A 45,046-nucleotide genomic window follows, 5' to 3' on the forward strand; every position below is an offset into this window, starting at 1 on the left:
TGTCCGGGTCGACGACCGGAGTGGCCTGGTTTTGCTCCGCCCCGGCAGCACGGCGGCGGGTGGACTGCTTGAGGCGATAGCTGTCGCCGTTCATGGCCAGGATGCTGACGTGGTGCGTGAGCCGATCGAGCAGCGCGCCGGTGAGCCGCTCGGATCCCAGGGCCTGCGTCCAGTCCTCGAACGGCAGGTTGGATGTGACGATCGTTGATCCCCGCTCATAGCGCTGCGAGAATGTCTCGAACAGCAGCTTCACCGCCGCAAGATCGCGCTGCATCTTGAGCAGTCGCTTTTCGTCCCTCGCCTCCATCAGTTGGTTGACCAGGGCAGCGGCGGTCGTGAACGCGACCGTGAAGCCTTTCTGGCAAGCCGCCAGTCCCAACGCGAGCGCCACATGGGTTTTGCCGGTGCCACTATTGCCCAGCGAGATGATATTTTCCCGCCGCAGGATATATTCGCAGCGCGCCAACTCCAGCACGAGCATTTTGTTGAGGCCTTGAATGGCCATGAAGTCGAACGTGTCGAAGCTTTTCACCGCCGGGAACCGCGCAGCCCGGATCCGGCGCTCCACGGTGCGGCGCTCACGATCGATCAGCTCAAGTTCGATGAGGCGAAGCAGGTATCGGCTATGATCGACCCCGTCGCGTGCACATTCACGCGCCAGCTTCTCATATTCCCGTAGCACCGTAGGAAGTTTGAGCTGCTTGAGATGATGCGCGAGCAGGACCTGCGGCGTCCCCGCCATGGTGCCGGTGGGCATCTTGTCCTCTGTGCCCCGGTTCATGCCGCCAACTCCTGAGATGTTTGGGGCACGAGCGCAGCATAGTCGGCGGCACGCGTCGTCTTCACGTCCATTTTCGGCAGGTGAGGATAGGCTGCCAGATCCAGGCGGGCGGGCCGCCGTTCGATGCGCCCCAGCGCGATCTGCTTGACCGCATCGAAGCCGATTGCGCCGATACAGATCGCCTCGTTCACCGCGAAGGTGACGATCTCCATCGGTATCGCCTCCAACAGGCGCAGGATCTGGATGAACTCGCGCTTGCCCTTGTTGCCCATACGCGCCTCAAGGAGGTTACGCATATGCTGGAACGCTTGCGGAAGGGCCCAGTCCTGCAACGCGGCGGCCTGATCGAGCGCATTGGGCTTGGTCTCGATCAGCGCCAGATAATGCAGCGGGTTCGCCACGAACATGGCCTCACCATAACAGCGCGCATGCCGAGCGATCTCCTCATTGCCACATAGGATGACCACCGTGTCGACGAAGCCCTTCACCATGACATCCTGGAAGCCATACCGGGTCGGCACCGAGTAGTCGTTGGTCCGGTAGCGCACCAGAGCGGTCGACGATACGCGAACGGCCCTGGTCTCGCACGGTTCGAACTGCCCTGCTGGCAATGCCCGCATCACCGCCAGATCGGCCAGGAGCCGTGTGCCGATCGTCTCACTATGTCGGCCAGACCGCTCTTCCTGCCGGGCCCGGCAGCGGTCCAACAGCTCATCATTGAAGTTATCGAAGCTGGGCGCATGCGGGATCGGCACCATGAAGTGCGATCGGGCGTGCTTGACCAGGCCTTCCACCTTCCCCTTGTCGTTCCCCTTTCCAGGCCGACCAAAGCGATCGGTGAAAAGATAATGGCTGACGAGCCCGGTGAACGCGCGTGTTCGCTCGCGCTTCCCATCCCCGCAGATTCTGGCAACCGCGATCTTCGTGTTATCGTAAAGGATTGACAGCGGCATACCGCCAAAGAAGGCGAACGCCGATACATGCCCGTCCAGAAAGGCCTCGGTCGTCTCCGCTGGATAGGCCTTCACAAAGCAGGCATCCGATTGCGGCAGGTCCATGCAGAAGAAGTGCATTTTCCGGCGGACACCATCGATCACGCCTACCGCTTCGCCAAAATCCACCCGTGCATGTCCTGGCGGGTGCGCCAGCGGCACGAACGTCTCGCGTCCGCGCGCCCGGCACAGCCGGACATAATCCTTTACGACAGTGTAGCCGCCGACAAAGCCATGCTCGTCGCGCAGACGTTCAAAGATCCGTTTGGCGCTGTGCCGCTGCTTCACAGGCGCAATGCGATCCGCTGCCAGGATCGCGTCAATCACTGGCAGCAGCGGTCCCAACTTCGGCTTCGCCACAGGCTTGGTCCGCGTGTAGCCGGGCGGCAGAGATAACCGGAACATCTTCGATATCGTCTCGCGGCTCAGTCCAAAGACCTTCGCGGCCTCGCGCTGGCTGTTACCTTCAACAAAAACAAAGTGCCGAACGGCGGCGTAGCTCTACACGGCAAACATCCCCGGCCACCCCCCTTAAAAGGAGCAACCTATCCAATGGCTGGCTTTTAAACCGCCACGCTCAGCAAATCGCTGGCGTTCCATTGGCCTGGTTTGTCACCGCCCTCTACACCTCGAACCTCAATCCGCCCAGTTTCTCGAGCTTTGGCCGACGGCGACGACGATGCCAGTTCGACAGGCACGAAGCCTGCCATCGCTCCGCGAAGCAGCTGCTTGCGCCAGGGATAAAGCTGGCCTGTTCCAACGCTGTGCCGCCGAGCCACGGCCGAGACGATCGCCCCCGGCACCGTCGTCTCCTTCAGGATCGCCAGCTTCTCCTCGTCGCTCCAGTTCCGACGCCGCTCCACCCGTACAAGCGCTCCGCCATCACCGCGACCGCTCATACGAGGATCGTTTGACTGCTCGATGTCCATGCTCACGCCTCCTCAAAGGGCGCGAGCTTTCCTATTCCGGTGCCGGCAACAAGGCCGTCTTCCGTCGGCGCTTACGATCGAAACTGTCAAGATCGGACGATCCACGTTCATCCCCTACCGATGCATCAAGCGATTGGTCGAGCGCTAGCAGGTGAGAGCTTCGAGATAAGGCCGCATGATACGCCATGCGCCGCCGGCGATGGCCGCTTGCGCGATCACGCCCGGGGTCGCTCTGCGCTGGGCAAGGGCCGCGCGCAGCCCCTCCACCGCAATGGAGCGTTCGACTAGCCTGGAGTTTCAAAACAGATCACCGGCGCGCTGCTTGATCGGCTCACGCACCACGTCAGCATCCTGGCCATGAACGGCGACAGCTATCGCCTCAAGCAGTCCACCCGCCGCCGTGCTGCCGGGGCGGAGCAAAACCAGGCCACTCCGGTCGTCGACCCGGACACTGGCGAGATCACCGCCACCTGATCAATGACGACAACGATATGAAGAGGGCCCCGATCGGGGCTCTCTTCATATCGTCAGGCCCGCATCAACAGTGGCCTGCTTTTACTCCGCCCCGATGGCCTGGAATCTGACCGCCGTTGACACCACGGAGTGGTCGGCACTTCCGATGGCGTATCGATCTACTAAGCCATTGTCCTGGTCCAGCGCTTCAATCAATCGGTGTATAGTTGGCCGTGGCGCTAGGTCGCGTTGGACGCATGACGATTTGCTGCACTTCCGCCCGATGAAACGGCCATCAGCGGCGATCATACAAAACTTCACGTCCGGTCATGGCCGGTGTGCTGCCCCCTTCCATACGCAAATACTATGCGATTGGGATATCCTCCGTCTCGAATTCCAACGACGCCCTGCAATATCTAGGCGACTGCAGATGACTCATGCGGCCTCCTTCGCGCGAGCACTGTGGGAGACAACCCATGCAGGACATCCTCTGGATCGGCCTCATCCTCGCTCTGCTCGGCGCTAGCCTTGGCTATGTCGCACTGTGCGACAACGCGTGAGGGTGGCCGGACAATGACTCTTGATCTCTGGCTCGCGGCGATCACCGCCCTTGGCCTCCTTCTTTATCTGGTCGCCGTACTTGTGCGGCCCGAACGCTTCTAGACAAAGGAAGCTCTCATGACATTCCAGGGATGGCTGCTGATCGCGGCCTTTGTGGGCATTTTGCTGGCGCTGACCAAGCCGGTCGGCCTTTGGCTGTTCGCTCTGTATGAGGGACGCCCCACACCACTTCATGCCATACTCGGCCCGGTCGAGCGTGGGTTTTACAAATTGTCGGCCATTGATCCGAACGAGGATCAGAGCTGGCGGCGCTACGCCGTTCATATGCTGATCTTCAATGCCGCGCTGCTGCTGCTGACATATGCTATATTGCGGTTGCAGGCGGGGCTTCCGCTCAATCCGCTGGGATATACGGGGCTGAGCGAACATTTGTCGTTCAACACCGCGGTCAGCTTCACCACCAACACCAACTGGCAAAGCTATGGCGGCGAATCGACCATGTCGAACCTCAGCCAGATGCTGGGTCTGACCATCCACAATTTCCTGTCGGCCGCGACCGGCATCTCGCTCGCCTTCGCCTTCTTTCGCGGATTCGCGCGGCGCAGCGCGACGGGCATCGGCAATTTCTGGGCCGATATGACGCGGGTGACGCTCTATCTGCTGCTACCGATCTGCATCGTCTATGCGCTGTTCCTGATCGCCAGCGGTGTGCCGCAGACATTGGCCGGTTGGGTTGATGTGACGACGTTGGAAGGCGTGAAGCAGACACTCGCGCTTGGCCCGGTCGCCAGCCAGGAAGCGATCAAGATGCTCGGCACCAATGGTGGCGGCTTCTTCAACGCAAATTCGGCCCACCCGTTCGAGAACCCGACCGCGCTCACCAATTTCGTGCAGATGGTGTCGATCTTCCTGATCGGCTTCGGCCTGACCTGGACGTTCGGCAAGGCGGTCGGCAATACGCGCCAGGGTTGGGCGATCCTCGCCGCGATGCTCACCATCTTCCTCATCGGCGTGACTGTCGTCTATGCGCAGGAAGCGGCCGGTAATCCGATCCTGCACGGCCTGGGCGTTCCCGGCGGCAACATGGAGGGCAAGGAGGTCCGCTTCGGCATCGCCGCTTCGGCACTCTTCTCCGTCATCACCACAGCAGCGAGTTGCGGTGCAGTCAACGCGATGCATGACAGTTTCACAGCGCTCGGCGGCATGATTCCGCTGTTCAACATCCAGCTGGGCGAAGTCGTCGTCGGTGGCGTTGGTGCCGGTATCTACGGCTTCCTGCTGTTCGCCATTCTGGCCGTGTTCGTCGCTGGCCTGATGGTTGGCCGGACGCCGGAATATGTCGGCAAGAAGATCGAGAGCCGCGAAGTAAAACTGGCAGTGCTGGCCATTGCGGTTCTGCCGCTGATCATTCTTGGCTTTACCGCCATCGCCTCGGTCATGGATGCCGGACTTGCCGGCCCGCTCAACAAGGGGCCGCACGGCTTCTCGGAGATACTCTACGCCTTTACCAGCGCCGTTGGGAATAACGGGTCGGCCTTTGCGGGTCTTACCGCAAATACGCCCTTCTATAACGGGCTGCTGGGCATCGCGATGTGGCTCGGGCGTTTCTTCGTGATCATTCCGATGCTGGCGATCGCAGGCAGCCTTGCCGCCAAGAAATATACACCGGCGACAGCGGGCAGTTTCCCGACCACCGGACCGCTCTGGACCGGCCTCCTGATCGGCATCGTGCTGATCGTGGGCGGCCTCACCTTCCTGCCCAGCCTCGCGCTTGGTCCTATTGCCGATCATCTTGCGATGATCCGCGGCCAGCTTTTCTGATCGGAGCATCACAATGGCACGCACAGCGTCCAAATCGCTCTTCACCGCAGACCTGATCGTTCCGGCGATCGGCGATGCATTCCGCAAGCTCAACCCCCAACAACTGATCCGCAATCCGGTGATGTTCACGACCGCGGCGGTGGCTGTTCTTCTGACCGTCCTTTTGGCTGTCGGGCAGGACGGGCTGACAGTCGGCTTCAAGCTGCAACTGGTCATCTGGCTGTGGCTGACGGTGTTGTTCGGCACCTTTGCCGAAGCCATCGCAGAGGGGCGTGGCAAGGCGCAGGCTGTGTCGCTGCGCGCGACCAAAGCCGACCTGACCGCCAAGCGCCTGAAAGGCGAAGGTCGCGAGAGCGAAAATGTGCCGGCCAGCGCGCTCCGCATGGGCGACATCGTTCTGGTGGAGACAGGGGATCTGATCCCGGCCGATGGCGAGGTCGTGTCAGGCGTCGCGTCTGTCAACGAAGCGGCCATTACCGGCGAAAGCGCGCCTGTCATCCGCGAAGCCGGTGGCGACCGGTCGGCGGTCACGGCGGGCACGCGCGTCATTTCGGACGAGATTCGCGTCTGTGTCACCGTGAACCCCGGCCAGGGCTTCCTTGATCGGATGATCGCCCTGGTCGAAGGGGCCGAGCGACAGAAAACCCCCAACGAGATCGCTCTCACCATCTTGCTGGTGGGCCTGTCCATCATCTTCCTGATCGCTGTCGGCACCATCCCCGGCTTTGCAAGCTATGCTGGCGGGTCGATTCCCGTCGCGATCCTGGCCGCATTGCTGATCACTCTCATCCCGACGACGATCGCAGCTTTGCTGTCTGCGATCGGCATCGCCGGCATGGACCGGCTCGTGCGCTTCAACGTCCTTGCCAAGTCCGGCCGTGCCGTGGAGGCCGCAGGCGACATTGACGTGCTACTGCTCGACAAGACCGGCACCATCACGGTCGGCGATCGGCAAGCGACCGAGTTCCGTCCCGTCGGCGGGGCAAGCCTGGCTGCGCTCGCAGAGGCCGCCCTGCTCGCTAGCCTGGCCGACGAGACGCCGGAGGGCCGCTCCATCGCCCTGCTCGCCCGTGATAAGTTCGGCCAATCGGCGCAGGCTTTGCCCGACGGAGCAGAGGTTATCCCGTTTACGGCGCAAACGCGGATATCGGGTGTGAAGGTCGGTGGCAGCGTGATCCAGAAGGGTGCGGTCGATTCCATCCTTCGCGCCAATCCCGGTCTGGACAAGGAACCGGCAACGCAGGAACTGCGCCGCATCACCGACGAGATTGCACGCGCAGGCGGCACGCCGCTGGCCGTTGCAAAGGACGGCAAGCTGCTGGGTGCGATCTTCCTGAAGGACATCGTCAAGGCAGGCATCCGCGAACGGTTCGGCGAACTGCGCGTCATGGGCATCCGCACGGTCATGATCACCGGCGACAATCCCCTGACCGCCGCGTCGATCGCCGCCGAAGCTGGCGTCGACGACTTTCTTGCCCAGGCGACGCCAGAGGACAAGCTGGCGCTGATCCGCAAGGAACAGGAGGGCGGACGCCTGGTCGCCATGTGCGGCGACGGCACCAATGACGCGCCAGCCCTCGCCCAGGCAGATGTCGGCGTTGCGATGAATACCGGCACCCAGGCAGCGCGGGAAGCGGGCAATATGGTAGATCTGGACAGTGATCCGACCAAGCTCATCGAGATAGTCGGGCTTGGCAAGCAGCTGCTGATGACCCGCGGCGCGCTCACCACTTTCTCGGTCGCCAACGACGTCGCCAAATATTTCGCGATCATTCCGGCCATGTTCGTGGTGCTTTATCCGGGCCTCGGCATTCTCAACGTCATGAAGCTTGCGACACCGCAGAGCGCGATCCTGTCGGCGATCATCTTCAATGCGCTGATCATTCCGCTGCTCGTGCCGCTGGCGTTGAAGGGTGTGACCTACCGGCCCATCGGTGCCGGGCCGCTGCTGGCGCGCAATCTCGCCATCTACGGGCTTGGCGGACTCCTCTCGCCGTTCGTCGGCATCAAACTCATCGACCTGGCCGTCAGCGGCCTTGGCCTCGCCTGACATCATCGGGCCTGAAGGAAAGCATCATGGGCAAGGACTTCCTCACCTCTCTCCGGCCAGCGTTCACGCTGACCATCCTCTTCGCGCTTCTGCTCGGCATCGTCTATCCGCTGACGATGACGGGCATCGGCCAAACCCTCTTCCCGCATCAGGCCAATGGCAGCCTGATCGAGGAACAGGGCAAGCTCGTTGGCTCGTCGCTCATCGGCCAGGGCTTTGCCGATCCGCGCTATTTCTCCTCACGCCCGTCTGCCGCTGGCAAGGGCTATGATGGCCTTGCTTCATCAGGCTCTAACTTTGGTCCAACGAGCCAGGCGCTGGTCGATCGCACGAAAGCCGATGTCGCCAAATTTCAGCAAATGTCCCCCGGTCTCCCTGTTCCGTCCGACCTGGTGACAGCCTCCGCCTCAGGCCTTGATCCTGACATCTCGCCTGAGGCGGCTTTTTATCAAGTTGCGAGGGTCGCCGCCGTTCGCGGCCTGCCCGCAGCGCGCGTTCGCACCCTCGTGCAGGACACGATCAGGACGCCGTTCCTCGGCTTCCTGGGCGACCCCAGCGTCAACATTCTCGATCTTAATCGACGACTGGACCGGATCAGCGCTACAACAGCACAGTGAACGACACCGACAAACGCCCTTCGCCAGAGTCCTTCCTGCGGGTAGCCGCGCAGGAAGGACGCGGCCGTCTCAAGCTGTTCCTCGGCGCAGCGCCTGGAGTTGGCAAGACTTACGAGATGCTCAGCGACGGAATGCGGCGGCTCAAGTCCGGCGTCGATGTCGTGGTTGGCGTTGTCGAGACGCATGGCCGACGCGAGACCGAAGCGCTGATCGCGGGTCATGAAGTGATACCAAGGCGGCAGATCGACCATGGGGGGATCAACCTTGGCGAAATGGATCTGGACGCCATTCTTGAACGGCAGCCAAAGCTCGCCCTGGTCGATGAACTGGCGCACAGCAATGCTCCGGGCAGCCGTCATCCCAAACGCTATCAGGACGTCGAGGAACTGCTCGATGCCGGTATCGACGTCTATTCGACGATCAATATCCAGCACATAGAGAGCCTGAACGACGTCGTCGCATCCTTCACCCATGTGCGCGTGCGCGAAACCGTGCCCGATTCCATTCTGGAAACCGCAGAGATCGAGGTCGTCGATATATTGCCCGACGAGCTGATCGAACGGCTCAAGGAAGGCAAGGTCTATATCCCGGCAGAGGCGACGCGGGCGCTCTCCCATTTTTTCTCCAAGTCCAACCTGACCGCCCTGCGGGAACTGGCGCTGCGCCGCGCCGCGCAGGCGATCGATACGCAGATGCTCGATTATGTCCGCGCCCATGCGCTGGCGGGCAGCTTCGCGGTGGGCGAGCGCGTCGTGGTCGCTGTCAGCGAGCAACCGAGCGCGCCGGGCCTGGTCCGCGCGGCCAAGCGCCTCGCCGATGCGCTCAAGGCGCCCTGGACCGCCGTGCATATCGAGACCCGGCGCGCGCAGGCCTTTTCCGACGAGGAGCGCAAGGCGCTGGCCGATACGCTGGCGCTGGCATCCCGACTGGGCGCGGCGACAGCCAGCATTCCGGCGGAAAATGTCGTCGAGGGTCTGCGGAGCTTTGCCGCCGATGCGCACGCGACCCAGATCGTCATCGGCAAGTCGAGCCGATCCTGGTGGTTTGAGCTGCGCCACGGATCCGTGGTCGACCGGCTCGTCCGCGATATCGGGTCGGTGGCGGTCCATGTCCTCCCATCCGACGACGACGATCTTGCGCCGCCGCGTAGCCGGCATTCGACCCGCATGGCATGGGGCAAGCCGAGCGACTATCTCTGGTCGGCGCTGACGATCGCCGCAATGACGGCGGTTGGCCGCCTGCTGCTGGAGGTCATCGACCTTGGCAATATCGCCTTGCTGTATCTGGTCCCGGTCATGTTCGCCGCAGCGACCTACGGCCTGCGCGCCGGACTGTTTGCCGGGCTGGTATCGAGCCTTGCCTATAATTTCTTCTTCCTGCCGCCGACCGGCACATTGACCGTCAACAACCCGGAAAATGTCATCTCCATCCTCGTGCTGCTGGGCGTTGCGATCGTCACCAGCCAGTTTGCTGCGCGGGTGCGCGGGCAAGCCGATCTTGCCCAGTCCAGCGCGCGCCAGAATGCCGCGCTTGCCGGTTTCTCACGGCAGCTGACCTCCGCCGCCAGCCAGGATGATCTGATCCAGGCGATCTGCGCGGAGATTGCGCGGCTGCTGGACGTTCGCACAGTCATGCTGCTGCCGTCGGATTCCGGTCCCGCGCTGCGCGCCGCCTACCCGCCCGACGACAGGCTTCAGGAAATCGAGCGGGCAGCGGCGCAATGGGCGATGAACAATGCCCAGCCAGCGGGCCGCGGATCATCGACGCTGACGGCGTCGGACTGGCTGTTCCATCCGCTGCGCACCCAGCGCGGCGTGCTGGGCGTGCTGGGGATGGCGCGCGACGATGCGGGGGAACCGCTGCGATCGGATCAGACGCCCCTGCTCATGAGCCTTCTCGATCAGGCAGCGATTGCGCTCGATCGCATGGCGCTGGAGGAAGAGATGCAGGGCGCGCGGCAGATTCACGAACGCGACCGTTTGCGGTCCGCGCTGCTGTCCTCCGTCAGCCACGACCTGCGCACACCGCTGACGACGATCATGTCCGCGGCGCAGGAATTGCGAAGAAAGCAACCATCGGCGCTGCTCGACACGATCGAGGGGGAAGCGCAGCGCCTCAACCGGTTCGTCGCCAACCTGCTGGACATGGCGAGGGTAGAAGCCGGTGCCCTGCCGATGAAGATCGAGCCGACCGATCTGTTCGACGCGGTGGCCAGTGCCATCAAGGACACCCGCCAGTCGCTTGTCGGCCATGAGGTCAGGGTCGACATTCCTTCGGACATTCCGCTGGTGCGCGTCGATCCAGTCCTGCTGCACCACTGCCTTATCAACCTGCTCGACAATGCGGGCCGTTATGGTGAGTCGGACACCCCGGTCACGATCAGCGGCAAGCGGATCGCGGACGCCATCCTGCTATCCGTCATCGACGAGGGACCGGGCATCCCGGTCGGCGCGGAAAAGAAGGTGTTCGATACGTTCACGCGCCTGGAAGGATCGGACCGGGTCAAGCATGGCACGGGACTTGGCCTCGCCATCGTCAAGGGTTTTGCAGAAGCGATGGGCCTGGGCGTCGATGCTTCGACCAATAGCGAACCGCGCGGTGCCTGCTTCACATTGCGCATACCCGAACATCTCATCATCAGCGATTTTCCCGGCGAGCCACTGTCATGACCATCCGCCACAAGGTTCTTATCATCGATGACGAACCGCAGATCCGCAGGCTGATCAACGCGGCGCTGAGCCGCGCCAATTATGCGACCGTCGAGGCCGAAAATGCGCGCGACGCGCTGGAAAAATTGCGGACCGAGCGGCCGGATATCAGCCTGCTCGACCTGGGCCTGCCCGACCGCGACGGACTGGAACTGGTGCCTTTGTTCAAGCAGAAAAGCGATACGACCCTGATCATCGTGTCAGCGCGGGATGCCACCGAAGAGAAGGTCGCGGCGCTCGATCTGGGCGCGGACGATTATCTGACCAAGCCCTTTGATACGGACGAATTGCTGGCGCGGGTTCGCGTGGCGCTGCGCAACCGCATGACCAAGGGCGGCGGCGTCCCGTCGGTGCGTGCGGGCAATGTCGAAATTGATCTGCTGGGCCGCGTGGTGAGGAAGGCCGGGCAGGAGGTGCATCTGACGCCCAAGGAATATGCGGCGCTGGCCCAGCTCGCCCAATTTCCCGGCCGTGTGATCACCCATGGCCAGATCATGAAGGAGGTCTGGCCCAAGGAACATGAGCATCATGTCGAATATCTGCGCGTCCTCATCCGCACCTTGCGGCAAAAGCTTGAGGATGATCCGCAGCGTCCGCAGATTATCGGCAATGAACTTGGGATCGGTTACCGCCTCCGCTTCTCAAGCGAGTTGACCGACGGTTAAGGTGACCAGCCCGATCTCAAACAATCTCCATCGCGTCGCCCGGTTGCAGCAGCGGTAGCAACCGCAGCATATCGGCCCGCTCGACCGCGACACAGCCTGCGGTCGGCCGGCCTTCTGAGAGGTGGAAGAAGATCGCACTGCCCTGCCCCGGCACCGGCGGCCGGTCGTTATGGCCGAGGATGACGATCACGTCATAGGCGTCGTCGGCGCGGATCAGGCTTTCGGCAGAGAAACCACGCGGCAGGCGGACCGGGCGGTTATAGGCGGGATCGGCCGGATCATCAGACCAGCCATCGCCAGTCCGCACCCAACGCCAGGGCAGGTGCAGCCCCGCCGGATCGACCTTGCCCGGTCGCAGCAGCACGCCCCGAAGCGGCCAGACGCCCAGCGGCGTGCAACAGTCGCCCTCGCGCTTGTCGCTCGCCACGCAGGCACCGCTCCGACCGATGGTGCAGGCCATGGAGATCGCGCCAAAGCTCAGGCGACCCGCGCCGCTATCGACGCGGATCAGGCTCATAGCTGGTGGCCGGTCCGGTCGCGCTTGGTGGCGAGATAGCGTTCGTTGTGCGGGTTGGCCGGCAGGATGATCGGCAGCCGTTCGGCCACGCTGATCCCCGCCGCCTCCAGCCCCGCCACCTTTTGCGGATTATTGGTCAGCAGCCGGACGGTGCGCACCCCGATCAGGTCCAGCATCCGCGCCGCGACCGAAAAATCGCGCGCGTCGATGGCAAAGCCAAGCCGGACATTGGCGTCCACGGTGTCGAAGCCCTGATCCTGCATCGCATAGGCGCGCAATTTGTTGACGAGGCCAATGCCGCGCCCTTCCTGCCGCAGATAGAGCAGCACGCCCCAGGGCGCGTCAGCGATCTGGTGGAGCGCTTCATGCAACTGCGGGCCGCAGTCGCATTTCAGGCTGCCCAGCACATCGCCGGTCAGGCATTCGCTGTGCAGGCGGACGACGGGGGGTGAGGAGTCCCGTTTCCCGACAATGAGTGCGACATGTTCGCGCGGTTCATCCGGGCTGCGGAAGGCAATGATTTCCGCGCTTTCGCTGGCCGACACCGGCAAGCTGGCGCGGGTGGCGATGGCGAGGTGGACGGCATCATCATAGGCGTCGATCGCATCGGCGCTGACATCGACATCCCGGTCGCCGTCGCCGTCCAGCGCGAAATAGGCGGGCAGGATGCCGGCAAGACGGGCGAGGCGCAGCGCCGCCTTCGCCGCCAGCGGCGCAGTGAGCGCGCGGGCCTGAAACGGTCCTTTAAGGGGAGAGGCGAGGTCGAGCACCGGGTCGGAGATAGCGGTCGCCACATCGGCGTCGATCCAAGGCGCGCGGGCGATCAGCACCGGCATGTCGGGATCGGCCGCCGCGATCTGGTTGGCGAGCTTGAGGGTCTGGCCGCGCGAGGCGGAGATTAATATGTCGGCTTTGCCCGCAGGATCGAAGTCGGCCAGCGTCACTGCGTCCGCTCCCTCCACCGCCATCAGACGCAGCGCGCCATCGGCGGCCGACACCCGCACCGCCCAGCCGCGGCGCAGTGCGTCGATCGCCCGCGCCGCGTCGCGCCCGATCGCCCGCCTGCCCATCAGAAGGCGAATTCGGTGATGATGGGGATATGGTCGGACGGCTTGCCCCAGTTGCGCGCAGGTTCGACGACGCGGTGGGCAACCGCCTTTTCGGCGACTTCGCGGGTCATCCACATATGGTCGAGCCGGCGACCGCGATCCGATTCGGCCCAGTCTTTGGCGCGATAGCTCCACCAGGTGTAGAGCCGTGCTGGTGCGGGGTGGAAATGACGGCCGATATCGACCCAGTCGTTCGATGCCTGCAAGCGGGCGAGGATTTCACATTCGACCGGCGTGTGGCTGACGACGTTGAGCAATTGCTTGTGACTCCACACGTCGCATTCCAGCGGCGCGATGTTGAAATCGCCGGTCAGGATGGTCGGCTTGTTATCCAGCGCCGACGACCATTGGATCATGCGTTCGATAAAATCGAGCTTCTGGCCAAATTTGGGATTCTGCTCCCGATCGGCAATGTCGCCCCCGGCGGGGACATAGACATTTTCTATCCGCACCCCATTGTCCAGGCGAACGCCGACATGGCGTGCCTCGCCATTGGCCTGCCAGTCGAGCCGGTCGTCCTCATATATCGGCACCCGGCTCATGATCGCGACGCCATGGTGCATTTTCTGGCCGTTCAGCACCTGATGAACATAGCCCAGACGGCGGAACATATCGGCGGGGAAGGTCTCGTTCACCACCTTGGTTTCCTGAAGGCACAATATGTCCGGCGCTTCCTGGGTCAGGAATTGTTCGACGATGTCGATGCGCGCGCGGACGCTGTTGATGTTCCAGGATGCGATGGAAAGAGTGTCGGCCATGGTGTCGCACTAGGAGGCTAATCCGCGCCATGCAAGACGGCTGCGCGCAGTGCGGACAAAGTAAGACCCCCGCTCCGGGGGCATGGAACGGGGGTCTCGATCGCGCCCTTGAAGCGCTTTGCGACGGGAGGACTGTGCCGGGTAACAGGGGGGAAATCCCGGTTGGCCTCTCGCCGTGGAGTTCTCAATAGCGCCCCGGATATGAGCGGCAGATGAACGGAACGGCAAGTTTATCCGTCCATCGCGCGGGGCGCTCGTTTCAGCCGCCCGCCGACCGTCCTTTTGGCCTGGGGTCGGTCCAGCGGAAGGCGGAATCGGCGATTGGCACGCCATAACGCTGGTTGGACAGGCGGATGGCGGTGCGGTTATTCTGCGAATCGAGCGCGACCCAGCCATAGAGTTGCAGGCCCGCCGGACTGGCGGCGTCCCGGCGGAAAATCATGGTGATGGTGCCATATTCGGGCCGCTTGGGATCGCGCGCCTGTACGCTCAGGATCGACGGATCGCCAGTCGGCACGACCTTGCCAAATTTGGACAGATCCTTGCTGGGATCAAGCAGCGCGCCCAGTGGCGAATTGCCGATCGGCCAGCGCTGCACCTGCCGCACTTCATAATCGATCATGATCAGCGCCTTGCCATCGCCGACAATTAGCAACGGCACGCCCTTTTGATATTGAAAGCGGATCTTGCCCGGTTGCTTGAGCGTCAGCTGTCCAGTGAGTGTCTGGCCATTACGGTCGGTCTGGCTGAAATCGGCGGTCATGCTGCTGACTGCGCGGATATAGGCATTGACCCGGCTGAGTTCAGACTGGCCCTGCTGCGCCAGCAACGGCGCGGCGAGCGGGACGGCAAGGACGACAGGCGCGGCGGCCAGCGCGAGACTGATGCGCTTCATGAATACTCTCCGGTTGTCACGGATGCGGTGTAGGATGAAGCGATTGAACGACCTGTGAACCTTGCCGTTCCCTGCGGTTCAGCCACGCCCCCTGTCAGGCTATAGCGGATTGCCATTCTCATCGCGCAGCACTTCGCGGCGGCCGACATGGTTGGGGGGGCCGACCAGCCCTTCTTCCTCCATTTTCTCGATGAGACGCGCGGCGCTGTTATAGCCGACCCGCAATTGCCGTTGCAGCCAGCTGGTCGAGGCTTTCTGATTCTCGAACACCAGCTGGCACGCCTTGCGGAACAACTGCGCATCGGGGCTGTCGTCGCCCAAGTCCACGCCGTCTAGGGCGAAGCTGCCTTCTTCGGGTTCTTCGGTGACGGCCTGGATATAGTCGGGCTGCCCTTGCGCGCGCCAATGGTCGGCGACGACGCGGACTTCATCGTCGGACACGAACGGGCCATGGACGCGCATCAGCCCCTTGCCGCCGTGCATGTAGAGCATGTCGCCCTTACCCAGCAATTGTTCGGCACCCTGTTCGCCCAGGATGGTGCGGCTGTCGATCTTGCTGGTCACGAAAAAGCTGATCCGGGTCGGCAGGTTCGCCTTGATGACGCCGGTGATGACATCGACCGAGGGGCGCTGGGTCGCGAGGATCAGGTGGATGCCAGCGGCGCGCGCCTTTTGCGCGAGACGCTGGATCAGGAATTCGACTTCCTTGCCCGCCGTCATCATCAGGTCCGCCAGTTCGTCCACCACCACCACGATCTGCGGCAGCGGCTGGAAATCGAGCTGTTCTTCCTCATAGATGGGCTTGCCATTCTCGGGGTCGTAACCGGTCTGGACGCGGCGGCCGAGCGGCTTACCCTTCGCTTTGGCAGCGCGGACCTTTTCGTTGTAATTGGCGAGGTTACGGACGGAGATGGACGCCATCATGCGATAGCGATCCTCCATCTGCTCGACCGCCCATTTGAGCGCACGAATCGCCTTTTGCGGTTCCGTGACGACCGGGGACAGGAGATGCGGAATGTCGTCATAGGTCGACAGTTCCAGCATCTTCGGATCGATCATGATCAGGCGCAGCTGGTCCGGCGTCATGCGGTAGAGCAGGGACAGGATCATGGCGTTAAGGCCGACCGACTTGCCCGACCCGGTAGTGCCCGCGATCAGCAGATGGGGCATGGGGGCCAAGTCGGCGATGATCGGTTCGCCGGAAATATTCTTGCCCAGGATGATCGGCAGCGTCCCTTCGCCACCAAATTGCTCGCTGGTGATGAGTTCGCGGAAGGACACGCCTTCGCGATGGGCGTTGGGCAGTTCGATGCCGATGACGGTGCGGCCTGGAATCGTCGCAACACGGGCCGACAGCGCCGACATGTTGCGGGCGATATCGTCCGCCAGCGCGATCACCCGGCTGGCCTTGATGCCCGGCGCTGGTTCCAGTTCATACATGGTAACGACCGGTCCGGGGCGGACCTCGACGATATTGCCCTTCACATGGAAGTCGTCGAGGACGGATTCGAGCAGCCGGGCGTTACGCTCCAGCGCCGCCTTGTCGATCTTGCCGCCCTGGCTGACAGGGACGGGATTGAGCAGGTCGGGCGAAGGCAGCGAGCTGTGGCCGAACAGATCGTCCTGGCTGACCGGAGCCATTTGTCGCTGGGTGGGTGCGGGCTTGGGCGTCTGGATGGTGATCGGCGGCTTGGGTTCGTTGGACACGGTCCTGCGCGGGGCAATGACCCGTTCGCCGACCTCTTCCTGCTCGTCCTCATCCGCCGCGCTGCTGCCCGTAAAGCCCAGGCTGGGCTTGGGCAGGCTGAGTTTGGGCAGGGCCGGGCGGCGGAGCGCGAGAATCGGCTTTTCCAATGCCAGGCTGCGATAACAGGCGACCAAGCCACCGATCATGGCGATGATCACGATGGCCCCGGTGATCCATGGCTGCGCCACCGGTACTTGCGCCGTCAGGCTCAATATTCCCTTGGCAGTAACCAGCGCGATCACCCCGCCCCACCCCGCTGGCAGGCCGACCAGCGGATTAGTCTGGAACAGGGCCAGCGCAATCCCGATCAGGATGATGCCGAACAGGCATTGGCCAAACTGCCCCTTCCACGCGCTCATATCCTGATCGCCCCAGAGGCGGCGCGCAGTGACCGCCATCAGTGGCAGGATCAGCGCGATGGGTACGCCCAGCAGCCAGAGCAGGAAATCGGCGGTCCAGGCACCCGGTGCCTGCATGACATTGGCGACATGATCGCCCGCCACGGTGTTCATCGACGGGTCGCTCGGCGTATAGCTGAGCAGCGCCAGCGCCAGAAACAGCGTCGCCAGCATCAGCGCGATGGCACCGATCAGCGCACCGCTGCGGAGCAGGCTGCGCTTGAGCATTTCGCGCCATTCGGGCGTGCGCTTCACTGTGCGGCTGACAGCCATGTTAACCCCGTGTCCCCCAAATGTTCCGTTTGCGCACAATGCGCCGGGCGGGGAGTCGGCGTCAAGGGTGTGCGCCCACGGCTCGTCCCGACTGATCCGTAACATTCCGTATAGCGGGCGGGGTCTGCGGCGGGGCAGGAACAGGCCCGAAAGGAATCTCCATGATCGCCGACTATTTTCCCACCGTCGTTGCCCTGTCGCTGGGTGCCTTTGCCGCCATGCTGATCTTTGTCAGTGTCGAGGATGCGCTCAAGCGGTGATCGGGGCGGTGGCGGCGAGTGCGCGGAGCGCTTCGCCGTCGAGCCGCTGCACCGTCCATTCGTCCATCGGCTGCGCGCCGATGGCGCGATAGACGGCGATCGCGGGCGCGTTCCAGTCCAGCACCGACCATTCCAGCCGGGCGCAGTCGCGATCCAGCGCGATCTGCGCCAGCCGGGCGAGCAACGCCCTGCCCGCGCCCATGCCACGCGCGTCCGGCTGCACGAACAGATCCTCCAGATAAAGACCCGGCCGCCCTTCAAAGGTCGAGAAATTGTGGAAGAAGAGCGCGAAGCCGATCGCCGCGTCGTCACTTTCCGCGATCAGCACTTCGGCCATGGGGCGCGGGCCGAACAGGTAGCGGGCCAGCGTCGCGGGGTCCGCCTTCACCGCGTGGGACAGCTTTTCATACGCAGCCAAGGCATGAATAAAGTCCACGATCGCATCGAGATCGTCTGGCGTGGCGGGGCGGATGGTCAGGGTCATTCAGGCGGTTCCCGGTTCGACATGGGCGATAGCCGCCCGTTTGCCGCGTGCGGTTATCAGGCAGGCAGCGATGATGAGGGCTGCGCCCGCCACTGTGGTCAGGGTCAGCCGCTCGCCAAAGGCCAGCCAGCCGACCACCGCCGCCCAGAGGAAGGCACTATATTCGACCGGGATCAGCCGTTGCGCCTCCGCCCGTGCATAGGCCCAGGCCAGCGCGGCAAGCGAGGTGAAGGCCAGACCCGCCGCCAGCAGGATCAGCGGTATGGCTGGCGGCGCGGGCAGCCGGGCGTAGAAGGGCGCGCCGATGGCGAACACGCCCAGCATGACGAGATGCTGGAAGAAGGCGACTTCGATCGGGGACGCGCGCTGCGCCTGCTGGCGTTGCAGGATGAGGTTCCAGGCGAACAGCACCGCCGACGCCAGCACCGCCAGCGCGCCCAGCAAGGCGTTGCGATCATAGTGGCCCTGCAAACGCCCCGACAGGATCACGCCGACGCCAACCAGCCCCAGCACAGACGCGCCGATGGCCTGCCGCCCGATCGTTTCGCCCAGCAGCAGAGCGGCGAGATAGAGCGCGATCAGCGGCGCGATGAAGGACAGGGCTATCGCTTCGGCGAGCGGCATCCGCATCAGCGCCCAGAAGAACAGCCCTGCCATCAGCGCCACGACCGATCCGCGCAGCATGTGCAGGCGCAGCACCGTCCGGTCGGGCCAGCGCTGGCGGGTGAGAAGCATCAGGCCAAGGCCAAGCAGCGTCCCCGTGATCGCGCGCCACAACAGGGCGTTGTAGAGACCGATGGCGAGGCTCAGCCCCTTCATCGCCGCATCCATCACCGAAAACAGCGCAACACCAATACAGCAGACGGCAAAGGGAATGAGGAAGCTGGAGCGCGCGGGCATGGCGTTCAGCGGATGAGCCGGATGTCGATGCCGATGTCCAGCGCGGTCCAGGCCCGGTCAGCGGTGATGACTGGCAGATTAGTCAGCCGCGCAAGCGCCAGACAGGCTCGATCCCCCAAGGACAATCCCAAATGTCGGGTTATCGGGCGAAGCATGGCGGCTTCCAATGCGTACGCTTCGTGGAATGGGCTGATACGCAGTTCCAGGCGCATGACCTGACGCTCCGCATCGTCTCGTGACAAGCCAGCTTCGACAAGTTTCGTGTAGGTTTCACACAGATTGATGACCGACATCTGCCCGGTCGCCAAATGCGGCCGCACCTGATCGGCTCCCGGCTCATCCAGCAATATGGTCAACAAAGCCGATGTATCGATGACCGCGGTCATTCGCGCTCCGCTTCGGCGCGGCGCTCGGCCAGAAAATCATCGACGGTGAAAGGCTTTTTTATCAATGCTTTCAGATCGCTCTGCACTTCGCGCAAAACCTGATCATAGCTTTTGACCAATATGCCGCTGCCGTGCCGCTCAAACACGATCCGGTCACCATCCTTGAAGCCCAGTTGTCGGCGCAACTCTGCCGGGAATACGGCCTTGCCGCCTGCAATCATCTTTCCGCTATAGGTCATGAAATGCCTCCAGGACCTAGATAATATATCGGTCCTAAATTTCCAAGCTGCCTATTCCGCCGCTTCGGCCTTGCCCGCATCGGTCATGTCGGATTCGGCATTGGCGGCCTCGATCTCCGCTGCCTTGGCCTCGACCAGTTGGACGATATGGTCGATCATATTTTCGTCTTGAATGGTGTGGTCGGTGATGCCCGACAGATAGACCATATGCTTGCCATTGCCGCCTCCGGTCAGGCCGATGTCGGTTTCGCGCGCTTCGCCGGGGCCGTTGACGACGCAGCCCAGCACCGAGAGCGACAGGGGCGTGTGGATATGCTGGAGCCGTTCTTCGAGCGCCTGCACGGTACGGATGACGTCGAAGCCCTGCCGCGCGCAGGACGGGCAGGAAATGACCTTGACCCCGCGGGTACGGATGCCCAGCGATTTGAGAATCTCATAGCCGACGCGGACTTCCTCTTCCGGTTCGGCGGACAGGGAAACGCGGATCGTATCGCCAACCCCGGCCCAGAGCAGATTGCCGATGCCGATCGCGCTCTTCACCGTGCCGCCGATCAGGCCGCCCGCTTCCGTAATGCCCAGATGGAGCGGGCAATCGACCGCGTCGGCCAGTTGCATATAGGCGGCGACGGCGAGGAACACGTCGCTGGCCTTCACAGCGACCTTATATTCGTGGAAATCCTGGTCCTGGAGCAGCTTGATATGGTCAAGCGCGCTTTCGACCAGTGCTTCGGGACAGGGCTCGCCATATTTTTCGAGCAGGTCGCGTTCGAGACTGCCGGCGTTGACGCCGATGCGGATGGCGCAACCATTCGCCTTGGCCGCATCCACCACTTCCTTGACGCGGGCGGACGATCCGATGTTGCCGGGGTTGATGCGCAGGCAGGCGGCGCCAGCATCGGCCGCTTCCAGTGCGCGCTTATAGTGGAAATGAATGTCCGCGACGATCGGCACGCGCGCTGCGCGGACGATCTGCTTCAAGGCAGCGGTCGATTCCTCGTCAGGGCAGGATACGCGGATGATGTCCACGCCCGCCTCTTCGCAGCGGCGGATCTGGTCGATCGTCCCCTTGATATCATGGGTCAGCGTGTTGGTCATGGTCTGGACCGTGACCGGCGCACCACCACCCACCGGCACATTGCCGACCATGATCTGGCGGCTCTGGCGGCGGGCAATGTCACGCCAGGGGCGCAGGCCGGGATTATGGTCGGACATCTGTGAACGGCTCCATCAATATGGAGCCGCTATAGGGATGTTTGGTGACGGTTAAAACCGGATCGTTAGGGAAGCAGCCAATTGATCCGCATTGCCGCTGGCGCTCGACAGCGTCGTGGTGGTTACCGTGGCGGGGGCCGGATAATAATGGTCCGGGCGAATGATGTTCGCCTTTTCCACGAAGGTATGCGCGTAGCTGAGGTTGAGCGCCAGCGCGGCGGACATATTCCAGGTCGCGCCGCCGCTCAGCCAGACGCGGTCGCCATCGGGGACGCGGGTGGTGAGGAATTGCGGATTGGTGGGCGTGCGATCGAACATGGTGCCGGCGCGCAGGGTCAGCCGGTCGCTGACATCATATTCGCCGCCAGCGCTGACGCTGTAGCTGTCATGATAGTGCATGTCCTTGACCGATGTGCCGGTCGCGGTGTTGATCGTGATCGCCTTGAACACCGACCAATTATACCAGCGCGCCGTCAGCATCGCCCGCAATTTCGGCGTCAGGCGGTGCATCATGCTGACCGTGACGATATCGGGCAGTTCCAGCGGCGCATTGGCGGCGAAAGTGCCGTTGGCGGCGGCCAGCGGTCCCAGAAGCCCCGAAATCTCCTGCTCGCCTTTCAGCTTATGGGTCATGCGCGAGCGATAATGGACGCCGAAATTGGTGTCGCCGCTGGTGTAGAACAGGCCTGCGTTCCAGCCGACTGACAGATCGTCGCCCTCGATCGAGGCATGGCCATCGGCCAGCAGCGGGGAGAGTTGCGGCAGGGCGTTGGTCAGCGTCACCTTGACATATTGCACGTCGACGCCGCCGCCGATCGAGAGATCGTCGCTCAGCTTGTAGGCCGCCGAGGGCTGGATATTGTAGGTCTTCAGATCGGTATGGAGGGAGTCGTACCGGCCGAAATAGCTTTCGTCATAATCCAGCTTCAGCCCGAACGGCGCGTTGACGCCAAGGCCGAGCCAGAGGCGGTCGCTGACCTGCGCGGTGGCGTAGAAGCTCGGGATCGGGATGATTTTGGCAAACGGATTGCCGCCATCATTGCCGGTGACGGGCGCGGATGTGGGCAGGCCCGGTACCGAACGGGTGGACCCGCGATTGCTCTGCTGCGCGGTCGCCGACAGGATGATGCCGCCAACCGACGTCTGGATGCCCGACAATTGGGTCATCGCCGCCGGGTTGAAATAGATGGTCGATGGATCGTCGCCTGCTGCAGCGCCCCCTGACAGCGCACGCCCGGTTTCCTTGGGCGATTGTTCCTGGAGGTAGAAGCCGCCCGCCAGCGCCGGGACCGGGGCCGCCAGCACGCCTGACAGCAGGAGGGGAAGAAGGCGACGGCTAAGCGACATGGACGATCCTCTACACAATATCGTGCCGGCACCGGCGCGCTATCCCGCGCGCGCTGGCCGACTTTGCGCAGCGCGGATAGCAGCATCGTGGTTAATTTCCAGTATCGCGCCTGTCCGGTTCGTCGCATTTACAGGCGTTTGCGAGGGTGAACGCGGTCTGACGCTACGGCAGGACCGCCATGCGACAAGACAAAAAAAAGCCGCCCCGAAGGACGGCCTTGAAGTTTTAGGAGAGGATGCCTGAAAGGCGAGTTTCTTTTGCGGTGCAGCAGCGATTGTCGCAAATGCGAAATATGATGGAGTGATTGCAGAAAATGCAATCAAGTCTGAGTTTTCAGCTTTCCGTAAGGGAAATGCGAATGTCGCGATGATAGCGATACCAAATTTTTTATCGGTCGATCATATAATGGGTCGCCTGATCCCCGATTCGTGCAGCTGTGAGTCGACCTGCGCCATGAGTCGGGCCAGCCCTGCGCTATCTTGCGATTCGGCGCGCGCGACCAGCGCCGCCTGGGTATTGGAGGCGCGCAGCAGCCACCAGCCATCCGCCGTGCGGACACGCACGCCGTCGATCGCGTTCATATCCGCGCCGCTGGCATACAGCCGGGCGCGTATTTCGTCGATCACCGCGAATTTGCGATCCTCCGCCACCGCAAAGCGCAGTTCGGGGGTGTTGGCAAGGTCGGGCATCGCGCTGCGCAGGTCGGTGATGCTGCGATCCTGTCGGGCGGCGCGGATCAGGCGGACGGCGGCATAGAGGCCGTCGTCATAGCCATAATAATCGTCGGCGAAGAAGAGATGCCCGGTCATCTCGCCCCCTAGCGGGCTGCCAATCTGCTTCATTCTGGACTTGATATGGCTGTGGCCGGTTTTCCACATATCGGGCCTACCACCCAGCGCGGCGATGCCGTCGAACAGCGACTGGCTGGCCTTTACATCGGCGACAATCGCGGCACCGGGGCGTTTTTCCAGCACGCTTGGCACGAACAGGCCCAATAGCTGGTCGCCCGCAATCACCCTGCCCTGCCCGTCGATCACGCCGATCCGGTCGCCATCGCCATCGAAAGCCACACCGAAATCGAGCTGCTTGGCAAGGACAAGGGCGCGCAGGTCGGCCAGATTCGCTTCTTCGGAAGGATCGGGATGATGGTTGGGAAAATTGCCGTCTATGTGGGTGAAGAGCAGATGATGCTCACCGGGCAGGCGCTGCACCAGCTTCTCGACCACCTGGCCCGCCGCGCCATTGCCCGCGTCCCAGCCGATGCGCCATCCGCACCCGTCAAATCCCTCGATCAGCCGGTTGACATAGCGGTCGATGATCGTGATGCTTTGACTCTGGCCAAAGCCATCGTCCCAGTCGCCCGCCGCCGCCATGACGCCCAATTGCTGGATCGCTTCGCCGAAAAAGGGCGCATGACCCTGCACCAGCTTGAAGCCATTTTGATCGCCGGGATTATGGCTGCCGGTTATCTGAATGGCGCCGTCCACCTGGCCGACCATTTCGGCATAATAGAGCATAGGGGTTGGTCCCAGCCCGATGCGCAGCACGTCGATGCCGCTGGCGCACAGACCGTCAACCAGCGCAGCTTCAAGCATCACTGAACTCAACCGTCCGTCATAGCCCACGGCAATGCGCGATCCCCCTGCCCGCGCGATGACGGTGCCGAAGCTGCGCCCCAGCGCCCAGGCGTCGGCGGCGTCCAGCGTTTCGCCCACCGTGCCGCGCATGTCATAGTCGCGCAGCAGGGTAGGGTCGAAACGGTGAGTCACCTTTCCGCCTGATGGCGCAGCAGCAGGTCGCGGGCAGCGTTGATCTGGGCCGCCAGTGCCTCCGTCCCGCCCTTGTCGGGATGGACCGACGCGATCAGGCGGCGATGGGCGGCGCGGATCATGTCCGCGTCAGCGTCAGGCGCGACGCCCAGCAGGGCGCGGGCCTGTGCAATATCCTGCGGTGGCAGGGGTTTGGGCGCGGCGGTCTTGGCTTTGCCGCGCAGCTTGCCTTGTCCTACGAAGAACATGGCCGCGCCGATCAGCAGCGGCGCACCGATCACCGGCTTGCCCTTGGCCGCCAACACTGCGCCGACCAACGCCACGCCCAGCGCCATTCCGTCTTTCGCGCTCATGCGTTGCAGCCTTCCTGTCCAGATCAGCCAGCCTGCAAGGCCCGCCAGCAGCAGCGCGAGCCAGCCCATCAGGCCGCGCCGATCAAGTCCATGGAGCCAACGCCGCTGCGTTCGGGGAGCGCGAGGCCCGCCACCATTTCCCGCAATTCCTGCCGCGCGGCGATGTGGCTGACGCCCAGTTCCCCCAGATGTCCCTTGTCCAGCAGAGTGAGACCCGACGGGAAAAGCTCGCGGAAAATGACGCGCTCCGACAGGCCCGGAATGACGCGGAAACCGACGCGGCGGGACAATTCCATCAGCGCGTCGCCGACCCGCTTCTTGTTGCGGGCGTCCTGATGCTGGACGCGGTTGCGCAGCACGACCCAGTCGATCGAGACGCCGTCGGCCTTGGCCCTGGTCTTGCGCGCTTCAAAGATGAGTTCGGAATAGAAGGACAGGCGCTTGACCTTGAAACTTTCCGCATCGACCTGCCCGATCAGGTCGAAATCGACGAAACTGTCGTTCATCGGCGTGACCAGCGTGTTGGCGCGCGCGGCCATATGGCGGGCGAATACATCATCGCGGCCGGGCGTATCGACGATCAGGAAATCCGTGTCCTGCGACACGGCAGCGACTTCGGATTCGAGCGCCTCTATGCTGTCCCCCTTCAACACCGCAAAGGTCGGTGCGACCAGTTCGATACCGCGGCGGCGCGCGGTTTCGGCGCGATTTTCCAGATAGCGGGTAACGGTGCGCTGGCGCGGATCAAGGTCGATCATGCTGACGCGATGGCCAAGCGCCGTCAGCGCGATCGCGGTGTGGACAGCAGTGGTCGATTTGCCCGTTCCGCCCTTTTCATTGGCGAATACGATGAGATGCGGCTGCGAATTGGCCATTGGACCCCTGATAACCCCGTTGATTGTCGCAATGATTCTTGACCGTCCAGCGACTGCGCGCCTAGCAGGACGTCCCTGTCACCCCTGCCCTTATCGGAGCCGTTCCTCCCGTGCAAACCCTGTCTGACCTGCCCGCGCTGCGCGCCGCCATCGCTGCGCTGAAAAGCGACGGAAAGCCGTTGGTTCTGGTGCCGACCATGGGCGCTTTGCATGACGGGCATATGGCATTGGTCGAGGAAGCGCGGCGGCACGGACGGCATGTCGTCGTGTCGATCTTCGTCAATCCCAAACAGTTCGGGCCGAACGAGGATCTGGCTGCCTATCCCAGGCGCGAGGCCAAGGACGCGCAGATGCTTAGCGCCGCCGGGGTGGAAATTTTGTGGATGCCCACGGTCGAGGTCATGTATCCGACAGGTTTTGCCACGAACATCAGCGTGAGCGGGGTCAGCGACGGGCTGGACGGGGCAGCGCGGCCGGGCCATTTCGATGGCGTCGCGACGGTGGTGACCAAATTGTTCAACCAGGTGCGGCCCGATGTCGCGATCTTTGGCGAGAAGGATTATCAGCAGCTCGCCGTCATCCGGCGGATGGTGGCTGACCTTGACATGGGCATTGAGATTGTCGGGATGCCGACCCAGCGGGCCGAGGATGGGTTGGCCCTGTCATCGCGCAACGCTTATCTGAGCGACGATGAGCGCAAGGCTGCGCTGGCTTTGCCGCGGGCGCTGGGCGAGGCCAAGCGGCAGATCGAAAAGGGCGGCGCGGTCGAGGAGGCGCTGGCCAAGGCGGTCGCGATGCTGAACGCCCAGGGCTTTGACCCGGTCGATTATGTGACTTTGTGCGATGCGGTCACGCTGGAGCCGATCAGCGTATTGGACCGCCCTGCCCGGCTGCTGGGCGCGGCCAAGCTGGGCAAGACGCGGCTGATCGACAATATCGCGGTGGATGCCGCCTGAAAGTCAAAATCCCGCCCTCCGTTCGTTTCGAGCGAAGTCGAGAAACGTCGTGTGCTGGTTTCTCGACTTCGCTCGAAACGAACGGATCAAGGTTCAGTAATTTCGCTTAACTTCGCACTTTTCCCGGTAAATCGGACATTTTATTGCTCGGGTCTGATCCTATCGGAAAGCGACAGCGGGATTATATCAGCGCGGCTAGGTGTAGGATAGCCTGCCCCCCTCCCCTTCCCCCGAAGATTTAGAACGGTTTGACGATCACGGCGATAACGATGACCGCGGCAGCCACGCCGGGGACTTCGTTGAACAGGCGCAGCTGGCGGTCGGTCAGGGTCCGCTGCCCCCTGGCCAGTTTCTTTGCATAGCCCGCAATCCAGCCATGATAGGCCGACAGACCCAGCACGAAGAGCAGTTTCAGGTGGAACCAGCCAAAGCTCCATGCGCCCAGTTCGACCATCAGCATCAGGCCGAAAATCCAGGTCAGTAGCAGCGAGGGGTTGAGGATGATCTTGAGCAGCCGCTTTTCCCGATCGATCCATTTGCGGTCCTCGTCCGATCCGGGCGCGCTTTCCTGATGATAGACGAAGAAGCGCGGCATCATGAACAGGCCCGCCATCAGGAAGATGACGAAGATGACATGGGCAGCCTTCACCCAGAGATAAGCGGCACCAAGATAGGCCATCAGACATGCTTTCCGTTGCGGACATAGGCGATCAGCGCCTCGACATGCGCGATGGGCGTGTCGGGGAGGATGCCATGGCCCAGATTCATGATGTGGGGGCGATCAGCAAAGGCGGCGCGGATATTGTCCACCGCCTGTTCGACCGCCTGCCCGCCCGCAATCAGTGCCAGCGGATCGAGATTGCCCTGCACTGGCAGGCCCTGGGGCAGGACGCGGTTGGCCCAGTGGGGATCGACCGTTTCATCGACGCCGATTGCATCGACCCCGGTGCCAGCGGCATAATCGGCCAGTTTCGCGCCCGCGCCCTTGGGGAAGCCGATGATCGGGATGGTGGGATGCAGCGCTTTTAACTTGCGCACGATCGCGGCATTGGGCTGGACCACCCAGCGGTCGAACTGGAGCGGGGCGAGACTGCCGGCCCAGCTGTCGAACAATTGCACCGCCTCGACCCCCGCCGCGATCTGGCCCGACAGGTAAGTGACGGTCGCATCGACAATGGCGTCGATCAGCGCGCTAAAGCGGACAGGATCGCCATAGGCGAGGCGACGGGCAGCACCCTGATCCTTGCTGCCTTGGCCTGCCACCATATAGGTGGCGATGGTCCAGGGGCTGCCTGCAAAGCCGAGGAAGGTGACCGAAGGGTCGAGCGCTGCCTTGACCTGCCTGACCGTCTCATAGACCGCCTCAAAGCGGCTAAAATCGGGTTTGAGAGTGCCAAGATCCGTTTCAGCAAGGATGGGAGCGAGACGTGGGCCTTCGCCCGCCTCGAACCACAGATCCTGTCCCATGGCATAGGGGACGATCAATATGTCGGAAAAGAGGATCGCGCCATCGAAGCCGAAGCGGCGCAGGGGTTGGAGCGTCACCTCCGCAGCGGCTTCGCTGTCATAGACAAGTTCGAGGAAGCCGCCCTTGTCCGCCCGCAATGCGCGATATTCGGGCAGATAGCGCCCGGCCTGGCGCATGAGCCACATCGGCGGCACGGCGGGGCGATCGCCCTGGAGGACGCCAAGCAGAGGCTTGGTAGCAAGGACCGTCGGCGCGTCGAGACTCATCTATTCTCTCTTAATATAGATTTAAGTAGGATGATGGAGATAGTAGGGACGTTGGCAGCGGGGTTTATGCGCTGTGCCCGGATTTGCCAACAGCTTGACTCCCTTGGCTTACGCTTTGCGGCCTGAGTCAGTCACTCTATCCCCGTTATCCACAGGCTGTGGATGAAAATATGGGTCTGTTGGGGGGCTGTGGATAAGATTTGCGGAGTCGTGGACGGAGCAAAAGCGGGGATTTTGTCCCCAACTCCTCCCTTGCTTTATCCACAGCCTGCACACACAGATATGGGCCATGTCGCGCATCCACCTGCACCTCCTGTCGGACTCCACCGGTGAAACGCTGGAGAATATCGCCAAGGCCGCGATCGGCCTGTTTGAAAATGTCGAGGCGATCCGCCATTTCTGGCCGATGGTGCGGTCCGAAGTCCATCTCGACCGGATCATGCAGGAAATCGCCGCCAATCCGGGGCTGGTGCTGTTCACCCTGACTAACCATGTGTTGCGGCGGCGGCTGGAAACGCGCTGCCGGGCGCTCGGCCTGCCCCATGTCGCCGCACTCGACAGCGTGGCTGACGCGCTGTCCAACATATTGGGGCAGGAAACCCGGACCCGGCCGGGGCGCAAACATATTCTCGACGAAGCCTATTTCGCCCGGATCGAGGCGATCCAGTTCACCATCGCCCATGATGATGGGGTGGGCCATGAAAATTGGGAGGAGGCCGACATAGTGCTGGCGGGCGTGTCGCGCGCGTCCAAGACGCCGACGTCGATCTATCTCGCCAATCGCGGCTACAAGACCGCCAATATCCCACTGGTGCCGGAATCGCCGCCGCCCAAAAGCCTCTATAGCCTGAAACATCCGATGATCGTCGGCCTGACCGTCAGCCCCGACCGGCTGATCCAGATAAGGCGCAACCGGCTGCTCTCGCTCAATCAGGCGCCGGAGACGGCCTATGTCGATAATGAGAAGGTGCAGGAGGAGCTGGCTTTCGCCCGGCGGATGTTTGCCGATCATGGCTGGCCGGTGATCGACATGACCCGCCGGTCGATTGAGGAAGCCGCCGCGGCGATCATCAACCTGTTCAACGACCATGTTCTGGGTGAAGGGGCGGCATCATGATCGTGCTGGCATCGCAAAGCGCCAGTCGCCGGGCGCTGCTGGAGGCGGCGCATGTGCCGTTCGAGGCGCTGTCGCCCGGCGTGGATGAGGAAGCGGCCAAGGACGCCTTGCGCGCCGACGGGGTGGATGCGCGGGCGCTGGCGGATGCGCTGGCGGAGTTGAAGGCGCTCAAGGTTTCGCGCCGGGTGCCGGGCGGGCTGGTGCTGGGGTGCGACCAGACGCTGAGCCTGGATGATGGCAGCATGATCGACAAGGCGGTCGACCGGGCCGACGCGGCGCGCATCCTGCGATTGCTGTCGGGGCGGGTGCATCATCTGCACAGTGCGGCGGTGATCGTGCTGAATGGCGAACCCATATGGCGGCATGTCGAGCGGGTGCGGATGACGGTTCGACCCCTGAGCGATGGCTTTATCGACACCTATCTGGCGCGCGACTGGGACGAATGCCGCTGGTGCGTGGGCTGCTACCGGATCGAGGGGCCGGGCGCGCAATTGTTCAGCAAGGTCGAGGGCAGCCAGTTTGCGATTCAGGGCTTGCCGCTGCTGCCGCTGCTTGACTTTCTGCGCGTGCGCGGCGTTTTGGCGGCATGACTGACACGCTCCCTTATGCAGAAGTGATTGGCGATCCGATCGCCCACAGCAAATCGCCGCTGATTCATAATTTCTGGCTGAAAGCGCTGGATATCGAGGCGGAATATCGCAAGACCCATGTGAGGGCTGAGGGGCTGGCGGCTTATTTCCTGCAACGGCGCGCCGATCCCGACTGGCTGGGCTGCAATGTCACCATTCCGCACAAGATTGCGGTGATGGACTATACCGACGATCCGGGCGGGGTGCGCACACGGATCGGGGCGATGAACACCATCGCCAGCGAAACCGGCGGGCCGCTGATCGGCACCAATACCGATGCGGGTGGCTTCCTCCAGCCCCTGCTGCGCGACAAATGGAAGGGGCAACGGGCCGTCCTGATTGGCGCGGGCGGCGCGGCGCGGGCGATCCTGTTCGCGCTGTCGAGCCTGGGCGTGCCGGACATCACGATCATGGTGCGCGATGTCGCCAAGGGGCAGGCGCTGCTCGATCGGGCGGGGGTGAAGGGACAGGTCATCAGCCTGACCGATCCGCTGCCTGCCTGCGACCTGCTGGTCAACAGCACGTCGCTGGGCATGGTCGGTCAGCCGGTGCTGGACCTTGACCTCACCCCCCTGCCCGCCGGCGCGACCGTCTATGACATTGTCTATGCGCCGCTGGAGACCGATTTGCTGAAAGCGGCGTGCGCGCGCGGTCTCAAGACGCTCGACGGTCTGGAAATGCTGATCGGGCAGGCGGCGCTGGCGTTCGATATTTTCTTCGATGCGCAGGCGCCGCGTGAGCTGGACGCGGAATTGCGCGCGCTGCTGCTGGCGGCGGACTGACGGGCAGCCCCATGAAGATTTACGGCCTGACCGGATCGATCGGCATGGGCAAGTCGGCAGTCGCGGCGATGTTCCGGCGTGAGGGCGTGCCATTATTCGACGCCGATGCGGAAGTGCATCGGTTGCAGGGGCCAGGCGGCGCGCTGATTCCCGCGATCGAGGCGCGCTTTCCCGGCACGACCGGACCCAGGGGGGTGGACCGGGCGAAGCTGGGCGCGGCGGTGTTTGGCCATCCTCATGAGCTGCGCGCTCTGGAAGCGATCGTCCATCCGGCGGTGCAGGCGGCGCGGCGCGCTTTCCTGCGGCGGCACCGCTCGCGGCGTTTCGTGATTCTCGACATTCCGCTGCTGTTCGAAACGCATGGGCAAAAAAGGCTGGCAGGCGTGATCGTCGTGACCGCACCGGCGTGGAAACAGCGCAAGCGGGTGCTGGCGCGGCCGGGGATGACGCCCGCCAAGTTCCGCCGGATCGTCCATCTCCAGACACCGGACGCGGAAAAAAGGCGGCGGGCTGATCATATCATCCACACCGGCACCACCTTCACCCAGACCCGCGCGCAGGTGCGGCGTCTGGTCGCTTGCCTTGGCGCAAAGATAGGTCGATAAGGGTTTGCCCAAGAGTCGATATGAAGAGGGCGATGCGCGAGATTATTTTCGATACCGAAACGACCGGATTCGATCCGGCATCCGGCGACCGACTGGTCGAGATCGGCTGCATCGAACTGATCAATCGCGTGCCCAGCGGCCGCACCTTCCATGCTTATTATAATCCGCAGCGCGACATGCCAGCTGCGGCGGAGGCGGTGCATGGCCTGTCATCGACTTTCCTGAAGGACAAGCCGCTGTTCGCCAGCGGCGTCGATGATCTGCTCGCCTTTCTGGAGGACAGCCCGCTGGTCGCGCATAATGCGCGTTTCGATTTCGGCTTCCTCAACCATGAATTGCGGCTGTGCGGCCGCGCCGATGTGTCGATGACTCGCATGATCGACACGGTGGCGATCGCACGGACGCTGCATCCGGGCGCCAAGCATAGCCTGGACGCGCTCTGCACCCGCTATGGCATCGATCGCAGCCATCGCATCAAGCATGGCGCGCTGCTCGACGCCGAATTGCTCGCGCAGCTTTACATCGAACTGACCGGCGGCCGTCAGATCGGCCTGGGTCTTGCACAGGAGGAGGAAAAAGCAGCCACAGACGGGGAACTTGGCGCAGGCGCCATGGTTCGCCCTGTTCGTCCCGCGCGCGTTTTTACAGCGAGCGCGGCGGAGCTGGAACGGCATGGCAGGTTCATTGCGACCCTGGACAAGCCGATCTGGCTGGAGGAGGCGCAGCCGGGCTGAACAAAACGGTCCGTGTCCGTGCCTCCAGGTCATCCGGGCCGCTTCCTGCGACCCGGCAAGAATAAGGAGAAGGCATATGGATATTCGTGTTTCCGGGCATCAGGTCGACACGGGCGATGCGCTCAAGCAGCATGTCGCCGACCGCATGGAGGCGATGGCCGAGAAATATTTTTCCCGCACGATTTCGGCCCATGTGACCTTTCGACCCGCGCCGCACGGCGCCTTCCACTGCGACATCGTCTGTCATGTCATGACCGGCCTGATCCTGAAAGGGGCTGGCGAGGCGCAGGAGGCGCATCCGTCCTTCGACCAGGCGGCGGACCGGATCGAAAAGCAATTGCGCCGCTATATGCGCCGTCTGAAGGACCGGCACAGCCAGGCGACAGCGGCCGAGGCGCAGCGGGTCAGCAGCTTCAGCGTCGATGATATTGACGGGGCGGGCTACACGATCTTCGCCTCGCCCGTGGACGAGCATGAGGAGGTGGTCGAGGATTCGCCGCTGATCGTCGCCGAAACCCGCGTCGATATCCCCGAAGCCAGCGTGTCCGATGCGGTGATGATGCTTGACCTGCGCAACACCAATGCGCTGCTGTTCGTCAATGCCGGGACCGCGGCCTACAACATGGTCTATCGTCGCCATGACGGTACGATCGGTTGGGTCGAGCCGCGTTTGGCGGCGGGCTGAGCCGGGCCATCTGCCATGGGCCGCCTGTTGACCTGATGGTGCAGGCGGCTTATGGGGCCGGGCTTTATATTTCCCGATCGCCGCGCATCTAGACCCCAGGCTGGGCGCGGCTCGGCTGGTTCGGACAGACCATGGTTGATTTCCACGACATCGTTTCAGCGGATGCGCTCGCCACGGGCCTTTCGGTGAACGGCAAGAAGCAGTTGTTCCAGAAGATCGCGGCGCTCGCGGCCTGCGCCTATGGGCTGGACGCCGATGAGGTTGGCGACGCTTTGTTCGAGCGCGAGCGTCTGGGTTCGACCGGCTTTGGCGGCGGTGTTGCCATTCCCCATGCCAAGATTGTCGGGCTGGAGCGGATGCGTGGTATGGTCGTGCTGCTCGATCCGCCCGTGCCGTTCGATGCGGTGGACGATGCGCCGGTCGATATCGTCTTTGCCCTGCTCTCGCCCGTGGATAGCGGCGCGGAACATCTTAAGACGCTGGCGCGGGTGTCGCGCTATCTGCGCGATGAAAATCAGGTCGTGCGGTTGCGCGGGGCCAAGTCTGCCGCCGCGCTTCATGCGCTGCTGGCCGGTGGCGGGGCGCGTGACGCTGCCTGAGACAGGCGCGCCCGCCAGCGGCGAGGCCGCGCATTTCCGTGCGCTGGAAAATCTCTATCGCTCCGCGCCGATCAACCGGCTGTTCCGGTCGGAGATTGCGATTCACGAACCGGGCCGTTGCATCATCGATTTCGATGTCGATGAAAGCCAGTTCCATGCCGCCGGCGCCGTCCATGGCACCGTCTATTTCAAGATGCTGGACGATGCGGCCTTTTATGCGGCCAACAGCCTGGTCAGCGACCGATTCCTGCTGACCACCGCCTTCAACCTGCTGTTCACCCGGCCGATCGCGCCGGGCCGGATTCGCGCCGAGGGGCGCTGGATCAGCGGCAAGCGCCGCGTTTACGTGGCCGAGGCGAGTCTGGTCGATTCGGACGGTGAGGAAGTCGGGCGCGGCACCGGCACCTTCATGCGGTCGCAATTCCCCCTGTCATCGCTGTCGGGATATGGTGGCTGAGTCGCAGGACAATGCGCGGCTGACCAGTGCGATCCTGGTCAACGCGCTGGTGCGGCGGACGAACGCCGCGGGCGGCTTTGCCATGGTGCTGGTCAAGGGCGACGCGACCAGCGGCGTGATCCTGATACAAGCGCTTGAAAAGGGTAAGGAAACCGGATTGTTCGAGCGGGTATCGAACTTTGCCGGGGGTCATGCGTTAATGCGCTGTGGACCTTCCCCGGAGGACGGCCCGGAGGCGCTCGCCACCTATGTGGCGCGCCGGCGCAGATCGGACCCCGATTTGTGGATAGTCGAACTCGATATCCCGGAAGCAGAACGGTTTGCCGCTGAAACGATCTGCTGATCGTTGACATAGCGCAATGGTCCGTGCAGAGGCCCGCCCACGCTGAACGCGCAGGTTGCTGCATTCGTCCAAGGGGGGTGAATGTCGTAAACACGCAGACGGGGGGCGGCCCAACGTCAGGGAATATGTGTTAAAAACGACGTTTAAGGCCAAGAACCGCACGTTTTTGAGTAGTAATGAGTTTTCGTTTGAGAGCCGCGATCATCGTGGCATTTGCACTGTCCGCCACAGCGGCAGTGACCGCTTCCGATATGTCGATCGCCGGTGAGTCGGTCCAGTCGGTAGCCTCCCTGTCCAGGGAAAATGCGCTGATTCCAGCGCCCGCGGCCGCCCAAAAGCCCGCCATCACTTTTGCCGCGCCGCGCGAAATCGTGCAGCCGCTGGCTTCGGCCTCCAGGGCCGACCTCACTTATTCCCCCGAATCCGACGTCCAGGCGAGCAGCCTGTCCGCGCTGGTTGCCGCCCATGGCGACGCCGAAGCCGTGGACGGCGACATGAAGTGCCTGGCCGGGGCGGTCTATTTTGAATCCAAGGGCGAAAGCCTGGAAGGCCAGCTGGCCGTGGCACGGGTGATCATCAACCGCGCCAAGTCCGGCCGTTTCGCCGACAGCCTCTGCGGCGTCGTCTATCAGCCCAGCCAGTTCAGCTTCGTGCGTGGCAACGGGATGCCGCCGATCCGCATCGACAGCCGCAGCTGGCGCGAAGCCGTCGCCATCGCCCAGATCGCAATGAACGACAGCTGGAACAGCCCGGCCGAAGGCGCGCTTTTCTTCCACGCCCGCCGCGTTTCGCCCGGTTGGGGCAAGGCCAAGCTGGCGATGATCGACAATCATATTTTCTATCGTTGAGAGACAGCGCGCGATTGGCGCGCATCTTTTGGGGTGGATCATGAAAAGGCCGGTTCGGATTATCCGAATCGGCCTTTTCTTTTGTTCCCGACCTGTTCTAAAGTCACCCAATGAGTAGCGCCCCGATCGAAAGCTGTTCCCCGTTGACCGACGGCACTGCGCTGGCGGTGGCGCGGGGGACGTTGCGGCTGTTTTTTCGTCATGACATGAGCGGCATATTGGAAGTGCCGCTGCCCAATGGGCGGCGGGCCGACATCATGGCGATCGACGGGGCCGGGCGGCTGACGATCGTGGAGATCAAGTGCAGCCGCGCGGACTTGCTGGGCGACATGAAGTGGCCCGACTATTTCGACTATTGCGATCGCTATTATTGGGCGGTGCCGATGGGGTTCGACCTTTCGCTGTTCGACAGTGAAGCGCTATGGCCCGCGCGCACCGGGCTGATCGTTGCGGATCAATATGACGCCGAACTGGTCCGCCCCGCGCCGATCGAGCCATTGGCCGCGGCGCGGCGAAAGGCGGAGACGTTACGCTTTGCCCGGCGCGCGGCGCGGCGACTGACTGCGATCAGCGACCCTGATCATGCGGCGGAGATCGGGTGGTAGGCTGCGTTTTGCCTCAGAACACCGGACCTTGCACCGGTCCCTTGGGCGTGGTGCTGGTCTTGGCGGCGGCGAGGGCTTCGGTGAGGCCGGGGGTGCGGTTGTCGCGGTTGGCATAGTCGCGCGCGGACATGCCGGCGATGCTGTCGCGCTTGTCGGGATTGGCGCCCTGCGCCACCAGCAGCCGGACAAGGCCCAGGTCGCGCAGTTGCACCGCGCGGATTAGCGGGGTTTCGCCGCTGCCATTGGTCTTGTCCACCTGTGCGCCATGGGTGATCAGCGTGCGCACGCCTTCCTCGAACCGCCCCTGCACCGCCTTCATCAGCGGGGGATTGCCCGCATTGTCGGCCATATTGGGGTTGGCCCCCTTGGCCAGCATGAAGGCCAGCCAGGTGGCGTCGCGCCGGGCGATGACGATGTGCAGCGCGGTTTCGCCGGTCGTGACGTCGCGGCTGTTGACCACGGTGGAGCCGGGCTTTTGCAGCAGGTCGGTGACCTTCTGCCCGTCGGCATCCTTGACGGCTTTCAGGAAATTATAATTGTCGGAAAATTGCGCCTGCGCCGCGACCGGGGACAGCAGCGCCAGCGTCAGCGCGGCGGCGCGTCCCAGACCCATCCATGCGCTCAACCCGGTCTTGATCATCATTAGCCCCGTATCATTTGCAAAACGGCCCATAGCAAGGCATGGCTGGCGGCACCATGAACAAAGCAAAGATTGCGATCGCCCTGCCGCTGCTGGCCTTGCTGGCTGCGTGCAATATGGGGGCGGACGGGAACGCATCAAGCGGCGAAAGTGCGCCGGGCGAACTGGCTGGCGCGCGTATCGGCGCGCCCTTCACCCTGACCGATCAGGATGGCAAGCCGCGAGGCTGGGACGATTTCAAGGGCCAGTATCGCCTGGTCTATTTCGGTTACACCTATTGCCCCGATGTCTGCCCGGTCGACCTGCAACGCATCATGCAGGCCTTTGCCCAGTTCGAGAAAGCGCAGCCCGCGCTGGCGGCGAAGGTGCAGCCGATCTTCATCAGTGTCGATCCCGCGCGCGATACCTCCGCAATCCTGAAACCCTATGTCGCCGCCTTTCACCCGCGCCTCATCGGCCTGACCGGCACACCGGAGCAGATCGCCAAGGTCGCCAAGGATTTCGTGGTCCTCTATAATGTGGAGGGGAAGCCTGGGGATAAGGACTATCTGGTCAGCCACAGCCGCACGCCGTACCTGTTCGATCCCGATGGTAAGCCCGTTGCGCTGGTGCCGGTCGATGATCCTTCTACGACCGGGGCATCGGTAGATTATCAAATCACCGGAAACGAAACGCGCGGAAATATTGAGCTTGAGGCGCGTAACGATGAACAGTCGGCCGATGAGGGATCGCCGAGCAAGGTGCTGGCCTTCCTCGAAAAATGGGTGAAATAGGGCTTGGACTTCTGGGAAAAGCCTCTCCACACGCTGGACGCCGCCCAATGGGAGGCGTTGTGCGATGGCTGTGGCAAATGCTGCCTGCACAAGGCGGAGGATGAGGATACGGGGCATATCTACCCCACCAATGTCGCCTGCCGCCTGCTCGACCGCCATAGCGGCCAATGCACCAGCTACAAGAATCGCCGCAAATTCGTGCCTGACTGCGTGCGGCTGACCCCGGCCAAGGTGAAGCAGATCAGCTGGCTGCCGCGCACCTGCGCCTATCGCCTGCGCGAGGCAGGCGAGCCGCTGCCGGACTGGCATTATCTGGTGAGTGGCGACCGGGAAGCGGTGCATCGCGCGCAGGAATCGGTGCGCGGCTGGACCGTGGCGGAGGCGGAAGCGGGCGACCTGGAGAATCATCTTGTCGATCGGGACATCTGATCCCGACGCCGCGATCGTTATCGACGGTGTCGCGATGCCGGTGCGGGTGCGCCGGTCGGCACGGGCGCGCGCCTACAGGCTGACGATCGACGGCGCGCGGGGCGAACTCCGCCTGTCGATGCCGGTGCGGGCGAACCTGAAACGGGCGCTGGGCTGGGCGCAGCAGCATGAGGGCTGGGTGCGCACGCAAATGGCGGCGCAACCGGCGGTGACTTTACTGGACGATGGCGCGGTCTTTCCGCTGGAGGGGCGGGAGGTGCGCATCTGCTGGGTCGAAGGCGCGTCGCGCACGATAAGGCTGGAGGGCGATCGGCTGATGCTCGGTGGCGCGGCGGAGTCGGTCGGTGCGCGGGTGCAGCGCTGGCTGGTGGCGCGGGCGCGGGCGGTGTTGGAGACCGAGACGCAGGAGCTGGCGCGCGACCATGGGCTGATCGTTGCGTCGGTGGGCGTAGGCGATCCGCGCAGCCGCTGGGGCAGTTGCACCTCGTCCGGCGCGATCCGCTACAGCTGGCGGCTGATCCTCTGCCCGCCCGACGTGCGCCGGTCGACCGTGGCGCATGAGCTGGCGCATCTGCTGCATATGGACCACAGCCCGGCCTTCCACGCCGCCCATGCGCGGATTTACGGGGCGGACCCGCGACCTGCGCGGGCCTGGTTGCGCGCAAACGGGGCGGGGCTGCACCGCTATCGGGCTTGAGCTAATGGCGCGCCGGAAACGCTATCTGACCGCCACCATGCCGGACGGCTATGTCAAGACGATCGGGCCGACCGCGGACCCCTTCACCCATTATTGGCGGATCGTCGCCGTGCTGGACAATGGCAAGACGGAAGTGTTCTGGGGCCATGTGCGCTCGCTCGCCGAAGCGAAGAGGAAGCGGGCGGCGGCAGCGGATGGCGCGCGGATGCGGGGCTGGAAAAGCTATGCGTTCGAGATTGCGGAGCTGGTGGAGACGGTGCCTTAATCCGTTCGTTTCGAGCGAAGTCGAGAAACCAGCGCACAGGTTTCTCGACTTCGCTCGAAACGAACGGAGGTGGTTTTTTTACCCTCGGTGCGGCCACACCCCTGAGCCGTCGGCAGCGCACGCATGGGCTGTATCGTTGGGGTAGGGCAGGCCGCAGGCGCGGCAGGTGCTATAGTCGCCGACTTTCAGGCCATGGCCCACCGCCACCCGTTCATCGAACACATAGCAGTCGCCCTGCCAGCGGCTTTCGGACTCCGGCATTTCCTCCAGATAGCGCAGGATGCCGCCCTTGAGGTGATAGACATCGTCGAATCCGCGCGCCTTGACCAATGCGGTGGATTTCTCGCAGCGTATGCCGCCGGTGCAGAACATGGCGATTTTGGGCGCGCGGCCCTGCGCTTTCAGGTCGGCGGCGAAGGCGTCGAACCAGCCGGGAAAGTCGCGAAAGGCGCGGGTGCCGGGGTCGATCGCGCGATCGAAAGTGCCGACCGCGACTTCATAGGCGTTCCGGGTGTCGATGACGATCGTATCGGGATCGGCGATCAGCGCGTTCCAGTCGGCCGGGTCGAGATGGGTGCCGGCCCGATGCGCAGGGTCCAGATCGCCCACGCCCAGCGTGACGATCTCCGGCTTCACCTTAACCTTCATCCGGGCGAAGGGGGCGACATGGGCCGTCGCATATTTGACGTCGAGATCGGCGCAGCCGGGCAGCTGGCGCAGATGATCGATCAACGTCGCGATCGCGTCCGCGCTGCCCGCCACGGTCCCGTTAATCCCCTCGCCCGCGACGATCAGCGTGCCGCGCGTGTCGAGCGACGTGCAGAGCGTACGCAGATCCGCCGCGATGCCCTGGGGATCATCGAAGCGGGCGAAGCGGTAGAGGGCGGCAACGGTGAAAGGCGCAGTGTCAGGCATGGCGGCGCTATAGGCGTTCGTTGGCCCTCTTGAAAGCGGGACCGCATCGGCGCATAGCCGGGTGATGGTTCCCCTTTCGTTCGCTGGTGAGGCGTTTCTGGCGCTGCCGCAGGCCGCGCTCTATTGGCCTGCGCGCGCGGCCTTGCTGGTCGCAGACCTGCATTTTGAGAAAGCGAGCTGGTATGCCCGCTTTGGCCAGTTCCTGCCGCCCCATGACAGTGAGGCGACGCTGGACCTGATCGAGGCGCTGGTGGCGCAGACGGGCGCGCGGTCGGTCTGGTCGCTGGGGGACAGTTTCCATGATGCCGGGGGGGCGGCGCGGCTGGACCCGCGCGCGCGCCAGCGGCTCGATTCCCTTACGGAAAGGATGGACTGGACCTGGATTACCGGTAATCATGACGTCGGCGTGGCGGACATGCCGGGGGGACGCAGGCTGGTCGAGGCGGAACTGGGCGGGATCATCCTGCGGCATGAGGCGCAGCCGGACGATCCACGGCCCGAAATATCCGGCCATTTCCACCCGAAATTCCGCCTGTCGGTGCGCGGTCGCCATGTGGCGCGCCGCTGCTTCGTGGAATCGGCCACCAAGCTGATTCTACCCGCGCTGGGGGCGCTGACGGGGGGACTGGATGCAGGCCATGGCGAGATTCGGCGTGTGGTGGGACCGGGAGCCAGTGCTTTGGTGCCCGTTTCGGACAGATTGTTACGCTTTCCGTTATCGTAAAGAAACGCTACGGAAACCGGATTTTAAGCCGTTGCCGATAAGCAACAGGGTGTGAATATCACGCCACCCGACCCCGCAAAAGGCGCAGAAAAGCTAGGCTCTCTTGCCTTCGCCGGGCTGTGGCAGCATAAACAGGCACAGCACCCGACGCGCCGAAAAGGCGTGCGGGCCAGGAGAGGATCGACCATGATGACAGACAAGAGCCTTTGGCTGACGACCGCCGGCATGATCGCATTGACGATGACGATGCCCGCCGCCGCGCAGGAGACGGCCGCGCCGCAAGCCGCCGTCGATCAGGACAGTGCGGAAATCATCGTGACCGCCACCCGGCGCGCCAGTCCGCTGTCCGACGTGCCGATCGCCGTATCTGCGGTGAGCGCGCAGGCGATGCAGAATAGCGGTGCGAGCGACATCCGCACATTGAACCAGCTTGCCCCGTCGCTGCTGGTGTCATCGACCGGATCGGAAGCCAATGCGTCCGCGCGTATTCGCGGCATCGGCACGGTCGGCGACAATCCGGGCCTCGAAAGCTCGGTCGCGGTGTTCATCGACGGCGTCTATCGTTCGCGCACCGGCGCGGGCCTTAATGAACTGGGCGAGATTGAGCGGGTCGAGGTGCTGCGCGGGCCGCAGGGGACGCTGTTTGGCCGCAATGCGTCGGCGGGCCTGATCAATATCATCAGCAAGGCACCGGAAAATACGTTCAGCGCCAAGGGTGAGATCACCTATGGCAATTATGATTATTGGCGGCTGTCGGGCCGTGTCACCGGGCCGGTGGCGGACGGCATAGCGCTCAGCCTGGACGGCGTCTGGTCCAAGCGGGACGGTTTTTACAAGCTGGTCGATACGGCGGGCAACACGGTTGGCGACACCAATGACCGCGACCGCTATTTCCTGCGCGGACAGGCGCTGATCGAGCCGAATGACGACCTGTCGATCCGCCTGATCGGCGATTACACCAATCGCGACGAAAGCTGCTGCGGCGCGGCCTATACCGAAGCGCGGGAACGGACCCCGGCGGCGGGCGGCGGCTACAACACCGCCAGCTTCAACCGGATTGCCGCGATCCTGGCGGGGCAGGGCAGCGTGATTGCCGCCGACCCTTATGATCGCGAACTCACGACCACGCCGGGCCGCGATTATGTGAGCAAATTGAAGGATTGGGGCGTGTCGGGCGAGGTCAATTATGACCTGGGCGGCGCGAAGCTGACCAGCATCACCGCCTATCGCGATTACAAGTCGAGCGACTATGGCGATTATGACTATAATCGCGCCGACCTGCTCTATCGCGATCCCAACACCTATCGCCAGTTCAAGACCTTCACCCAGGAATTGCGTGCGCAGGGCTCTGCCTTTGGCGAGATGCTCGACTGGCTGGTCGGCGGCTATTATGCCAATGAACGGCTGACCTTGCAGGATAATATCCGCTTCGGCGCCGATTATGGCCGCTTTTCCGCCTGCCGCCTGATGGCGGGGGCGGGTGTGAACAGCAACTTCCCGGCGTCGACGCTGGCCGCCTGTGGCAGCGGGCTGGCAACCGGGGCGCTGATCACCGGCACGCAGGCCAATTTGAACGCCGGGCTGAACGCGGCCTTCCTGAACGCTGGCCTGCCCGCGCCAGTCGCGGCGGGGCAGGCGGCAGCCATTTCAACCGGTCTGGGCAACGGCCTGCGTGCGCTGGCGGCGATCCCGTCGGGGACCGGCGACATTGCGTCCATCTATCGCCAGAAGAGCGAGAATTGGGCGCTGTTCACCCACAACATCGTCCACATCACCAAGCGGCTCGATTTGACCCTGGGCCTGCGTTACACGCATGAGAGCAAGACATTCTCGTCCGATTTCAACAATAACAACGCGACCTGCGCGGCGTTGCAGCCGGGACTGGCACCGATCGCCAGCAACCCGGCACTGGGCAGCGCGGCGGCACTGGCGGCTGGCATATTGACGCTGGGGTGCCTGGGCAATGGCTCCACCAGCCTCAACGCGCTCGACCTGAATGACAAGATCAGCGACGGCGAATTTTCCGGCACGGCCGTATTGTCCTGGAAGGCGACCGACGACCTGATGGTCTATGGCAGCTATTCCAAGGGCTATAAGGCGGGCGGCTTCAACCTGGATCGCTTCCAGCTGGGATCGACCGGACTGAACGTCCTGCCTGCCGTATTCGCGCCGCGCACCAATGCCGACGTGACCAGCCTGCGCTTTGCCGCGGAAAAGGTGGATTCGTTCGAGGTGGGCCTGAAATATAGCGCGCCCAAATGGAGCGTGAATCTGGCCGGATTCCGGCAGGAGTTCAAGAATTTCCAGCTCAACACCTTCAACGGCACCAGCTTCGTCGTCCAGAATATCAATGGCTGCGACGGGGCGCTGAGCGCGGCGCGGACCTGCGCAGCGGACGATGTCGGGCCGGGCCTGATCAGCCAGGGTATCGAACTGGAATGGTCGGTTACCCCGGCGCGCAATTTCCGCGTGGCGGGCGGCGCGACCTATGCCGAGGCGAAATTCGCCAACCGGCTGGTCGGCAGCGGCAATGGCGCGGTGCCGCTGGACCCGGCATTGTTCCTGCTGCCCGGCGCGATCAACAGCAATGCGCCCAAGATGGTGACGACCGCCAGCATGGCGTGGACCCCGGACATCGGCACCAGCGGCCTGTCAGCGCTCTTCTACGTCGATGGCCGCATGACCAGCGACTATAATACCGGGTCGGACCTGTTCCCCGAAAAGCGGCAGGATGGCTATGCCATCTTCAATGCGCGCGTCGGCATTCGCGGGCCCAACCAGCGCTGGGCGGTGGAATTGTGGGGCCAGAATATCTTTAATCAGGACTATACCCAGGTGTCGTTCAGCAGCCCGCTCCAGTCGAGCAGCCCGGCGACATCCACCACCGGTCAGTTCAGCCAGGGTGCGCCGATGGCGAACCAGCTGATCTCCTCCTACCTTGCCGAGCCGCGCACCTACGGCATCACGCTCCGGGGGAGTTTCTAAGCATACCGAGCCCGCTCCGGGGTACGGGGCGGGCTGGCGGAGGACGATCCCCAAACAGGGCGGTGCCGACGCGAATGTCGGTAGCGCCCAGCATGATCGCGGTTTCATAGTCGCTGGACATGCCCATAGACAGGCGCGGGAGGCCCTCCTCCCGCGCCATTTTTGCAAGCAGCGCGAAGTAGGGGGCGGGTTCCACATCGGCGGGCGGTACGGCCATCAGGCCGAGCAGGGGAATGTCGGCGGCGCGGGCCGCTGCGATCAGCGCGGGCGTGTCCGCGATCGCGCAGCCGCCCTTTTGCGGCTCCGCACCGATATTGACCTGAACATAGCAGGGGATACGCTTGCCCGCTGCGTCCATCGCCTTGGCCAGCGCGGTCAGCAGGGAAGGGCGGTCCAGGCTGTGGATCACGTCGAAAAGGGCGACGGCATCGGCGGCCTTGTTGGATTGCAGTTGGCCGACCAGATGCAGGCTGATGTCGGGATGCGCCTGTCGCAGCGCGGGCCATTTCTCCTGCGCCTCCTGCACCCGGTTTTCGCCGAACACGCGCTGCCCGGCTGCGATCAGCGGGCAGATGGCGGCGGCATCCTTGGTCTTGGAGATCGCGATCAGGGTGACGGCGTCGGCGGTCCGGCCGGTCAGGCGGGCGGCCCTGGCGATGTCGTCCTGAATGGTGGCCAGTCGGCTGGCGGCGTCTTGGGTGGCAATGCTGCTGTCTGTCGTCATGCGCGCTGCTATAGGGCAGGGTCATGACCTGTCGCCACCGCAAAAATATGCCCCTGATCTGGCTGATGACCGACGAGCGGATCAGCGATGCGGCATTGCTGGCTGCGGTGGCGCGGCTGCCGAAGGGGCGGGCGGGGATCATCTTTCGTCATTACAGGACAGAGCCGGGCGCGCGGCGGGCGCTGTTCGATGCGGTGCGGGCGATCGCGCGGCGGCGGCGGCTGATGCTAATGCTGGCGGGGACGGCGCGGCAGGCGGCGGCTTGGGCAGCGGACGGCTGGCACGGGCGGGACGCGCGCCGGGCAGAGCGACCGATGCGGCACAGCGCGCCGGTGCATGATGCGCGGGAGATGGTGGCGGCGCGGCGGGGCAGGGCGGATATGGTGCTGGTGTCGCCGCTGTTTCCCACACGATCGCATCCGGGTGGGGCGAGTTTGGGCCGGGTGCGGTTTGCGGCACTGGCGCGAGGGGCGATGATGCCGGTTGTTGCGCTGGGTGGCGTGACGCGCGAACATGGCCGGATGTTGCGCGGCATCGGGGCTGCGGGATGGGCGGCGATTGATGGATTGGCGGGTTAGTGAGGGTGTGTTTGGGTGGGTTGCGATCGGTCTGCTTCCGAGGGCGTAAGGCATGAAAAGCGACGATTGCTTGTCGGTCTGCTCCGATCCAAGATGGCACCATGGATATGTTCTTCGAAGCACTTTTTTTGAGTGGCTTGTTACCAAGGCTGGCGACCGTTCCGGAGCGTGGGGCATTGCCGCCGTCGTATTTATTTTTTTTGGCGCTTTAGCAGCAGTTTTGTGGTGGATATTTGCGCGCCCATAGGCCCAAGGCGGATTTGGGTGGGTGGCGGACTGTCAGCCTTCGGCGCATAAAGGAGGCAAACCGGACACGGGAGGCCCAATCGCAAATGTTTTGGGAAGCAAACCCATGGAAAACGAGCTTTTTGCGATCTCGTTCTATGAAGAAGGGGTATCGCGAACGCGCAAGCTGGCCCCTTACTTGGCGGCGCGCGGGCTTAAATGACTGGCTAGCGATATCCGCACTCGGAGATGACCACGATTGGGCTCGGAAGATGGGAACTGGGTTCGTTGCCGAGTTTGGCAACGAAATCTTGTTCTTGATTGATCGGGATTGGTTTGGCTGGCCTGATCCACCCCAATGGGGACTGGCATCGTTTGATGCAGCTAACGGCGCGTGGAACCTGTGGGGTAACTTTTCAGATTTGCCTTCTGCTTGGACTGTTCCCGATCCCTTATATGGGCCGGAGCGAAATCCTGCTTAGTCAGGTTCTAGAACAGGTTTATTTGCAACTGAATTTCCGGCTTTGGTCGATACCAGACCCAGGTCACGTAAGCCTTTAGGGCTTCTGCCAACGGTTATAAGCGCCTTTGATCCCGACAATTAGCAACATACACCCAAATGCCAACATAACCCAAGGGCGGCGGTCGTCGGCAAGCCAGAGGGCCAAATAGCCGATGCCAAGGCCCGATGGCAGCCATACTTTGACAGCGTATTTATCAGTCCAGACAGTCCGCATGTTGACAAGCTATCCTACCGATCAGAGTTCCGCAAATGGTCCAGACTGTGTGAAAACGCGGCGGATATGGTATGATGCCCTAACGCTTTGGGGGATCATATGGGTCGCTTCATTTCTGGCGCTGATCGCAAGCAGACGACGTTATTTCCACCCTGTGTAG

The 45,046-nt window shown here is 63.2% G+C and carries 47 protein-coding genes and 2 pseudogenes; 27 read left to right on the top strand and 22 right to left on the bottom strand.

What is annotated here, in order from left to right:
* From KRZ98_RS08580 to KRZ98_RS08590, 3 genes and pseudogenes are all read right to left on the bottom strand, one after another.
* A partial coding sequence (locus KRZ98_RS08580) for an ATP-binding protein (RefSeq protein ID WP_217673159.1) occupies window positions 1–781 on the bottom strand: 781 nt, incomplete at its 3' end.
* A pseudogene (gene istA, locus KRZ98_RS08585) lies at window positions 778–2,289 on the bottom strand (IS21 family transposase). The pseudogene istA and the gene KRZ98_RS08580, both read right to left, overlap by 4 nt.
* 47 nt (window positions 2,290–2,336) lie before the next feature.
* Complete coding sequence (locus tag KRZ98_RS08590) at window positions 2,337–2,702, bottom strand: transposase (RefSeq protein ID WP_217673160.1); 366 nt, start codon at window positions 2,700–2,702, stop codon at window positions 2,337–2,339.
* A gap of 297 nt (window positions 2,703–2,999) precedes the next feature.
* On the opposite strand from KRZ98_RS08590, the pseudogene KRZ98_RS08595 reads away from it, so the two are divergent.
* The 7 genes and pseudogenes from KRZ98_RS08595 to KRZ98_RS08625 form a co-directional block, all read left to right on the top strand.
* Window positions 3,000–3,176 (top strand): annotated as a pseudogene (locus KRZ98_RS08595) (ATP-binding protein); the annotation flags it as partial.
* A 552-nt stretch (window positions 3,177–3,728) separates the two neighbouring features.
* Complete coding sequence (gene kdpF, locus KRZ98_RS08600; protein ID WP_037492487.1) at window positions 3,729–3,818, top strand: K(+)-transporting ATPase subunit F; 90 nt, start codon at window positions 3,729–3,731, stop codon at window positions 3,816–3,818.
* A 15-nt stretch (window positions 3,819–3,833) separates the two neighbouring features.
* Complete coding sequence (gene kdpA / locus KRZ98_RS08605; RefSeq protein ID WP_217673161.1) at window positions 3,834–5,537, top strand: potassium-transporting ATPase subunit KdpA; 1,704 nt, start codon at window positions 3,834–3,836, stop codon at window positions 5,535–5,537.
* 13 nt (window positions 5,538–5,550) lie between these two features.
* The gene (kdpB, locus tag KRZ98_RS08610) at window positions 5,551–7,587 is read left to right on the top strand and encodes a potassium-transporting ATPase subunit KdpB (RefSeq protein ID WP_217673162.1); all 2,037 of its coding nucleotides are present in this window, start codon (window positions 5,551–5,553) and stop codon (window positions 7,585–7,587) included.
* Window positions 7,588–7,613: 26 nt separating this feature from the next.
* Complete coding sequence (gene kdpC / locus KRZ98_RS08615; protein ID WP_217673163.1) at window positions 7,614–8,204, top strand: potassium-transporting ATPase subunit KdpC; 591 nt, start codon at window positions 7,614–7,616, stop codon at window positions 8,202–8,204.
* Complete coding sequence (locus KRZ98_RS08620) at window positions 8,201–10,873, top strand: sensor histidine kinase KdpD (RefSeq protein WP_217673164.1); 2,673 nt, start codon at window positions 8,201–8,203, stop codon at window positions 10,871–10,873. Before kdpC ends, KRZ98_RS08620 begins: the two co-directional genes overlap by 4 nt.
* Window positions 10,870–11,577, top strand: a complete 708-nt coding sequence (locus tag KRZ98_RS08625; protein ID WP_217673165.1) for a response regulator — start codon at window positions 10,870–10,872, stop codon at window positions 11,575–11,577. The genes KRZ98_RS08620 and KRZ98_RS08625 overlap by 4 nt, the downstream gene beginning before the upstream one ends.
* A gap of 16 nt (window positions 11,578–11,593) precedes the next feature.
* On the opposite strand, the gene KRZ98_RS08630 is transcribed toward KRZ98_RS08625, so the two are convergent.
* From KRZ98_RS08630 to KRZ98_RS08695, 14 genes are all read right to left on the bottom strand, one after another.
* Window positions 11,594–12,094: a L,D-transpeptidase gene (locus KRZ98_RS08630; RefSeq protein ID WP_217673166.1), complete on the bottom strand. Its 501-nt coding sequence runs from the start codon at window positions 12,092–12,094 to the stop codon at window positions 11,594–11,596.
* Window positions 12,091–13,164: a GTP cyclohydrolase II gene (gene ribA, locus KRZ98_RS08635; protein ID WP_217673167.1), complete on the bottom strand. Its 1,074-nt coding sequence runs from the start codon at window positions 13,162–13,164 to the stop codon at window positions 12,091–12,093. The genes KRZ98_RS08630 and ribA overlap by 4 nt, the downstream gene beginning before the upstream one ends.
* Window positions 13,164–13,961 carry an exodeoxyribonuclease III gene (gene xth, locus KRZ98_RS08640; protein WP_217673168.1) on the bottom strand — a complete coding sequence of 266 codons (798 nt, stop codon included), beginning with the start codon at window positions 13,959–13,961 and terminating at the stop codon, window positions 13,164–13,166. The genes ribA and xth overlap by 1 nt, the downstream gene beginning before the upstream one ends.
* A gap of 259 nt (window positions 13,962–14,220) precedes the next feature.
* Complete coding sequence (locus tag KRZ98_RS08645; protein ID WP_217673169.1) at window positions 14,221–14,856, bottom strand: outer membrane lipoprotein carrier protein LolA; 636 nt, start codon at window positions 14,854–14,856, stop codon at window positions 14,221–14,223.
* Window positions 14,857–14,955: 99 nt separating this feature from the next.
* Window positions 14,956–17,274: a DNA translocase FtsK 4TM domain-containing protein gene (locus KRZ98_RS08650; protein ID WP_217673170.1), complete on the bottom strand. Its 2,319-nt coding sequence runs from the start codon at window positions 17,272–17,274 to the stop codon at window positions 14,956–14,958.
* Between the two features lie 249 nt (window positions 17,275–17,523).
* Window positions 17,524–18,018 (bottom strand): GNAT family N-acetyltransferase, encoded by a 495-nt coding sequence (locus KRZ98_RS08655; protein ID WP_217673171.1) that lies wholly within the window; start codon window positions 18,016–18,018, stop codon window positions 17,524–17,526.
* The gene (locus KRZ98_RS08660; RefSeq protein WP_217673172.1) at window positions 18,019–18,918 is read right to left on the bottom strand and encodes a DMT family transporter; all 900 of its coding nucleotides are present in this window, start codon (window positions 18,916–18,918) and stop codon (window positions 18,019–18,021) included.
* 5 nt (window positions 18,919–18,923) lie between these two features.
* The gene (locus tag KRZ98_RS08665) at window positions 18,924–19,304 is read right to left on the bottom strand and encodes a type II toxin-antitoxin system VapC family toxin (RefSeq protein ID WP_217673173.1); all 381 of its coding nucleotides are present in this window, start codon (window positions 19,302–19,304) and stop codon (window positions 18,924–18,926) included.
* Window positions 19,301–19,543, bottom strand: a complete 243-nt coding sequence (locus KRZ98_RS08670; protein ID WP_217673174.1) for an AbrB/MazE/SpoVT family DNA-binding domain-containing protein — start codon at window positions 19,541–19,543, stop codon at window positions 19,301–19,303. Before KRZ98_RS08670 ends, KRZ98_RS08665 begins: the two co-directional genes overlap by 4 nt.
* 51 nt (window positions 19,544–19,594) lie before the next feature.
* Window positions 19,595–20,755: a flavodoxin-dependent (E)-4-hydroxy-3-methylbut-2-enyl-diphosphate synthase gene (gene ispG / locus KRZ98_RS08675; RefSeq protein ID WP_217673175.1), complete on the bottom strand. Its 1,161-nt coding sequence runs from the start codon at window positions 20,753–20,755 to the stop codon at window positions 19,595–19,597.
* Between the two features lie 51 nt (window positions 20,756–20,806).
* Window positions 20,807–22,102, bottom strand: a complete 1,296-nt coding sequence (locus tag KRZ98_RS08680) for an OmpP1/FadL family transporter (protein WP_217673176.1) — start codon at window positions 22,100–22,102, stop codon at window positions 20,807–20,809.
* Window positions 22,103–22,501: 399 nt separating this feature from the next.
* Window positions 22,502–23,872, bottom strand: a complete 1,371-nt coding sequence (gene pgmG / locus KRZ98_RS08685; RefSeq protein WP_217673177.1) for a phosphoglucomutase/phosphomannomutase PgmG — start codon at window positions 23,870–23,872, stop codon at window positions 22,502–22,504.
* A complete protein-coding gene (locus KRZ98_RS08690) occupies window positions 23,869–24,294 on the bottom strand; it encodes a DnaJ domain-containing protein (RefSeq protein ID WP_217673178.1) in 426 nt (141 codons plus the stop codon). Before KRZ98_RS08690 ends, pgmG begins: the two co-directional genes overlap by 4 nt.
* A complete protein-coding gene (locus KRZ98_RS08695; protein WP_217673179.1) occupies window positions 24,294–25,100 on the bottom strand; it encodes a division plane positioning ATPase MipZ in 807 nt (268 codons plus the stop codon). Before KRZ98_RS08695 ends, KRZ98_RS08690 begins: the two co-directional genes overlap by 1 nt.
* A 110-nt stretch (window positions 25,101–25,210) precedes the next feature.
* Here KRZ98_RS08695 and panC point away from each other — a divergent pair, with 110 nt between their 5' ends.
* Window positions 25,211–26,056, top strand: a complete 846-nt coding sequence (gene panC, locus KRZ98_RS08700; protein ID WP_217673180.1) for a pantoate--beta-alanine ligase — start codon at window positions 25,211–25,213, stop codon at window positions 26,054–26,056.
* Window positions 26,057–26,294: 238 nt separating this feature from the next.
* Here the strand turns inward: panC and KRZ98_RS08705 are convergent, their stop codons facing one another.
* Both KRZ98_RS08705 and hemE read right to left on the bottom strand, forming a co-directional pair.
* Window positions 26,295–26,735: a CopD family protein gene (locus tag KRZ98_RS08705; protein WP_217673181.1), complete on the bottom strand. Its 441-nt coding sequence runs from the start codon at window positions 26,733–26,735 to the stop codon at window positions 26,295–26,297.
* Entirely contained in the window at window positions 26,735–27,790 is a 1,056-nt protein-coding gene (gene hemE, locus KRZ98_RS08710) for a uroporphyrinogen decarboxylase (protein WP_217673182.1), read from the bottom strand. The genes KRZ98_RS08705 and hemE overlap by 1 nt, the downstream gene beginning before the upstream one ends.
* 289 nt (window positions 27,791–28,079) lie before the next feature.
* On the opposite strand from hemE, the gene KRZ98_RS08715 reads away from it, so the two are divergent.
* From KRZ98_RS08715 to KRZ98_RS08765, 11 genes are all read left to right on the top strand, one after another.
* On the top strand, window positions 28,080–28,907 hold the full coding sequence (locus tag KRZ98_RS08715; protein ID WP_217673183.1) for a pyruvate, water dikinase regulatory protein: 828 nt from the start codon (window positions 28,080–28,082) through the stop codon (window positions 28,905–28,907).
* A complete protein-coding gene (locus KRZ98_RS08720; protein ID WP_217673184.1) occupies window positions 28,904–29,497 on the top strand; it encodes a nucleoside triphosphate pyrophosphatase in 594 nt (197 codons plus the stop codon). The genes KRZ98_RS08715 and KRZ98_RS08720 overlap by 4 nt, the downstream gene beginning before the upstream one ends.
* Window positions 29,494–30,318, top strand: a complete 825-nt coding sequence (gene aroE / locus KRZ98_RS08725) for a shikimate dehydrogenase (protein WP_217673185.1) — start codon at window positions 29,494–29,496, stop codon at window positions 30,316–30,318. Before KRZ98_RS08720 ends, aroE begins: the two co-directional genes overlap by 4 nt.
* Window positions 30,319–30,329: 11 nt before the next feature.
* Window positions 30,330–30,923: a dephospho-CoA kinase gene (gene coaE, locus KRZ98_RS08730; RefSeq protein ID WP_217673186.1), complete on the top strand. Its 594-nt coding sequence runs from the start codon at window positions 30,330–30,332 to the stop codon at window positions 30,921–30,923.
* Window positions 30,924–30,955: 32 nt separating this feature from the next.
* Window positions 30,956–31,657 carry a DNA polymerase III subunit epsilon gene (dnaQ, locus tag KRZ98_RS08735; protein WP_217673187.1) on the top strand — a complete coding sequence of 234 codons (702 nt, stop codon included), beginning with the start codon at window positions 30,956–30,958 and terminating at the stop codon, window positions 31,655–31,657.
* A 76-nt stretch (window positions 31,658–31,733) separates the two neighbouring features.
* Window positions 31,734–32,342, top strand: a complete 609-nt coding sequence (raiA, locus tag KRZ98_RS08740; protein ID WP_217673188.1) for a ribosome-associated translation inhibitor RaiA — start codon at window positions 31,734–31,736, stop codon at window positions 32,340–32,342.
* A gap of 131 nt (window positions 32,343–32,473) precedes the next feature.
* A complete protein-coding gene (locus KRZ98_RS08745; protein WP_217673189.1) occupies window positions 32,474–32,941 on the top strand; it encodes a PTS sugar transporter subunit IIA in 468 nt (155 codons plus the stop codon).
* Window positions 32,901–33,398, top strand: coding sequence for a PaaI family thioesterase (locus KRZ98_RS08750; protein WP_217673190.1), 498 nt, complete (start codon window positions 32,901–32,903; stop codon window positions 33,396–33,398). The genes KRZ98_RS08745 and KRZ98_RS08750 overlap by 41 nt, the downstream gene beginning before the upstream one ends.
* Entirely contained in the window at window positions 33,388–33,741 is a 354-nt protein-coding gene (locus KRZ98_RS08755; RefSeq protein ID WP_217673191.1) for a DUF1491 family protein, read from the top strand. Before KRZ98_RS08750 ends, KRZ98_RS08755 begins: the two co-directional genes overlap by 11 nt.
* Window positions 33,742–33,917: 176 nt before the next feature.
* A complete protein-coding gene (locus KRZ98_RS08760) occupies window positions 33,918–34,589 on the top strand; it encodes a cell wall hydrolase (RefSeq protein ID WP_217673192.1) in 672 nt (223 codons plus the stop codon).
* A gap of 110 nt (window positions 34,590–34,699) precedes the next feature.
* Window positions 34,700–35,194: an MmcB family DNA repair protein gene (locus tag KRZ98_RS08765; protein WP_217673193.1), complete on the top strand. Its 495-nt coding sequence runs from the start codon at window positions 34,700–34,702 to the stop codon at window positions 35,192–35,194.
* 13 nt (window positions 35,195–35,207) lie between these two features.
* On the opposite strand, the gene KRZ98_RS08770 is transcribed toward KRZ98_RS08765, so the two are convergent.
* The gene (locus KRZ98_RS08770) at window positions 35,208–35,837 is read right to left on the bottom strand and encodes an ankyrin repeat domain-containing protein (RefSeq protein WP_254798214.1); all 630 of its coding nucleotides are present in this window, start codon (window positions 35,835–35,837) and stop codon (window positions 35,208–35,210) included.
* Between the two features lie 38 nt (window positions 35,838–35,875).
* Between KRZ98_RS08770 and KRZ98_RS08775 the strand changes: the two genes are divergently transcribed.
* From KRZ98_RS08775 to KRZ98_RS08790, 4 genes are read left to right on the top strand one after another with little or no spacing between them, the layout of a single operon-like run.
* Window positions 35,876–36,607: an SCO family protein gene (locus tag KRZ98_RS08775; RefSeq protein ID WP_217673194.1), complete on the top strand. Its 732-nt coding sequence runs from the start codon at window positions 35,876–35,878 to the stop codon at window positions 36,605–36,607.
* A gap of 3 nt (window positions 36,608–36,610) precedes the next feature.
* Window positions 36,611–37,036 carry a YcgN family cysteine cluster protein gene (locus KRZ98_RS08780; RefSeq protein ID WP_119743502.1) on the top strand — a complete coding sequence of 142 codons (426 nt, stop codon included), beginning with the start codon at window positions 36,611–36,613 and terminating at the stop codon, window positions 37,034–37,036.
* 34 nt (window positions 37,037–37,070) lie between these two features.
* The gene (locus tag KRZ98_RS08785; RefSeq protein ID WP_217673202.1) at window positions 37,071–37,733 is read left to right on the top strand and encodes a M48 family metallopeptidase; all 663 of its coding nucleotides are present in this window, start codon (window positions 37,071–37,073) and stop codon (window positions 37,731–37,733) included.
* Between the two features lie 4 nt (window positions 37,734–37,737).
* A complete protein-coding gene (locus tag KRZ98_RS08790) occupies window positions 37,738–37,998 on the top strand; it encodes a hypothetical protein (RefSeq protein WP_217673195.1) in 261 nt (86 codons plus the stop codon).
* A 78-nt stretch (window positions 37,999–38,076) separates the two neighbouring features.
* Here the strand turns inward: KRZ98_RS08790 and KRZ98_RS08795 are convergent, their stop codons facing one another.
* Window positions 38,077–38,913, bottom strand: coding sequence for a rhodanese-related sulfurtransferase (locus tag KRZ98_RS08795; RefSeq protein WP_217673196.1), 837 nt, complete (start codon window positions 38,911–38,913; stop codon window positions 38,077–38,079).
* 64 nt (window positions 38,914–38,977) lie between these two features.
* On the opposite strand from KRZ98_RS08795, the gene pdeM reads away from it, so the two are divergent.
* Window positions 38,978–39,637, top strand: a complete 660-nt coding sequence (gene pdeM, locus KRZ98_RS08800) for a ligase-associated DNA damage response endonuclease PdeM (protein WP_217673197.1) — start codon at window positions 38,978–38,980, stop codon at window positions 39,635–39,637.
* Between the two features lie 189 nt (window positions 39,638–39,826).
* Complete coding sequence (locus KRZ98_RS08805; RefSeq protein WP_217673203.1) at window positions 39,827–42,622, top strand: TonB-dependent receptor; 2,796 nt, start codon at window positions 39,827–39,829, stop codon at window positions 42,620–42,622.
* Here the strand turns inward: KRZ98_RS08805 and KRZ98_RS08810 are convergent.
* A complete protein-coding gene (locus tag KRZ98_RS08810) occupies window positions 42,600–43,346 on the bottom strand; it encodes a YggS family pyridoxal phosphate-dependent enzyme (protein ID WP_217673198.1) in 747 nt (248 codons plus the stop codon). The two genes, KRZ98_RS08805 and KRZ98_RS08810, sit on opposite strands and share 23 nt — an antisense overlap.
* 23 nt (window positions 43,347–43,369) lie before the next feature.
* Here KRZ98_RS08810 and KRZ98_RS08815 point away from each other — a divergent pair, with 23 nt between their 5' ends.
* Together KRZ98_RS08815 and KRZ98_RS08820 are read left to right on the top strand one after the other, a co-directional pair.
* Window positions 43,370–43,924, top strand: a complete 555-nt coding sequence (locus KRZ98_RS08815; RefSeq protein WP_217673199.1) for a thiamine phosphate synthase — start codon at window positions 43,370–43,372, stop codon at window positions 43,922–43,924.
* Between the two features lie 52 nt (window positions 43,925–43,976).
* Window positions 43,977–44,171: a hypothetical protein gene (locus KRZ98_RS08820; protein ID WP_217673200.1), complete on the top strand. Its 195-nt coding sequence runs from the start codon at window positions 43,977–43,979 to the stop codon at window positions 44,169–44,171.
* The last annotated feature ends 875 nt before the right edge of the window (window positions 44,172–45,046 follow it).

Origin of the sequence: Sphingobium sp. AS12 (genome assembly GCF_019097845.1) — a bacterium.
GTDB lineage: Bacteria > Pseudomonadota > Alphaproteobacteria > Sphingomonadales > Sphingomonadaceae > Sphingobium.

What these genes read in the sequence shown, in the direction of transcription:
- kdpB (WP_217673162.1), top strand. Translation starts at nt 5,551, where the DNA reads ATGGCACGCACAGCGTCCAAATCGCTCTTCACCGCAGACCTGATCGTT.
- KRZ98_RS08775 (WP_217673194.1), top strand. Translation starts at nt 35,876, where the DNA reads ATGGCTGGCGGCACCATGAACAAAGCAAAGATTGCGATCGCCCTGCCG.
- KRZ98_RS08820 (WP_217673200.1), top strand. Translation starts at nt 43,977, where the DNA reads ATGAAAAGCGACGATTGCTTGTCGGTCTGCTCCGATCCAAGATGGCAC.
- KRZ98_RS08680 (WP_217673176.1), bottom strand. Translation starts at nt 22,102, where the DNA reads ATGTCGCTTAGCCGTCGCCTTCTTCCCCTCCTGCTGTCAGGCGTGCTG.
- ribA (WP_217673167.1), bottom strand. Translation starts at nt 13,164, where the DNA reads ATGGGCAGGCGGGCGATCGGGCGCGACGCGGCGCGGGCGATCGACGCA.
- xth (WP_217673168.1), bottom strand. Translation starts at nt 13,961, where the DNA reads ATGGCCGACACTCTTTCCATCGCATCCTGGAACATCAACAGCGTCCGC.
- KRZ98_RS08810 (WP_217673198.1), bottom strand. Translation starts at nt 43,346, where the DNA reads ATGACGACAGACAGCAGCATTGCCACCCAAGACGCCGCCAGCCGACTG.
- KRZ98_RS08750 (WP_217673190.1), top strand. Translation starts at nt 32,901, where the DNA reads ATGCGCTGCTGGCCGGTGGCGGGGCGCGTGACGCTGCCTGAGACAGGC.
- KRZ98_RS08785 (WP_217673202.1), top strand. Translation starts at nt 37,071, where the DNA reads ATGCCGGTGCGGGTGCGCCGGTCGGCACGGGCGCGCGCCTACAGGCTG.
- KRZ98_RS08665 (WP_217673173.1), bottom strand. Translation starts at nt 19,304, where the DNA reads ATGACCGCGGTCATCGATACATCGGCTTTGTTGACCATATTGCTGGAT.
- KRZ98_RS08645 (WP_217673169.1), bottom strand. Translation starts at nt 14,856, where the DNA reads ATGAAGCGCATCAGTCTCGCGCTGGCCGCCGCGCCTGTCGTCCTTGCC.
- KRZ98_RS08745 (WP_217673189.1), top strand. Translation starts at nt 32,474, where the DNA reads ATGGTTGATTTCCACGACATCGTTTCAGCGGATGCGCTCGCCACGGGC.
- ispG (WP_217673175.1), bottom strand. Translation starts at nt 20,755, where the DNA reads ATGTCCGACCATAATCCCGGCCTGCGCCCCTGGCGTGACATTGCCCGC.
- aroE (WP_217673185.1), top strand. Translation starts at nt 29,494, where the DNA reads ATGACTGACACGCTCCCTTATGCAGAAGTGATTGGCGATCCGATCGCC.
- KRZ98_RS08650 (WP_217673170.1), bottom strand. Translation starts at nt 17,274, where the DNA reads ATGGCTGTCAGCCGCACAGTGAAGCGCACGCCCGAATGGCGCGAAATG.
- dnaQ (WP_217673187.1), top strand. Translation starts at nt 30,956, where the DNA reads ATGCGCGAGATTATTTTCGATACCGAAACGACCGGATTCGATCCGGCA.
- kdpC (WP_217673163.1), top strand. Translation starts at nt 7,614, where the DNA reads ATGGGCAAGGACTTCCTCACCTCTCTCCGGCCAGCGTTCACGCTGACC.
- KRZ98_RS08625 (WP_217673165.1), top strand. Translation starts at nt 10,870, where the DNA reads ATGACCATCCGCCACAAGGTTCTTATCATCGATGACGAACCGCAGATC.
- KRZ98_RS08670 (WP_217673174.1), bottom strand. Translation starts at nt 19,543, where the DNA reads ATGACCTATAGCGGAAAGATGATTGCAGGCGGCAAGGCCGTATTCCCG.
- KRZ98_RS08690 (WP_217673178.1), bottom strand. Translation starts at nt 24,294, where the DNA reads ATGGGCTGGCTCGCGCTGCTGCTGGCGGGCCTTGCAGGCTGGCTGATC.
- KRZ98_RS08705 (WP_217673181.1), bottom strand. Translation starts at nt 26,735, where the DNA reads ATGGCCTATCTTGGTGCCGCTTATCTCTGGGTGAAGGCTGCCCATGTC.
- KRZ98_RS08660 (WP_217673172.1), bottom strand. Translation starts at nt 18,918, where the DNA reads ATGCCCGCGCGCTCCAGCTTCCTCATTCCCTTTGCCGTCTGCTGTATT.
- KRZ98_RS08805 (WP_217673203.1), top strand. Translation starts at nt 39,827, where the DNA reads ATGACAGACAAGAGCCTTTGGCTGACGACCGCCGGCATGATCGCATTG.
- KRZ98_RS08755 (WP_217673191.1), top strand. Translation starts at nt 33,388, where the DNA reads ATGGTGGCTGAGTCGCAGGACAATGCGCGGCTGACCAGTGCGATCCTG.
- KRZ98_RS08765 (WP_217673193.1), top strand. Translation starts at nt 34,700, where the DNA reads ATGAGTAGCGCCCCGATCGAAAGCTGTTCCCCGTTGACCGACGGCACT.
- kdpF (WP_037492487.1), top strand. Translation starts at nt 3,729, where the DNA reads ATGACTCTTGATCTCTGGCTCGCGGCGATCACCGCCCTTGGCCTCCTT.
- pdeM (WP_217673197.1), top strand. Translation starts at nt 38,978, where the DNA reads ATGGTTCCCCTTTCGTTCGCTGGTGAGGCGTTTCTGGCGCTGCCGCAG.
- KRZ98_RS08655 (WP_217673171.1), bottom strand. Translation starts at nt 18,018, where the DNA reads ATGACCCTGACCATCCGCCCCGCCACGCCAGACGATCTCGATGCGATC.
- raiA (WP_217673188.1), top strand. Translation starts at nt 31,734, where the DNA reads ATGGATATTCGTGTTTCCGGGCATCAGGTCGACACGGGCGATGCGCTC.
- KRZ98_RS08790 (WP_217673195.1), top strand. Translation starts at nt 37,738, where the DNA reads ATGGCGCGCCGGAAACGCTATCTGACCGCCACCATGCCGGACGGCTAT.
- KRZ98_RS08715 (WP_217673183.1), top strand. Translation starts at nt 28,080, where the DNA reads ATGTCGCGCATCCACCTGCACCTCCTGTCGGACTCCACCGGTGAAACG.
- KRZ98_RS08720 (WP_217673184.1), top strand. Translation starts at nt 28,904, where the DNA reads ATGATCGTGCTGGCATCGCAAAGCGCCAGTCGCCGGGCGCTGCTGGAG.
- KRZ98_RS08770 (WP_254798214.1), bottom strand. Translation starts at nt 35,837, where the DNA reads ATGATGATCAAGACCGGGTTGAGCGCATGGATGGGTCTGGGACGCGCC.
- KRZ98_RS08630 (WP_217673166.1), bottom strand. Translation starts at nt 12,094, where the DNA reads ATGAGCCTGATCCGCGTCGATAGCGGCGCGGGTCGCCTGAGCTTTGGC.
- KRZ98_RS08590 (WP_217673160.1), bottom strand. Translation starts at nt 2,702, where the DNA reads ATGGACATCGAGCAGTCAAACGATCCTCGTATGAGCGGTCGCGGTGAT.
- coaE (WP_217673186.1), top strand. Translation starts at nt 30,330, where the DNA reads ATGAAGATTTACGGCCTGACCGGATCGATCGGCATGGGCAAGTCGGCA.
- KRZ98_RS08795 (WP_217673196.1), bottom strand. Translation starts at nt 38,913, where the DNA reads ATGCCTGACACTGCGCCTTTCACCGTTGCCGCCCTCTACCGCTTCGCC.
- KRZ98_RS08815 (WP_217673199.1), top strand. Translation starts at nt 43,370, where the DNA reads ATGACCTGTCGCCACCGCAAAAATATGCCCCTGATCTGGCTGATGACC.
- KRZ98_RS08760 (WP_217673192.1), top strand. Translation starts at nt 33,918, where the DNA reads ATGAGTTTTCGTTTGAGAGCCGCGATCATCGTGGCATTTGCACTGTCC.
- KRZ98_RS08695 (WP_217673179.1), bottom strand. Translation starts at nt 25,100, where the DNA reads ATGGCCAATTCGCAGCCGCATCTCATCGTATTCGCCAATGAAAAGGGC.
- kdpA (WP_217673161.1), top strand. Translation starts at nt 3,834, where the DNA reads ATGACATTCCAGGGATGGCTGCTGATCGCGGCCTTTGTGGGCATTTTG.
- hemE (WP_217673182.1), bottom strand. Translation starts at nt 27,790, where the DNA reads ATGAGTCTCGACGCGCCGACGGTCCTTGCTACCAAGCCTCTGCTTGGC.